The organism is Ruegeria sp. HKCCD7181 (genome assembly GCF_057221055.1).
In genome coordinates this window covers 1-56,015 of sequence record NZ_JBWVBC010000006.1, presented here as the reverse complement: position 1 = coordinate 56,015, position 56,015 = coordinate 1, and the positions used below count along the sequence as shown (strand labels likewise).

Annotated in this window: 56 protein-coding genes and 1 tRNA gene (1 of these 57 running past the window's edge); 27 read left to right on the top strand and 30 right to left on the bottom strand. The window is 55.5% G+C overall.

What is annotated here, in order from left to right; translation table 11 throughout:
* The 4 genes in view from AC2TCY_RS13205 to AC2TCY_RS13190 are tightly spaced (at most 1 nt apart) and all read left to right on the top strand, a layout consistent with a single transcriptional unit that may run on beyond the window.
* On the top strand, window positions 1-87 hold the 3' portion of the coding sequence (locus AC2TCY_RS13205; RefSeq protein ID WP_480847926.1) for a GtrA family protein. It extends 297 nt beyond the left edge of the window; 87 of the gene's 384 nt are visible here — the last part of the coding sequence; its start codon lies beyond the left edge, outside the window; its stop codon occupies window positions 85-87.
* Window positions 87-1,394 carry a glycosyltransferase family 87 protein gene (locus tag AC2TCY_RS13200; protein WP_480848282.1) on the top strand — a complete coding sequence of 436 codons (1,308 nt, stop codon included), beginning with the start codon at window positions 87-89 and terminating at the stop codon, window positions 1,392-1,394. The genes AC2TCY_RS13205 and AC2TCY_RS13200 overlap by 1 nt, the downstream gene beginning before the upstream one ends.
* Window positions 1,391-2,791 (top strand): SDR family oxidoreductase, encoded by a 1,401-nt coding sequence (locus AC2TCY_RS13195; RefSeq protein WP_480847924.1) that lies wholly within the window; start codon window positions 1,391-1,393, stop codon window positions 2,789-2,791. The genes AC2TCY_RS13200 and AC2TCY_RS13195 overlap by 4 nt, the downstream gene beginning before the upstream one ends.
* 1 nt (window position 2,792) lies before the next feature.
* Entirely contained in the window at window positions 2,793-4,415 is a 1,623-nt protein-coding gene (locus tag AC2TCY_RS13190) for a GMC oxidoreductase (protein ID WP_480847923.1), read from the top strand.
* Between the two features lie 31 nt (window positions 4,416-4,446).
* Here the strand turns inward: AC2TCY_RS13190 and AC2TCY_RS13185 are convergent, their stop codons facing one another.
* Window positions 4,447-5,772: a hypothetical protein gene (locus AC2TCY_RS13185; RefSeq protein ID WP_480847922.1), complete on the bottom strand. Its 1,326-nt coding sequence runs from the start codon at window positions 5,770-5,772 to the stop codon at window positions 4,447-4,449.
* 350 nt (window positions 5,773-6,122) lie between these two features.
* Window positions 6,123-6,692 carry a peptidoglycan L,D-endopeptidase MepK gene (gene mepK, locus AC2TCY_RS13180; RefSeq protein ID WP_480847921.1) on the bottom strand — a complete coding sequence of 190 codons (570 nt, stop codon included), beginning with the start codon at window positions 6,690-6,692 and terminating at the stop codon, window positions 6,123-6,125.
* A 356-nt stretch (window positions 6,693-7,048) separates the two neighbouring features.
* On the opposite strand from mepK, the gene AC2TCY_RS13175 reads away from it, so the two are divergent.
* The 4 genes from AC2TCY_RS13175 to AC2TCY_RS13160 are packed head-to-tail and all read left to right on the top strand — an operon-like array spanning window position 7,049 to window position 11,284.
* Window positions 7,049-8,650, top strand: a complete 1,602-nt coding sequence (locus AC2TCY_RS13175; RefSeq protein WP_480847920.1) for a L,D-transpeptidase family protein — start codon at window positions 7,049-7,051, stop codon at window positions 8,648-8,650.
* 35 nt (window positions 8,651-8,685) lie between these two features.
* Window positions 8,686-9,777, top strand: coding sequence for a UDP-3-O-(3-hydroxymyristoyl)glucosamine N-acyltransferase (locus AC2TCY_RS13170; RefSeq protein ID WP_480847919.1), 1,092 nt, complete (start codon window positions 8,686-8,688; stop codon window positions 9,775-9,777).
* 32 nt (window positions 9,778-9,809) lie between these two features.
* Entirely contained in the window at window positions 9,810-10,067 is a 258-nt protein-coding gene (locus AC2TCY_RS13165; protein WP_480847918.1) for an acyl carrier protein, read from the top strand.
* A gap of 8 nt (window positions 10,068-10,075) precedes the next feature.
* Complete coding sequence (locus tag AC2TCY_RS13160) at window positions 10,076-11,284, top strand: beta-ketoacyl-[acyl-carrier-protein] synthase family protein (RefSeq protein WP_480847917.1); 1,209 nt, start codon at window positions 10,076-10,078, stop codon at window positions 11,282-11,284.
* Window positions 11,285-11,335: 51 nt separating this feature from the next.
* Here AC2TCY_RS13160 and AC2TCY_RS13155 read toward each other — a convergent pair whose 3' ends face one another.
* Window positions 11,336-11,929, bottom strand: a complete 594-nt coding sequence (locus tag AC2TCY_RS13155) for an invasion associated locus B family protein (RefSeq protein WP_480847916.1) — start codon at window positions 11,927-11,929, stop codon at window positions 11,336-11,338.
* 450 nt (window positions 11,930-12,379) lie between these two features.
* Between AC2TCY_RS13155 and AC2TCY_RS13150 the strand changes: the two genes are divergently transcribed.
* Window positions 12,380-13,927, top strand: coding sequence for a helicase HerA-like domain-containing protein (locus tag AC2TCY_RS13150; protein WP_480847915.1), 1,548 nt, complete (start codon window positions 12,380-12,382; stop codon window positions 13,925-13,927).
* A gap of 484 nt (window positions 13,928-14,411) precedes the next feature.
* Here AC2TCY_RS13150 and AC2TCY_RS13145 read toward each other — a convergent pair whose 3' ends face one another.
* The 6 genes from AC2TCY_RS13145 to AC2TCY_RS13120 all read right to left on the bottom strand — a co-directional run bounded on the left by AC2TCY_RS13145 (window position 14,412) and on the right by AC2TCY_RS13120 (window position 20,063).
* Complete coding sequence (locus AC2TCY_RS13145; protein ID WP_480847914.1) at window positions 14,412-15,725, bottom strand: branched-chain amino acid ABC transporter permease; 1,314 nt, start codon at window positions 15,723-15,725, stop codon at window positions 14,412-14,414.
* Window positions 15,722-16,732 carry a branched-chain amino acid ABC transporter permease gene (locus AC2TCY_RS13140; protein ID WP_480847913.1) on the bottom strand — a complete coding sequence of 337 codons (1,011 nt, stop codon included), beginning with the start codon at window positions 16,730-16,732 and terminating at the stop codon, window positions 15,722-15,724. The genes AC2TCY_RS13145 and AC2TCY_RS13140 overlap by 4 nt, the downstream gene beginning before the upstream one ends.
* On the bottom strand, window positions 16,732-17,133 hold the full coding sequence (locus AC2TCY_RS13135; protein WP_480847912.1) for a hypothetical protein: 402 nt from the start codon (window positions 17,131-17,133) through the stop codon (window positions 16,732-16,734). Before AC2TCY_RS13135 ends, AC2TCY_RS13140 begins: the two co-directional genes overlap by 1 nt.
* 2 nt (window positions 17,134-17,135) lie before the next feature.
* Window positions 17,136-17,966, bottom strand: a complete 831-nt coding sequence (locus AC2TCY_RS13130; protein ID WP_480847911.1) for an ABC transporter ATP-binding protein — start codon at window positions 17,964-17,966, stop codon at window positions 17,136-17,138.
* Window positions 17,963-18,751, bottom strand: a complete 789-nt coding sequence (locus tag AC2TCY_RS13125; RefSeq protein ID WP_170413254.1) for an ABC transporter ATP-binding protein — start codon at window positions 18,749-18,751, stop codon at window positions 17,963-17,965. The genes AC2TCY_RS13130 and AC2TCY_RS13125 overlap by 4 nt, the downstream gene beginning before the upstream one ends.
* A 130-nt stretch (window positions 18,752-18,881) precedes the next feature.
* Window positions 18,882-20,063, bottom strand: a complete 1,182-nt coding sequence (locus AC2TCY_RS13120; RefSeq protein ID WP_480847910.1) for an ABC transporter substrate-binding protein — start codon at window positions 20,061-20,063, stop codon at window positions 18,882-18,884.
* A 152-nt stretch (window positions 20,064-20,215) separates the two neighbouring features.
* On the opposite strand from AC2TCY_RS13120, the gene AC2TCY_RS13115 reads away from it, so the two are divergent.
* Window positions 20,216-21,313, top strand: a complete 1,098-nt coding sequence (locus AC2TCY_RS13115; protein WP_480847909.1) for a PQQ-dependent sugar dehydrogenase — start codon at window positions 20,216-20,218, stop codon at window positions 21,311-21,313.
* On the opposite strand, the gene AC2TCY_RS13110 is transcribed toward AC2TCY_RS13115, so the two are convergent.
* Window positions 21,310-22,314, bottom strand: a complete 1,005-nt coding sequence (locus AC2TCY_RS13110; RefSeq protein ID WP_480847908.1) for a GlxA family transcriptional regulator — start codon at window positions 22,312-22,314, stop codon at window positions 21,310-21,312. The genes AC2TCY_RS13115 and AC2TCY_RS13110 overlap by 4 nt on opposite strands.
* Before the next feature lie 168 nt (window positions 22,315-22,482).
* Here AC2TCY_RS13110 and AC2TCY_RS13105 point away from each other — a divergent pair, with 168 nt between their 5' ends.
* Window positions 22,483-23,853, top strand: coding sequence for a class II 3-deoxy-7-phosphoheptulonate synthase (locus tag AC2TCY_RS13105; RefSeq protein ID WP_480847907.1), 1,371 nt, complete (start codon window positions 22,483-22,485; stop codon window positions 23,851-23,853).
* Between the two features lie 61 nt (window positions 23,854-23,914).
* Here the strand turns inward: AC2TCY_RS13105 and AC2TCY_RS13100 are convergent, their stop codons facing one another.
* A complete protein-coding gene (locus AC2TCY_RS13100; RefSeq protein WP_480847906.1) occupies window positions 23,915-24,592 on the bottom strand; it encodes a PAS domain-containing protein in 678 nt (225 codons plus the stop codon).
* 245 nt (window positions 24,593-24,837) lie between these two features.
* On the opposite strand from AC2TCY_RS13100, the gene AC2TCY_RS13095 reads away from it, so the two are divergent.
* The 10 genes from AC2TCY_RS13095 to phoB all read left to right on the top strand — a co-directional run bounded on the left by AC2TCY_RS13095 (window position 24,838) and on the right by phoB (window position 34,361).
* Window positions 24,838-25,728: a YicC/YloC family endoribonuclease gene (locus AC2TCY_RS13095; RefSeq protein WP_480847905.1), complete on the top strand. Its 891-nt coding sequence runs from the start codon at window positions 24,838-24,840 to the stop codon at window positions 25,726-25,728.
* An 18-nt stretch (window positions 25,729-25,746) separates the two neighbouring features.
* Entirely contained in the window at window positions 25,747-26,388 is a 642-nt protein-coding gene (gene gmk / locus AC2TCY_RS13090) for a guanylate kinase (RefSeq protein WP_480847904.1), read from the top strand.
* A complete protein-coding gene (locus tag AC2TCY_RS13085; protein WP_480847903.1) occupies window positions 26,385-26,909 on the top strand; it encodes a gamma carbonic anhydrase family protein in 525 nt (174 codons plus the stop codon). The genes gmk and AC2TCY_RS13085 overlap by 4 nt, the downstream gene beginning before the upstream one ends.
* A 27-nt stretch (window positions 26,910-26,936) precedes the next feature.
* Entirely contained in the window at window positions 26,937-27,983 is a 1,047-nt protein-coding gene (locus tag AC2TCY_RS13080) for an ATP-binding protein (protein WP_480847902.1), read from the top strand.
* A gap of 198 nt (window positions 27,984-28,181) precedes the next feature.
* A complete protein-coding gene (locus AC2TCY_RS13075) occupies window positions 28,182-29,222 on the top strand; it encodes a substrate-binding domain-containing protein (RefSeq protein WP_480847901.1) in 1,041 nt (346 codons plus the stop codon).
* A 79-nt stretch (window positions 29,223-29,301) separates the two neighbouring features.
* A complete protein-coding gene (gene pstC, locus AC2TCY_RS13070; RefSeq protein WP_480847900.1) occupies window positions 29,302-30,774 on the top strand; it encodes a phosphate ABC transporter permease subunit PstC in 1,473 nt (490 codons plus the stop codon).
* A complete protein-coding gene (gene pstA / locus AC2TCY_RS13065; RefSeq protein ID WP_480847899.1) occupies window positions 30,771-32,132 on the top strand; it encodes a phosphate ABC transporter permease PstA in 1,362 nt (453 codons plus the stop codon). Before pstC ends, pstA begins: the two co-directional genes overlap by 4 nt.
* Window positions 32,133-32,144: 12 nt before the next feature.
* Window positions 32,145-32,942 (top strand): phosphate ABC transporter ATP-binding protein PstB, encoded by a 798-nt coding sequence (gene pstB, locus AC2TCY_RS13060; protein WP_480847898.1) that lies wholly within the window; start codon window positions 32,145-32,147, stop codon window positions 32,940-32,942.
* Between the two features lie 16 nt (window positions 32,943-32,958).
* On the top strand, window positions 32,959-33,660 hold the full coding sequence (phoU, locus tag AC2TCY_RS13055; protein WP_480847897.1) for a phosphate signaling complex protein PhoU: 702 nt from the start codon (window positions 32,959-32,961) through the stop codon (window positions 33,658-33,660).
* A gap of 11 nt (window positions 33,661-33,671) precedes the next feature.
* Window positions 33,672-34,361, top strand: coding sequence for a phosphate regulon transcriptional regulator PhoB (gene phoB, locus AC2TCY_RS13050; protein WP_480847896.1), 690 nt, complete (start codon window positions 33,672-33,674; stop codon window positions 34,359-34,361).
* A 3-nt stretch (window positions 34,362-34,364) separates the two neighbouring features.
* On the opposite strand, the gene AC2TCY_RS13045 is transcribed toward phoB, so the two are convergent.
* A complete protein-coding gene (locus tag AC2TCY_RS13045) occupies window positions 34,365-35,276 on the bottom strand; it encodes a LysR family transcriptional regulator (protein WP_480847895.1) in 912 nt (303 codons plus the stop codon).
* Between the two features lie 97 nt (window positions 35,277-35,373).
* On the opposite strand from AC2TCY_RS13045, the gene AC2TCY_RS13040 reads away from it, so the two are divergent.
* Entirely contained in the window at window positions 35,374-36,603 is a 1,230-nt protein-coding gene (locus tag AC2TCY_RS13040) for an acyl-CoA dehydrogenase (protein WP_480847894.1), read from the top strand.
* A 301-nt stretch (window positions 36,604-36,904) separates the two neighbouring features.
* On the opposite strand, the gene AC2TCY_RS13035 is transcribed toward AC2TCY_RS13040, so the two are convergent.
* Entirely contained in the window at window positions 36,905-37,765 is an 861-nt protein-coding gene (locus AC2TCY_RS13035; protein WP_480847893.1) for an acyl-CoA thioesterase, read from the bottom strand.
* A 49-nt stretch (window positions 37,766-37,814) separates the two neighbouring features.
* Window positions 37,815-39,032: a serine hydrolase domain-containing protein gene (locus AC2TCY_RS13030; protein ID WP_480847892.1), complete on the bottom strand. Its 1,218-nt coding sequence runs from the start codon at window positions 39,030-39,032 to the stop codon at window positions 37,815-37,817.
* Between the two features lie 166 nt (window positions 39,033-39,198).
* Here AC2TCY_RS13030 and AC2TCY_RS13025 point away from each other — a divergent pair, with 166 nt between their 5' ends.
* A complete protein-coding gene (locus AC2TCY_RS13025; protein ID WP_480847891.1) occupies window positions 39,199-39,804 on the top strand; it encodes a DsbA family protein in 606 nt (201 codons plus the stop codon).
* Here the strand turns inward: AC2TCY_RS13025 and AC2TCY_RS13020 are convergent.
* Window positions 39,801-40,829: a phosphotransferase family protein gene (locus AC2TCY_RS13020; protein ID WP_480847890.1), complete on the bottom strand. Its 1,029-nt coding sequence runs from the start codon at window positions 40,827-40,829 to the stop codon at window positions 39,801-39,803. The genes AC2TCY_RS13025 and AC2TCY_RS13020 overlap by 4 nt on opposite strands.
* 43 nt (window positions 40,830-40,872) lie before the next feature.
* Window positions 40,873-41,691, bottom strand: coding sequence for an SDR family NAD(P)-dependent oxidoreductase (locus AC2TCY_RS13015; protein WP_480847889.1), 819 nt, complete (start codon window positions 41,689-41,691; stop codon window positions 40,873-40,875).
* A 387-nt stretch (window positions 41,692-42,078) separates the two neighbouring features.
* Between AC2TCY_RS13015 and aroQ the strand changes: the two genes are divergently transcribed.
* Together aroQ and AC2TCY_RS13005 are read left to right on the top strand one after the other, a co-directional pair.
* A complete protein-coding gene (gene aroQ, locus AC2TCY_RS13010; protein ID WP_480847888.1) occupies window positions 42,079-42,528 on the top strand; it encodes a type II 3-dehydroquinate dehydratase in 450 nt (149 codons plus the stop codon).
* On the top strand, window positions 42,525-43,280 hold the full coding sequence (locus AC2TCY_RS13005; RefSeq protein WP_480847887.1) for a helix-turn-helix transcriptional regulator: 756 nt from the start codon (window positions 42,525-42,527) through the stop codon (window positions 43,278-43,280). The genes aroQ and AC2TCY_RS13005 overlap by 4 nt, the downstream gene beginning before the upstream one ends.
* Before the next feature lie 375 nt (window positions 43,281-43,655).
* Here AC2TCY_RS13005 and tsf read toward each other — a convergent pair whose 3' ends face one another.
* The 5 genes from tsf to AC2TCY_RS12980 form a co-directional block, all read right to left on the bottom strand.
* Window positions 43,656-44,531, bottom strand: a complete 876-nt coding sequence (gene tsf, locus AC2TCY_RS13000; RefSeq protein WP_480847886.1) for a translation elongation factor Ts — start codon at window positions 44,529-44,531, stop codon at window positions 43,656-43,658.
* A 77-nt stretch (window positions 44,532-44,608) separates the two neighbouring features.
* The gene (gene rpsB / locus AC2TCY_RS12995) at window positions 44,609-45,400 is read right to left on the bottom strand and encodes a 30S ribosomal protein S2 (RefSeq protein ID WP_480847885.1); all 792 of its coding nucleotides are present in this window, start codon (window positions 45,398-45,400) and stop codon (window positions 44,609-44,611) included.
* A 166-nt stretch (window positions 45,401-45,566) separates the two neighbouring features.
* Window positions 45,567-46,421 (bottom strand): lyso-ornithine lipid O-acyltransferase, encoded by an 855-nt coding sequence (gene olsA / locus AC2TCY_RS12990; RefSeq protein ID WP_480847884.1) that lies wholly within the window; start codon window positions 46,419-46,421, stop codon window positions 45,567-45,569.
* Window positions 46,408-47,163 (bottom strand): L-ornithine N(alpha)-acyltransferase, encoded by a 756-nt coding sequence (gene olsB / locus AC2TCY_RS12985; RefSeq protein ID WP_480847883.1) that lies wholly within the window; start codon window positions 47,161-47,163, stop codon window positions 46,408-46,410. The genes olsA and olsB overlap by 14 nt, the downstream gene beginning before the upstream one ends.
* A 108-nt stretch (window positions 47,164-47,271) precedes the next feature.
* Complete coding sequence (locus tag AC2TCY_RS12980) at window positions 47,272-47,454, bottom strand: DUF3553 domain-containing protein (protein ID WP_008756567.1); 183 nt, start codon at window positions 47,452-47,454, stop codon at window positions 47,272-47,274.
* 42 nt (window positions 47,455-47,496) lie between these two features.
* Between AC2TCY_RS12980 and AC2TCY_RS12975 the strand changes: the two genes are divergently transcribed.
* Window positions 47,497-48,093 carry a histidine phosphotransferase family protein gene (locus AC2TCY_RS12975; protein WP_480847882.1) on the top strand — a complete coding sequence of 199 codons (597 nt, stop codon included), beginning with the start codon at window positions 47,497-47,499 and terminating at the stop codon, window positions 48,091-48,093.
* Window positions 48,094-48,099: 6 nt separating this feature from the next.
* On the opposite strand, the gene AC2TCY_RS12970 is transcribed toward AC2TCY_RS12975, so the two are convergent.
* The 9 genes from AC2TCY_RS12970 to AC2TCY_RS12930 form a co-directional block, all read right to left on the bottom strand.
* Entirely contained in the window at window positions 48,100-49,362 is a 1,263-nt protein-coding gene (locus AC2TCY_RS12970) for a glutamate-5-semialdehyde dehydrogenase (RefSeq protein ID WP_480848280.1), read from the bottom strand.
* 46 nt (window positions 49,363-49,408) lie between these two features.
* Window positions 49,409-50,515 (bottom strand): glutamate 5-kinase, encoded by a 1,107-nt coding sequence (gene proB / locus AC2TCY_RS12965; RefSeq protein WP_480847881.1) that lies wholly within the window; start codon window positions 50,513-50,515, stop codon window positions 49,409-49,411.
* Window positions 50,503-51,537: a GTPase ObgE gene (gene obgE, locus AC2TCY_RS12960; protein WP_480847880.1), complete on the bottom strand. Its 1,035-nt coding sequence runs from the start codon at window positions 51,535-51,537 to the stop codon at window positions 50,503-50,505. Before obgE ends, proB begins: the two co-directional genes overlap by 13 nt.
* A 37-nt stretch (window positions 51,538-51,574) precedes the next feature.
* Window positions 51,575-52,111, bottom strand: a complete 537-nt coding sequence (locus tag AC2TCY_RS12955) for a GNAT family N-acetyltransferase (RefSeq protein ID WP_480847879.1) — start codon at window positions 52,109-52,111, stop codon at window positions 51,575-51,577.
* Window positions 52,108-52,716 carry a LysE family translocator gene (locus AC2TCY_RS12950; protein WP_480847878.1) on the bottom strand — a complete coding sequence of 203 codons (609 nt, stop codon included), beginning with the start codon at window positions 52,714-52,716 and terminating at the stop codon, window positions 52,108-52,110. The genes AC2TCY_RS12955 and AC2TCY_RS12950 overlap by 4 nt, the downstream gene beginning before the upstream one ends.
* 96 nt (window positions 52,717-52,812) lie before the next feature.
* Window positions 52,813-53,082: a 50S ribosomal protein L27 gene (rpmA, locus tag AC2TCY_RS12945; RefSeq protein WP_058271644.1), complete on the bottom strand. Its 270-nt coding sequence runs from the start codon at window positions 53,080-53,082 to the stop codon at window positions 52,813-52,815.
* A gap of 11 nt (window positions 53,083-53,093) precedes the next feature.
* Complete coding sequence (locus AC2TCY_RS12940) at window positions 53,094-53,711, bottom strand: 50S ribosomal protein L21 (RefSeq protein WP_480847877.1); 618 nt, start codon at window positions 53,709-53,711, stop codon at window positions 53,094-53,096.
* A 207-nt stretch (window positions 53,712-53,918) separates the two neighbouring features.
* Window positions 53,919-54,728 carry a DUF2059 domain-containing protein gene (locus AC2TCY_RS12935; RefSeq protein WP_480847876.1) on the bottom strand — a complete coding sequence of 270 codons (810 nt, stop codon included), beginning with the start codon at window positions 54,726-54,728 and terminating at the stop codon, window positions 53,919-53,921.
* Entirely contained in the window at window positions 54,728-55,570 is an 843-nt protein-coding gene (locus AC2TCY_RS12930; RefSeq protein ID WP_480847875.1) for a DUF2059 domain-containing protein, read from the bottom strand. Before AC2TCY_RS12930 ends, AC2TCY_RS12935 begins: the two co-directional genes overlap by 1 nt.
* Before the next feature lie 123 nt (window positions 55,571-55,693).
* On the opposite strand from AC2TCY_RS12930, the gene AC2TCY_RS12925 reads away from it, so the two are divergent.
* Window positions 55,694-55,783: transfer RNA gene (locus AC2TCY_RS12925), tRNA-Ser, on the top strand.
* Window positions 55,784-56,015 lie beyond the last annotated feature (232 nt).

Sequence of the window (56,015 nt, the reverse complement as noted above, 5' to 3'; positions counted from 1 at the left end):
GCATCGCTGGCTGTAATGATCGCGATCGTGCCGACATTTACCTATTTCATGAGCAAAATCTGGGCGTTTAGCGATGGTGATTTTTGATGGAGGAATATGAGGGCATGACTGAAACAGTGGAGATTTCACCCGTACGTACCGTCATTCCACGCCGTGCCATCTATTGTCTTTCACTCCTCCTGTGCGGTCTTGCGACTGCTTATCTACTGTTCAAGGTCGTGCAACTTGCAGAAAAGCCCGGTTTTGATTTTCGCTACATCTGGCTGGCTGGCGACATGTGGCTTGATGGCATTAATCCGTATGGCCCGACGTATGAGGCCACGGGTGCAGCAAAGATCAATTCGGGGCACGTACCGATCATGTGGGTGTATCCGCCCACATGGTGGGCTTTTGCCACGCCTTTTGGGGCGCTTGACCTGCCTGCAGCGAATATCGCCTGGAACATCAGTGGAATTCTTCTTGTGGTCGCCATCTGCGGCCTGACCACCAGCGCCTTCATATCTGCGTTTCCAAAACGTAGTCTGGCTGTCTCAGAGCGCCTGGGAGGAATGGTTTTTCTGCCTGTTTTCAGCGCGCTGTATTTTCTCATGTCGCTTCTGGAGGCAACTGCAATCCTGTTTTCCGTTGGCCAGACAACCCTTATTGCAGGCTTGGGGGTGGCCCTGATGCTATGGGGACGGATCAACAAGATGCTCTATCTGGAAGCCGTTGGACTGACACTGGTATTGCTCAAGCCACAGATCGGGGCGCCCTTTGCTATATTGCTTTTGCTGCTTGATCCGCGTTCGCGCAAAGCTGTTGCTATCGCTTTCGTACTCTCGATCCTCCTTCTGCTTCCGTCCCTGGCTATTGCACCTGGTTCGATCTTTGATTTCCTTCGCAACCTCGGGGCTTATGACGGGTTTACGGCTGCCAACCTGCCGCAATCGATGACCGGCATTCGTTTGATTGTATGGGAGCTTGCAGGTTTTGATATCGGAAACCCAATGGCAACTTTGATCGCTCTTGCCGTTGTTCTACTGCTCTGTGTCGGGCCTGGACGCATCACTCGAGGTGCAGGCGATGATATCAGGGCGTGGCAGATATTTGGACTGACAAGTGCGGTCATTGTCGCGCTGGCGCCGTTACATATTTATGACTTCGTCTTGCTTGCCGTTCCGCTTGCCCTGTTATTTAGGGGAGGGTGGGCAAGTACGGTTCTGGCCATTAGCGGATCGCTGTTGATCTGGCGTTCCGAAAATATCGTCGGGGTATGGGCCTTCCACGCGCCTGAGGTGGAAATATTCCCAAGCTCGCGACTGGCAACCATCGGTGCTTTGCTGTTTCTGCTCGCAGTGAGCATCGTCGTTCAGCGGCTGAATCAGCAAGATATTGACCGGCCGTCTTCATCATGACGCGCACGATCTTTTTCACCGGAGCAACAGGTTTTTTAGGCCAACGTGTCCTGCCTGTGCTTGTCGCGCAAGGGTGGTACTTACGAGTTCTTGTGCGGGACAAAAACCGGGCAAAAGACCTTCCAAACAGTGTGGAAATATGCGTTGGGGATCTGACTGATCCTTCCAGTTATCGCGGGGCGCTTGATGGCGTTGATACAGTTCTGCACCTCGGGGCGCTGACCGGCAAAGCATCGAAGCAGGAACATGAGCGCGTAAACCGGCAAGCGACAAAGCAGTTAATCTCATCCTGCACAGAGCAGGGTGTCAAACAATTCCTGTTTGTCAGCTCCATTGCGGCGGGGTACGCTGACAAGTCATTCTACCCCTATGCAGAAGCCAAGGCGCGGGCCGAACAGGACCTTGCCGCTTCGGATCTAAACTATACGATCCTGAGGCCAACGCTGATCCTGGGGCAGGGTTCACCCATTTCGGATGCTCTGGACACGCTAGCAGGATTACCCGTTGTCCCTCTTCCGCAAAGAGGAGACCCAATCAGTGTACAGCCAGTTGCTGTTGATGATGTGGCAACTGGGATCGTCGAAATCCTGAAACGAGACACATTTGACAGGGAAACACTGGATTTTGGCGGCCCGGACGTCGTGCCGATGAAGGAGCTCTTGCGCACAATTGCACAGCTGCATTTTGCCCGAAACCCACGCATCCTGAAATTGCCATTGCGATTGGTACAATGGCCATTGGCGTTGCTGGAGCCGCTTGCCCGCAGCATCATGCCCGCCACTGCAGGACAGTTTGCGGTTTTCGGCAACAACTCGACCATATCTGACAACTGGTTGGTAAATGCGTTATCGCCGCAAATGACAACGTTGCACGATCAGATCGGTACAGTTTCCGAGAACGATGACCAAGACGGCGATACAGGTGATGTTACCGAGATTCCCGTTACGCCGCAAAGCGACGCCAGAACCGAAGCCAGGATGTTGTGCAACCACATGACCGGAAAAGACCCGAGCGACGCAGCAATTATGCATTATTCCAGGGCGCTGAACGATCTCGGACTAGATCATGAGGGCAGTCGGTTCGATCAGTTGACGTTGTCACTCGCACGACGGGGCGGGATCAGCATGTGGCTTGCGGACGGGTATTGTGGACTGCTTCACAGGCATGGTGTGTTGCGTCGGCGGCAGGTTCTTTATGCTGCAATTTTGGAGAATGAGGCCGGTACGCACCAGTTGTTTGATGGATCGCCAGACATCGGACCCGTTCTGGCACTGCTGCGCCTTGCATGGGTTGGGATTGTGTCGGTAACAGCTTCATTGGCTGGAACGATCTTCTTGCTCCCGTTACGTTTTTGGCTGGACCGGTCGAATCCAGCATCGGCAAACGGCTCCAAATAAGATGCATATCATTGTAATCGGATCAGGCCCCAGCGGAGTGCATTTCGCACAAACTGCGATCGAACGCGGGCATACTGTGACGATGGTTGATGTTGGAAAAACAGGAAGGGAAACTCCACTTCCGCGGGCAGGTTTTTTCGATCTGAAAACATTGCACCCGGACGCTGTGCGTTATTTTTTGGGCGACCATTATGAAGCCATTAGCCTGCCAGCGAGCAACTCTGACCAGAATGAAGAGTACTACGGGTTGCCCGCGTCAAAGGATTACGTCTTTGAGCACCCAAGTTCTTTCGGGATCAGAGCGCACGGTTTGTCATCTCTAGTCTCTTTCGCGGCGGGTGGATTGGCAGAGTGCTGGACCGGTGGCGCCTACGCATTCAATGATGACGATTTGAGCGAATTCGGTTTCAGCTATGAACAAATGTCACCGTATTACGAAACGGTCGCCGAGCGGATCGGCGTCGGCGGAGGGGCCGACGATCTGGCACGATGGTATCCCCCCCAAGATGGAATGCTGAAACCCATATCGTTGGATCGAAGCAGCGCTTCCCTGATTCAAAAGTACCAATCCCGACGGATGAAATTGGCACGCAGGCATCAGGGCATGCGATTGGGTCGGTCGCGCCAAGCCGCGCTATCTGGAAACCTCGGAAACCGAGATGCGTGTACTGAATGCGGCCGATGCCTATGGGGATGCCCCAACGGCGCCTTCTATACGCCTTCGCTGACCTTAGAAATACTCAAGAAACATCCGCGCTTCACCTATACACCAGGCCATTTCGCGAGCCATTTTTCGGTGGCGGGGTCAAAGAGCCTGGATAATTTGGTTACCTATACCGCCAGTGGTGCAATCGAAGAAATCACCGGCGACGCATTCGTGCTTGCTGCTGGCACAATCAGCAGCGCCAATTTGTTTCTCAGGACAATCTACAAGGCTAGGGGTGAAATCATCAAACTTCCGGGGCTCATGGACAATCAGCAAGTGCTTGCGCCGTTTCTCAATCTGTCAATGCTGGGGCGGCCTTATGACCCCTCGTCCTATCAATACCACCAACTGGCAATTGGCATGGAAACCGAAAACCCTACGAAGTTCGTGCATGGACAGGTCACGACACTGACAACCGGTAGTGCCCATCCCGTGATTTCGCAAATTCCATTGGGAATGAAGGCAGGCCGGAAGATATTTACCACGCTAAGATCTGCACTTGGAGTGGTAAATCTCAACTTTAATGACACTCGTCGGGGAGAGAACCACGCTACACTCGATCCGCAGAAAGATGTTGAGGGATGGCCCGCATTGTCCCTTAGATACGAGTCACCAGAGGGCCAGGATCAGGAAATCACGGATGCACTTTCACGGTTAAGGCGATTTATGCGCGATCTTGGGGCGCCTCTGGTTCCCGGCATGACCCAGATACGCCAACCCGGAGCAAGCGTGCATTATTCGGGCACATTACCGATATCTGCAACAGGCGGTGAACTGACCGTAACACGCGATTGTCAATCAAACGATTTTGAGAACCTGTTCGTAGTCGACGGCTCCGTCTTTCCGGCACTTCCGTCCAAGAACCTCACCTTTACACTCATGGCAAATGCAACCAGAGTCGCGACTGAGGCCTTTTAGCGCGGTTCAACCTGACGAAATCCAGCAGTACTTATTGACTGACCGTTGGCTTTTCCGAGTTCTGTAACAACGCGTCCGCATGGATTTGTAAGTCCGAAGTTATTCGCAGGTACTCAGAAAGGTTGTTGTACGCGAGGAATGGAATCGAAACGATGGCTATTGCCAAACAAAACAAACGTCCTTTGCCAAGCGCCGAGAACCCAGCCAAAAACAACATCGCAGGGAGATAATTTAGAGAGTACAAGAACATCTCGTCCCCGTAGAATAAATGCAGCACTAGTTGAAATAACAAAAAATAGATCAACGCCTGTGCAATCGGCTTGTTTGGACCGGGTTTGAAAATAGCGTTTGCCAAGCCGGAAAGGAACACAATCGCCCATGCCAATAGCCCAACACCACCGACCCACGTGAGTGCCGTTAGAGGTGTGAGTTGTACAGTCAACCGCATCCATTCTGGAAAAGCCGGGTTATCCAGAAAGGGAACGTCGGGGATCGCAATGGAGTACGCAAAAAAAGCTCGTAGCTTATCCAGGTTCCCACCTGCATATTCGTGGAGAATAAACGTTAATTCATGCCTGATGTAGGGAACGAAAAACGTGGAACTCGGAAAAAACACTTTTTGCACCGCGAACAGAACTGTCGCCATTGCAAAGCCATTAACTAAGATTTGAAAAGCGCGCTTGTAGTGATTGGATGCAAGCACCGTCAAAATGCCTGCCATCCAATTGGTTGTCGTGATCGAGAAAGCGATCACAGTTGACAGGGACTGAAAAACTGGTGGAATTTTTCCACGTTGCATAAGTGTTCCGAAAGCCAAGGCGATTGTGACGGTCAGCCCACCAAAAGCGTATACCTCCGGAACAGTCATCCAAAAGATTGCCGAACTCGAAACTGCTCCAAGAGTTGTGAAGACAATTGCGTCCGGGCGGCGTAAACCCAATCCGCGAAAGCCACCAAATAGGGTTGCACCCCAAAAACCAGCAACCGCAGAGAGGGTACCGATAGCTGCAAGCCTTTCAGAGAAGCCTATCAGCATGAGAATCTTCGTTGGAGGATAGGTTGCAATTGGCTGAAGTGGATGGACATTCGTTCGGAAGTTATCCGCATCGCGGCTGATCATGACCTGCTGTACTCGGATCAAATCAGCTTCGAACCACACCCAGGCATCCCGCGTGGGATCTATCAAAGCGGGCGGTATTTGGTTGGCGATTTGCCAGTACGCCGCGCCAGAAACAACAAAAATCACAGCTGCAATAGCCAAGTCGACCCGGCACGCGACAATCCAGGTCAGAAAAGCTCTGAAGTTGTACAAGAAGGAACGGCGAGCATTGGGGATATCGATGACGATTTCGTTCAATATCCGTCGCAACATTGTAACCTCTAACCGAATAACTAACGCAAAATCAGTGTAATAAAACCAAACATCACCTCAACACCAAACCTAAAATTATGCAACTGATTTGTCAGAATGCAGTCGTTTATTAGGAATATGCGTGAGCTAAAATGGCGATCGTCAAAAGCACAAAGCCCGACGCACTAGAAGGTAATAGTTAGGGGGAAAGCAAGATTCTGGTCTAAAACGGTCAAAAACCGATGAGTAGCTTTCGACCCGAAATACAATCTATCGCTCAAGGTGTTGGGCTTTGGGCCCAATAACGTGTCTCCGCAAACACGATTGCCTGGCTGAAAGTGTGGGTTTGGGCTGGATTAGCCTCGCCAGGTCCGGATGTCTCCGCAATCCATATGCACAAAGTTGGAACGGTAGTACTGCCCAACTCCACCAGCACGGCAGGACATCGCGGCCTTGGCCATTTGCGAGACCGACCGAGAAGCTAAACGCAAGTCAGCCGCCTGACCTTTCATATGCAGTGAGTTTCTGGCAACGCCACGCGAACGGTTCCGAAGCATCGCGTTGGTTTTTGGGGAACGGTAGCCCGACAGCAGCATATAGGGCTCGCTTACGTCCAAAAGGTTATGCGAAGCTGCCATGATATCGATCGTACGCAGGTCCATATCCTTGACCTGATCGCTGCGCCAATCGCGCATGAAGTGGTTTACTTCTTTGACTGCGTCTTTGATGTATTTGCCATCGACCCAATAAATCATGTCGATACGCTCGCCCGTACGGCCTGAATACATACGGATTCGGCGGATATCGCCACCTCCACGGAGAAAACCAGCCGCATTGGAATAGGTCGGAGCCGCTACAACTGCGGTAGCCGCGAATGCGCCCAATAGGGCACGCCGGGTCAGGCCCGAAGTACTGCTCTTGGTCATTTTTTGTTTCGTCCCGTACTGTTCCTGCCTGCACACGATGTTACGCGCGCGTTCTTAATTTTTCCCCAACCCAGATGCGGGTTTTATGGCACAGTTGGAATCACGCGCCAAGGAGTCTTTCACTGATGCGAAATCAAGGGGGAATTTTCGGCAGTTTTTTGCGCAACTGATGCGAACCTGCACAGTTTTGCCACAGTAGATCGGCGCTTACCCGCTCGCGATGCAAACGCGCATCACGGTTCGAAAGATGACCCTTGTTGATGGATTTGTGAATAGACATCCGATGCGGCGCGAAACATTATTTCGCAATGCCCTGTTTTAGGGTTGTCAAGTCATTGAATAACCAAGGACACCCCATGCCCTCTGTCTTTCGGACATGTACCAGTTTTCTCATCGCCGCTTGTTTCGCGGTATCCGGGTCTGTCGCGCAGGCCGGAACGACCAATACAGCGTTCCAATTGGCCGTGGCAGAGGCCACAGTGAAGCAAAAGGGCATATCCGAGTTTTACCGGGAAAACGGGTTCGAGCCAATTTGGGTCGGGGACACGCCCGAACATGCAGCTCGACGTGCAAAATTGATAAAGGCCTTGTCGACGACAGATCTGCATGGGCTGCCAGCCGCACGATTTGACGTGCAATCCCTTGTGACACGCATGGAAGAGGCGCGAACAGTTCGCGATCTTGGACGTTTGGAAGCGGAACTGACCCGCGCATTCTTGAAGTACGCCAATGACGTAAAATCCGGAACTGTAAAGCCGTCTGATATTGATGAAGGCCTTGTGCGAAAGGTGGACCGGCGGTCAGCCGCAGAGCATCTGGAACTGATGATGTCCGAGCCGGCCGGTGGATACATTGGCAAGCTCTCACCGCAGTCCAACCAATACCGAGCGTTGCTGAAGCAGAAAATTGCTTTGGAGAAGCTAATCGCTCAGGGTGGATGGGGCGCTACGGTTCCCGTTTCGAAACTGGAACACGGCGACACCGGACCCAATGTCGTTAAGTTGCGCAATCGGCTTGTGACAATGGGGTACCTGAAGCCGACCGCCAGCCCCAATTTTGACACCCAACTTTTGTCGGCAGTGCAGGCTTTTCAAACTGCCCACGGGTTGGAGCCAGATGGCGTCGCCGGGCAGGGAACCCTTACCGAGATCAATCGACCGGCGTCAGACAGGCTCAAGTCCGTGTTGGTTGCTTTAGAGCGAGAGCGTTGGTTGCCCGAGCAACGCGGTACACGCCACATTCTGGTTAATCAGGCGGATTTCTCGGCCAAAATTGTTGACGAGGGGCAAGTGACTTTTGAAACCCGCGCTGTGATCGGCAAAAACACACATGATCGTCGCAGCCCGGAATTCTCGGATGAGATGGAGCATATGGTGATCAATCCCAGTTGGTATGTGCCGCGCTCGATCATCACCAAGGAATACCTGCCGAAGTTGCAATCCAATCCGAATGCGGTCGGGCATATTCAGATCACGGATCGCAGCGGTCGTCAGGTCAATCGGGGAGCGGTCGATTTCACTCAGTTCACGGCCCGCGATTTCCCGTTTGCGATGCGGCAACCGCCCAGCAAAAGCAATGCGCTGGGGTTGGTGAAGTTCATGTTCCCCAACAAGTACAACATCTATCTCCATGATACGCCTCAGAAAAGTCTGTTTGCGCGTGAGGTGCGAGCGTTTTCGCATGGCTGTATACGGTTGGCGCAACCCTTTGAATTTGCTTACGCGTTGCTTGCACGGCAAGAAGAAGACCCCAAGGCGTTTTTCCATCGCGTTTTAGCCACCGGCAAAGAGACAAAGGTGAATCTTGACCAGCCCGTTCCTGTGCATTTGATCTATCGGACGGCCTATGTCGGCCCTAAAGGCGACATACAGTATCGTCGCGACGTCTATAACCGGGATCGCAAAATCTGGGAGGCGCTGCAAAAGGCAGGGGTGGTCCTGCCGGACGTTCAAGGGTAATCACGGGGGCAAGTCCTGCCACAAGGAAGCCCATGATGCAGCACACCATTGAACAGATCGCTCAGGCTTTGGGTGCCGAAGCCGCGGGTCAGACCAGTCTGACTGTTTTGCGCGCCGCTGAGCCCGGAGATGCCGGGCCCACCGATTTGGCCATGGCGATGTCGCCAAAATATGCAGAATCTCTGGCATCAGGTTCGGCTCGCGCTGCCGTACTATGGGAGGGCGCAGATTGGCAGGCATTGGGACTTGAAGCGGCGATCTTTGTCGGACGTCCGCGGATGGCAATGGCCGGTATCACCTCGATTCTGGATCGCGGTCAGGGGGTTCAGCCTGGTACACACCCTTCGGCTGTTGTGGATCCGACTGCCGAGATCGGAGCGGACGTCTCCATTGGCCCGCTTGCGGTGGTCGGTGCACGGGCGCAAATCGGTTCGGGCTCGGTGATTGGGGCGCATTGCGTGATAGGCATTGATGTTACCCTGGGCAAAAACGCCATGCTGCGCGAGATGGTCAGCATCGGCGCGCGCACTGTCATTGGCGATCGCTTCATCGCGCAACCCGGCGCACGGATTGGCGGAGACGGATTTAGCTTTGTCACACCCGAGGTTTCCGGTGCCGAGAATGCGCGTAAAACCTTGGGTGATACAGGTGATGCCAAAGCCCAGAACTGGTTGCGAATCCACTCTTTGGGTGCCGTCGAAATCGGTGACGATGTCGAGGTCGGCGCCAATTGCACGGTCGACAATGGAACGATCCGCAACACCGTTATTGGCAACGGCTCGAAGCTCGATAACCTAGTCCACGTCGGACATAACACACGGGTTGGGCGGGATTGCCTGCTGTGCGGTCAAACCGGTGTGTCCGGCTCGGTTGAGATTGGCAACAACGTTGTGTTGGGCGGGCAAACCGGCGTCGTCGACAACATCTTCATCGGAGACGGCGTGATTTCGGGCGGTGGGACGAAAATCCTGTCCAATGTACCCGCAGGTCGCGTACTCATGGGATATCCCGGCATTAAAATGGAAAGCCATACGGATATCTACAAGGCGCAGCGTCGTCTGCCACGTATAGCGCGTGACGTCGAGGCGTTGAAAAAGGCTGTTTTCAAACAGCCCACGAGCGATTAAATCATCCGCAACGCGAAACTCAGGGGATCGACATGAGCATCAGCGACCGCGTCATCGCAATCATTGCCGAGCAGGCCGTGTTGGAGCCATCGGATGTGACGCCCGACAGCACGTTGGAGGACTTGGGTATTGACAGCCTAGGGCTGGTCGAGAGCATTTTTGCCATCGAAGAGGAATTCGACATCACGGTGCCTTTCAACGCAAACGAACCCACGGCCAGCGATTTCGATATATCGAACGTGGCTGCAATCATCGCGGGTATAGAAAAACTCGTATCGGAAAAGGCCTGACAACCGGTATGAAACGCGTTGTCATTACGGGTGCGGGCACAATCAACTCGCTGGGCCATTCTGTTCCCGATACTCTTGAAGCCATGCGTGAGGGGCGCTGCGGCATCTCGGATCTCGAGTTTCGCGATGTCGAACGTCTGTCCATCAAGATTGGTGGTCAGGTGCGGGGGTTTGAGGCCGAAGGTCGGTTCAACCGCCAACAGATGACACTCTATGATCGGTTTACTCAGTTTACCCTGACAGCTGCAAAAGAGGCGATCGACCAGTCCGGCATTGCTTTTCACGGCGATCTGGCCGCGCGTTCCGGGGTTGTACTGGGAACGGCTGGTGGTGGCGTGTCAACATGGGATGACAACTACCGTTCGGTGTATGAGGACGGCAAAAACCGAGTGCATCCATTCGTCGTGCCCAAACTGATGAACAATGCGGCAGCGAGCCATGTGTCGATGGAGCACAATCTCAAAGGCCCCAGTTTCACGGTATCCACTGCCTGTGCCTCGTCAAACCACGCGATGGCGTTGGCCTTTCAGATGGTGCGCAGTGGTGCGGCCCCTGCAATGATTACTGGCGGATCAGAATCCATGCTGTGTTTTGGCGGTGTCAAAGCGTGGGAAGGCTTGCGGGTCATGTCCAAGGACGCCTGCCGCCCTTTCAGCGCCAACCGTAACGGTATGGTTCAGGGCGAAGGCGCAGGCGCGTTTGTGTTCGAGGAGTACGAGCACGCGCGCGCACGCGGTGCCGACATTCTGTGTGAAGTTGTTGGTTTTGCGATGTCGTCGGATGCCGCCGATATCGTGATGCCCAGTAAACAAGGTGCCTCACGCGCTATGGCGGGTGCCCTAGCGGACGCCAAACTGGATGCTAGCGATGTGGGTTATATCAATGCACATGGCACTGGTACCGCGGCTAATGACAAAACCGAATGTGCTGCCGTTGCAGATGTTTTTGGTCCACATGCAGATGAGCTAATGATCTCGTCCACCAAGTCCATGCATGGGCACCTAATCGGCGGCACCGGTGCGGTCGAGTTGTTGGCTTGCATCATGGCGCTGCGCGACGGCGTCATTGCTCCAACCATCGGGTATGAAGAACCCGACCCGGAATGCGCCCTGGACGTAGTCCCGAATGAGGCGCGTGAGGCAAAAGTAGATGTCGCTCTTAGTAACGCGTTTGCGTTTGGCGGGCTGAACGCCGTTCTGGCGTTGAAGCGCGTATAAAAAAGCCGCCGTGCAAACACGGCGGCAATCTATCGAAATCGTCGCAATTTTTTAGTTTACGGACGGCGTCAGGCCATCAAAGGCCGAAGTAAAACCACTCAGGGACATCTCCATGTTCAGAACCTGGTTGGGCGCGCGTGCGGGGACCAGCGACAGAACGGCCTTCGAACCTGATTTCATAGCATCGATGTCGCCTTGAGTGAGACCCAACTGCGCTATGCAGCCAACTGGCATGCAGTGGTGATAGTTGTAGAGCTTCCGCGGCGCGCCATCGATGGAGATCGCAAGCTGGGCTTGTAATAGGGTTTCCAACGGCACGACCACGTTCGCCCATGCAACAGCGGCGCCGCCTTCGGGCAGTTTACCAACGGTGACTTCCGCAATCGGATCGCCCTGGGCACCCTTCAGAATCTGAACCATGGCGCAAGGATCATCCCCATCTTCAGACTTGATGCACGAAATCCCCCACTCGCCGCTTTCTTCCTTGATGTATTGCTCTCCAATACGGGGGCCGGATTCGCCGAGATCCAGGTCACTTCCGACTTGCGACTGGTCGGTTTGCGCCTCTGATGTGTCCTGCGCGTAGGCCGCGCCGCTCAGCAGAGCTGCAGCCGCAAATGTGAATGGGACTAGTTTCCTGATCATGAATGCCTCGTAATGCTGATCCAGCTTTTTGTTCCCTCTATCACCAAGGAACCGTAGTGTCAGGTTTAAACCGGTATCCGTGCCTGAAAATAACAGATTTCCGCCGAAGCACTGGTCGCAATTGCATGTGATACCAACGGAAAAGGGAGCCGGTGGAGCGGCTCCCTTCTTGAATTTTTCTCCCCGTCGGACTGGCCGACTTAGTTATGCGCAAACGTTACGAGAGCGAAACCCAACGGTCAACAGCTATCCGCAAAAATTTGTCCCGCTTTTAAAAAGTTTGATTGGGAGAGTCCGAAAAAAAAGCCGTGCCCAAAGGCACGGCCAGTCAACAGGGAGGAAGTTTGTTCCCTTACGGATATCTTCGCAAAGAAAGCAAAATGACTATCGCAGCCAAAGGTTAACTTTGTATGCTTGGCCCAGATCGTTAGAGTTTGGGGCAGTTTTTCTATGAGCGACAAAATTTTCATCGGCGGCGCGGGTCCGGACTACGGGCAGGCGCAGGGTTTGGCTTTGAAGTACGCCAACCGCCACGGGCTGATTGCGGGCTCGACCGGCACTGGCAAAACCGTCACGTTGCAAATCCTGGCCGAGGGCTTTTCAAAAGCTGGAGTCCCAGTGTTTTTGTCCGACGTCAAAGGGGATTTGTCCGGGTTGGCCCTGCCGGGTAGCGAAGATCACAAACTGCATAAGGCTTTTCAAGAGCGCGCAACTCGCATCGGGTTCGACGACTTCTCCTATGCCGCCTGCCCAGTCACTTTCTGGGACTTGTTCGGCGAGCAGGGTCATCCGGTTCGCACTACGGTGACCGAAATGGGTCCGTTGCTGTTATCGCGGCTGATGGCGCTGAGTGAAGCACAGGAAGGTATTCTGAACATTGCGTTTCGGGTCGCGGATGAAGAGGGGATGCCGCTGCTGGACCTCAAGGACCTTCAAGCGCTGTTGGTCTGGATTGGTGAAAACCGCGCGCAGTTGTCTTTGCGTTATGGCAATGTGTCGACGGCGTCAATCGGTGCAATTCAGCGTCGTTTGCTCGTTTTGGAAAATCAGGGCGGCACAAACCTGTTTGGTGAACCTGCGCTGGACCTTTCCGATCTGATGCGAACCGACGAGAACGGGCAGGGGATGGTCAACATTCTCGCCTCTGACAAGCTGATGGGCGCACCTCGGCTTTATGCGACGTTCCTGCTGTGGTTGCTGAGCGAGTTGTTCGAAGAACTGCCCGAGGTTGGCGACCCGGACAAACCCAAGTTGGTATTCTTTTTTGACGAGGCGCACCTGCTGTTCGACGACGCCCCCAAAGTCCTGGTCGACAAGGTCGAACAGGTCGCGCGGTTGATCCGATCCAAGGGTGTGGGTGTGTACTTTATCTCTCAGCACCCGGCGGACATCCCCGAGGATATTCTGGGTCAGCTTGGCAACCGCGTTCAACACGCTTTACGTGCCTTCACGGCTCGCGACCGCAAGAACCTGCGACTGGCAGCTGAAACCTACCGTGAAAACCCGGAGTTTGATACGGAAACGGCCATTCGCGAGGTCGGCGTAGGTGAGGCCGTAACCTCGATGTTGCAAAAGAAAGGCGTCCCAGGAGTAGTCGAGCGGACACTGATCCGCCCTCCTGGGTCTCAGCTGGGGCCGATAAACAAAGCCGAGCGTCAGGCGGTTATGAAAGCCTCACCGATGGCTTCAAAATACAACGACGCCACCGATCGGAAATCGGCCTTTGAAATCCTTCAAGCGCGTGCAAATGCAGCCGCTCAAGAAGCTGCCGCCGCGGAGTCTGATGACGTTATCGAGCAGCAGACACCCATGGAACGCGAATACGCCTCGGCGCGCCGGTATTCCGGCAACCGTGTCGGACGATCTTCTTCCCGTGTCACGCGCAAGCAGGACACGTTTGCAACCGCCATGAGTGAGGCGGTTATCAAAGAGCTAAAGGGCACAACCGGCCGCCGCATCGTTCGCGGCATATTGGGCGGGTTGTTCCGGAGCCGATGAAAGATAGGAAGCGCCCGGTTACTACGTAATTGGGCGCCTGAGCCATCACTGATTCAGTCGGCGCAGCCCCTCTTGCTTGCAGTAATTGTCTGCTTCGGGCACTGACATTTTGGTGGCAGGAAAGTCTATTGCGCGATCCCAAGAGACACGGTCTGGCAAATACAATTGGCAAGTCACCACACCCTTTTCTGTCGGAACCTGAACAGGGGTGGTTTCCAGTTCTTCCGGGGTTGGCACGCAGGCCGAAAGTGCAGCCGCCAAGATAGCAATGGCTGCAGTAGTTTTGAGTGAAGTCGGCATGGGGTTCGTTACTCTTATTAACAAAAAATGATCGTTACAATCTGCCCGGGTTCTCTCCGAAATCGCCCGTCAGGTACCGCAGGATTGATGAGTGGCGGTAACCCGGTTTATTCTTTTTTGACCATCGAAACAAGAAACCGCGCCGAATGACGGCGCGGTTCAACAGTTCTCAGTGAGTTTTCGCCTACTTTTCAGGAATTAGGCCCCGAGGGCTGAACCTGAGAACAATCAGCAGGATCAAACCCATCGTGAACAACCTCATATGAGCGGCGCTGCCGATCAGATGCGCCTTCAGGGCGCTACCATCCGGCATCCCGGCGGTGATCAGGTTCATCAGCCACAGGCCGATGGGTTCGACCTGAACCCACAAGAACCAGATCAGGAACGCTCCCAGTACGGCGCCAAAGTTGTTGCCCGAGCCACCGACGATCACCATGACCCAGACCAGGAAAGTAAATCGCAATGGCTGGTACGCGCCGGGGGTCAACTGACCGTCCAGTGTAGTCATCATCGCGCCTGCGATCCCGCAGACTGCCGAACCCAAAACAAAGATTTGCAGGTGACGGCGAGTGACATCCTTGCCCATCGCCTCGGCCGCGACCTCATTGTCCCGGATGGCGCGCATCATGCGGCCCCAGGGGCTTTTGAGCGCCATCTGTGCCATCCAAAGCAGTGCCAGAAGCACAACAAGGAACAGCAGCGAATAGCCCAGTTTGACAGACAGGGTCGAGGCCGTGACTGGATCCAGCCCAAACCACTCGGCGCGGGCGAGAAAGCTGGGGTCATTCTGAAGCTCGACCTCGTAGCCGACGACTGGGGCAGGGCGCGGAATACCGTAAACATTCTTTACGCCACGGGCCAGCCAGTCCTCGTTTTTCATGATCGCTATGATGATCTCGGCAATGCCCAGCGTTGCAATTGCCAGATAGTCCGAACGCAGCCCCAGTGCCGTTTTGCCGATCAGCCAGGCAGCACCTGCTGCCAGCAAACCGCCTGCCGGCCAGGCTAGCAGAACGGGCAGGTTAAGACCTCCCAGGCTGCCTTCGACTGCGGGGTTAATCGCCTCAACTGTAGCCGCGTTTGGATCAAAGATTGCGCGATAGACAAAGAAACCAACCAGCAGGATGCCGATGATCGACACGGTTTGAGTGCGCCCTTTTGGCAATTTCTGCGCGACGAAAACCGCTGCCACCACCGTTGCCGCGCCCATTAACAGAGCCAGAATAATTCCATAACCACCCGCGGACCATGCTCCGGACGTCGGAGGGGTTGAGACCAAAACAACTGCCAGACCGCCCAGTGCAACAAAGCCCATGACACCGACGTTGAATAGTCCAGCGAAGCCCCATTGCAGGTTAACACCGATCGCCATGATGGCTGATATCAAACCCATGTTCAGGATCAGGATCGCGGCGTTCCAGCTTTGTGTGAAACCCGTCAGTAGGATCAGACAGCCAACGACAACGAAAAGCAGCGTGTTTTTAACAGACTCGCTCATACCGCTTTCCCCTTAAACAGACCCGTTGGTTTGAACAAAAGCACGATCAGCAAGATGACAAAGCTGACGGCGAATTTGTAATCGGTGGACAGGAACTGCACCAAGCCCGAAGGGGCTAGGCTTTCTGGCGCCATATAGGTGAGAACCTTTTTCCACGCATAGGTGATTGTGACCTCGGAAAAGGCGATGATGAACCCACCCGCGATCGCACCCAAGGGGTTGCCGAGGCCACCCACGATGGCCGAGGCGAAGATGGGCAGCAGAAGTTGAAAATAGACGAAGGGTTTGAAACTCTTGTCCAGCCCGTAAAGAACGCCTGCCGTCGTGGCCAAGGCTGCGACGATGATCCATGTGATCATCACCACACGTTCGGGATTGATGCCAGAGAGCAGCGCCAGATCCTCGTTGTCCGAATAGGCCCGCATCGATTTGCCGGTGCGCGTCTTGTTGAGGAACCAGAACAGTAGCGCCACGGCGACAACGGCCACAATCACAGTGATACCCTGAGAGGTTTTGATCGCCAGACCTTCTCTCAGCCCAGTCATCGCTTTGAAATCCCTTGCGGAAATCAGGAAACGAGCGCCGTCTGAAAACCTTTGATCGTCAGGACCAATGATGAATCGCACCAGACCGTTCATGATGAACATTACGCCCATCGAAACGATCACCAGAATGACCGGCTTGGCCTTCTGTTCCCGGTAAAAGCGGTAGACAAACCTGTCGGTGATCAGCACCAGAACGATACAGCCCAGTATAGCAAAGGGCAGGGCGAGCAGAGCGGTCGGCAGCGGCCCGAAACTGACCCCGGCGGCTTGCAGGCCCCACGTGACCAGAACAGCGATCATTGCGCCAAAGGCCATCGTGTCACCATGGGCAAAGTTCGAGAACCGCAGGATGCCATAGATCAGCGTCACCCCCAGAGCGCCCAGCGCCAACTGGCTGCCATAGGCGATTGCGGGAACAAGAACGAAGTTGGAGAGCGCCACAAGGGCGTTGAGGAAGTCCATTATTCAATGACCTCACAAGTTCCAATTTTTGTTGATACGCTCAGCTCGCCTTCAATGTCGTAGGTTTGCGTGCGAAGGCCTCGGCCGTCAGGGAAAACCGTCAGCATCTCTCCAGCAAGCGGGCCGGGCAAAGCGCGGGTAACGAATTGACGAACCCCGGCAACACCGGGGACTTCGAAAGTCAATCCCTCAGCTTTGATCTCCAATAGCTCTGGGGCGGGTGTAGTAGCCAAAGCTACTGATTTTTGAGTTCCCACAAGCCTAGCTCGTTCCACAAGCCTAGCTTTGTCCCACTCACAAACAATCTGAAAGTCGTAGTCTTCTGAGATGGTCTCACTGTAGGCGCTGGTAGTAGCCACAAAAGCGCTTGTCACTGCGGCGCTAAGAAACAATTTGCGCATCCTCACCCCCCCAAGAAACTCTTACGCACTTCGGGATCGGCCAGAAGTTCCTTGCCCGTGCCGGTATAGGCATTCCGCCCCTGAACCAGCACATATCCCTTGTCCGCGATCTCCAGCGCCTGACGGGCGTTCTGCTCGACCATCAGGATCGGCAGACCGGTGCGCGAAACCTCGATGATCCGGTCGAACAGCTCATCCATCACGATGGGCGAGACACCGGCGGTGGGTTCGTCCAACATCAATACTTTCGGCTGGGTCATCAGCGCGCGGCCCACGGCAACCTGTTGGCGCTGGCCGCCCGATAGCTCTCCGGCGGCCTGATTGCGTTTGTCGCGCAGGATGGGGAAGAGGTCAAAGACCTGCTCCATCGTCTGGCTGATGTCGTCACGGCGGATGAAGGCACCCATCTCGAGGTTTTCCTCAACCGTCATCGTGGTGAAAATGTTTTGGGTCTGAGGCACGAAGCCCATGCCTTTGATCACGCGATCCTGTGGCGATAGGTTGGTGATGTCCTCTCCGTCCAGCCGCACAGCGCCAGCGCGGACGTCGAGCATTCCGAATACAGCTTTCATCGCGGTGGATTTACCGGCACCGTTGGGACCAACGATTACAGCGATCTCACCTTTATCGACGGCGATGGTGCAGTCATGCAGGATGTCCGGGCCTTTACCGTATCCGCCGGTCATGGTGTCACCGATAAGAAACGGGCCGCCGCCGACATAATGGGTTTCACCGCTTTTCCTGTGCGCCGGGGTCATTGTCCCAATGCCGGCAGTGTTGGTGATCGAAGCGTCTTTGTTGCCGTGATCGTCCTGATAGGGGTTGTCGCTCATGCGCCGGCCTCCAGCTTGTCCTTGTTCTTCAGGCCGGTGCCCAGATAGGCCTCGATCACGTGTTCATTGGCTTTGATCTCGTCTAGAGTACCTTCGGCCAGAACCTTACCCTCGGCCATGCAGATAACCGGGTCGCAGATTTTGCCGATGAAATCCATGTCGTGCTCGATGACGACAAAAGTATAGCCGCGTTCCTTGTTCAGGCGCAGGATCGTGTCGGCGATCGTCATCAGAAGGGTGCGGTTCACACCTGCGCCAACCTCATCCAGAAACACGATCTTGGCGTCGACCATCATTGTGCGGCCAAGCTCCAGCAGTTTTTTCTGACCGCCCGAGACCTGACCGGCCTTGTGATCGGCCAGATGTTCGATGGTCAGGAATTCCAGAACCTCGTCGGCCTTTGCCTTCAGCGCGCGTTCTTCATCCGCGATGCGCTTGCGTCCGAACCACGTGTTCCACAGCGATTCCCCGGATTGTGCGCCGGGCACCATCATCAGGTTTTCGCGGCAGGACATCGACGAGAACTCATGCGCGATCTGGAAGGTACGCAGCAAGCCTTTGTGAAACAGATCATGAGGTGGCAGGCCGGTGATTTCCTCGCCATCCATGAATACTTTGCCGCTTGTCGGCGGTAGAACACCTGCGATCACGTTGAACAGAGTGGTTTTTCCAGCCCCATTCGGCCCGATCAGGCCGGTGATGGAACCTTTTTGGATTTCCAGCGATGCCCCATCCACCGCGTGAAACCCGCCGAAATGCTTGTGCACGTCCTCGACGACGATCATCTTTTCCCCTAGCCACCCTTGTCGGTGTTTCTGCTTCCCTATCCCCAAAAGGTGAGGTGCGGCCTTTTTTCATTGAAACAGCCCGGACACAAGGCCCGGGCTGCTTGGTCTTATAGATTGTAGGCCGAAATCAACGGAAGTTGACGGTCTTGTTTTCGCCGTCGGTTACCTCGATTTCGCGGTAGGAACCTGCGCTTTCACCGGGACCGATTAGCTCAACGCCCGACGCGCCGACATAATCGATGTCCTGACCAGCGGCCAGCAGTTCCAGACCCTTGGCCAGCTCGCCAGGATAGATTTTCTCACCCGGAGCGTTGGCGACGTCCATGATCTTGGCGCCATATTCAGCCGGGTTGGTCGACCCTGCGGCTTGCATGGCCAGCATAAACAGCGCAGCTGCGTCGTAGGACTCAGGCGAGTAGGGCGATGAGCCGTCAAAGCCTGCGGCCTCGGCCATGGCAAAGTACTTCTCGGCACCTTCACCGCCCGAACCGGCGATCTGACCGAACGAACCGTTCAGGTCGGGCCCGACATTGGCGGGCAGCGAGTCACCGATCATACCGCCTGGCAGGCCGAACGTGTCGAACGCGCCGCTGTCCAGAGACGACTGGATGATGCCCAGGCCACCTTGGTCCAGATAACCTGCAACGACCAGAATGTCGCCACCGGCCGATGCCAGTGCACCAACTTCGGCCGAATAGTCGGCTTTGCCGTCTTCGTGCGCGGCAACGATGGTCACTTCACCGCCTGCTGCTTCGAACGAGGACTGAATCGCATCGGCCAGACCTTTGCCGTAGTCGTTGTTGGTGTAGGTCAGGGCGATCGAGTTGATGCCGCGGTCCTTCAGGATGTCGGCCATCACTTCGCCTTCCCGCGCATCCGACGGAGCGGTGCGGAAGAACAGGCCGTTGTCTTCCATGGTCGACAAGCCGGGCGACGTTGCCGACGGTGAGATCATGACCATGCCGTTCGGAATAGCCACGTTCTGCAGGATAGCACCGGTCACGCCCGAGCAGTCACCACCGATGATGCCGGCAACGCCTTCACCGATCATGCGTTCGCCGTTCGATGTAGCCAGGCCGTTGTCGATGCAGCCAGTGTCGGCACGCGACGCGGCGACTTTGGAGCCGTCCAGTAGTTTACCGGATTCGGTGACCTCAGACATTGCCAACTCGGCACCTGAACCCATAGCCGGGGCCAGCGATTCGATTGGGCCGGTGAAGCCAAACAGAACGCCCAGTGTCACGTCTTCGGCCATTGCGGTACCAGCCAGCAAAGCGGTTGCTGCAGTTGCTGTAAGCAGCTTTTTCATATGGTTACTCCCTTATTGGAACGTATTCGTTCTGGGCACGACCCTAGGCAAGCTATTCGGAAAAGAAAAGTCCTAACGAAAAGTTGGCTTTCACATGGCCACGCTATCTTGTTTGCTCAGACGTGGGCGACCCAAATTACCGGAGGTTTCGGATGCTTAGGCTTGGTGTTTTTCTAGTGTTTCTCTTCACATCAGGTGTCGCGTCTGCAGACCAGATACAAACCTCGGTCGGCACTGTGACTTTGACTAAGCTTGTCGGTGGGCTGGATACGCCCTGGGCTATCGGCATTTTGCCGGACGGTGCGTTTCTGGTGACCGAGAGGGATGGCAAATTACTTCTTGTTGCCGACGGGGACGTAAGCCGGGTCAAAGGTACCCCAAAGGTCGCAGCGTCGGGTCAGGGTGGATTGTTGGACGTCACCGTGGCGCGTGACTTCGCACAAAGCCGTGAAGTTTTCCTGACGTTCTCGAAAAAGCAGCGAGGTGGCGCGGGGACAGCTGTGGCCGTGGCGCGCCTGTCTGAAAATGGCAAGCGACTGACAAATTTACGAGTCATTTTCGAAGCAATACCAGGTGGTTCATCGGGTCGGCATTTTGGCTCGCGGGTTGTCGAGGCTACGGATGGTACTTTGTTCGTGACTATAGGGGACAGGGGGGACGGACCCGCGGCGCAGGATCTCTTGACCCATATGGGAACGGTTATTCGTATCAATCGGGACGGAACAGTGCCAACCGACAACCCATTCAAAGGGGAAGCGTCCGTTCGTCCCGAAATCTGGTCCTACGGACACCGAAACGCGCAAGGCGCCGGTTTCGATGCACAAGGGCGGCTTTGGATTTCGGAACATGGTGCGAAAGGGGGGGACGAAATCAATCTGGTACGGCCCGGCGCAAATTACGGCTGGCCGGTTATCTCGTACGGTACGCACTACTCGGGCAAAAAGATCGGTGAAGGAACGTCCAGACCGGGAATGGAGCAGCCCAAATACTACTGGGACCCGTCTATCGCTCCGTCGGGGTTGATGGTCTATTCAGGAAAGTTGTGGCCGCAGTGGAGAGGTGATCTGTTCGTCGGGTCGCTCAAATTCGACTATATTGCGCGGCTGGCTGGTTCTCCGCTGCGCGAAGTCGAGCAGATCAAAGGGCCCGAGACGGAGCGCGTTCGGGATATCGTCGAAGCGCCTGACGGGTCGATCTGGTTCATCTCGGTTGGAAATGAAGCGGTCTACAGGATGACGCCTGCCCGTTAAACGGACAGCCTTCCGCCTTGAGCGCCACGCTCGCGATAGGGCGTCGTGTTGTAATGCGCCCGGTAGCATTTCGAAAAATGCGAGGGGCTGGCAAATCCGCAGGCGAGCGCCACGTTAATCACGCTCATATCCGTCTGCATCAGCAGGTTGCGTGCTTTGTGCAGACGCAGCTCCATATAATAGCGCTTGGGCGACCGGCTAAGGTAACGACGGAACAGACGTTCTAGCTGACGCGTTGACATGCCGACGTCTTTGGCCAGAATCGAAGGCGAGATCGGCTCTTCGATGTTCTTTTCCATCATCAGGATTACCTGACTCAGCTTGGGGTGGCGCACGCCGATCCGGGTGGGTGTGGACAGGCGTTGAGTGTCCTGATCCGTACGGATCGAGGAATAGATCATCTGATCTGCAACGGCATTTGCCAGCTCTTCACCGTAATCTGCGGCGATCAGTTTGAGCATCAGATCAATAGACGACGTTCCGCCTGCAGTGGTCATCCGGTTTCCGTCGATCAGAAATACTGACTTGGTCAGTTCGACCGAGTCGAATTCTTCGGCAAAACTGTCGGAGTTTTCCCAATGAATCGTCGCACGCTTGCCATCCAGCAAACCAGCTTTGGCTAGCGTATAGGCCGCGGTGCACAGCCCGCCAATCTTCAGCCCTTTGCGCGCTTCACGGCGCAACCAGTTAAGCACGCGTTTTGTCGTGGCTGCTTGGACATCGACGCCGCCGCAAACAAGGATTACTTCGTCCCGCTGAAGCTCGGACAAATCGCAATCAAGATTGAATTCTGTCCCGGCCGAACATTTGACCGTTTCACCGCCTTCACCGGCCAGCGTCCAGGAATACAGGTCGCGATCAGACATACGGTTGGCGATGCGCAGGCTATCCAGCGCTGACGCAAAGGACAGCAGTGAAAACTTGTCCAGCAGAACAAAAACATAATTGTTCGGCTTTGTGGCATTGCTGTCCACAGTGACAACTTGGCGTTGCTCTTGCATGGCGAACTGTCCTTGATTCGGTGCCTGCCGACTTTTTACAGACGGCGGAATTGCCAGCCACCATGCTCAAAGCTTGTTTACGTCGTCAAGAGGCGCAAAAGGATATGGTCACTCTTCATTGCATTTTGTATAGAGACGCTCTGAAATACTTCAGCGGAGATCAGAGCAATGACCGAGTGGCAAAAATCGAACTGGCGCAACAAGCCCCGTGTTCAGATGCCCGAATATACCGACCCGGCCGCCCTGGCCAAGGTTGAGGCAAAGCTTTCGCAGTATCCCCCGCTGGTTTTTGCGGGTGAAGCGCGACGCCTCAAGCAACATCTGGGTGCCGCCGGTCGTGGCGAAGCGTTCCTTTTGCAGGGAGGCGATTGCGCGGAAAGTTTTGATCAGTTCAGCGCCGATGCAATCCGTGACACTTTCAAGGTGATGCTGCAAATGGCGATGGTTCTGACTTATGGCGCCAAGGTGCCGGTGGTCAAAGTGGGCCGCATGGCCGGACAATTCGCAAAGCCTCGCAGCGCGCCGACAGAAGTGGTAGATGGCGTGGAACTGCCCAGCTATCGCGGTGATATTATCAACGAACTGGCTTTCACGCCCGAAGCAAGGATTCCGAATCCTGAAAAAATGCTTCAAGCGTACACACAGGCAGCTGCGACGCTGAACCTGCTGCGCGCTTTCTCGACCGGTGGTTTCGCCGACATGAGCCGGGTGCATTCCTGGACTCTTGGATTCACAGATGAGCAGGACGTTCAAAAATACTCCGAGATAGCGGATCGGATTCAGGACACGATCGATTTTATGGAAGCGGCCGGCATTACAGCTGACACCACCCATGAATTCTCGACCGTTGAGTTCTATACCAGCCACGAAAGCCTTCTGCTGGAATATGAAGAGGCACTGACGCGTCTGGATTCAACGTCCGGCAATTGGCTTGCGGGCTCAGGTCACATGATCTGGATCGGCGACCGTACGCGTCAGCCGGACGGCGCACATGTCGAATTCTGCCGTGGCGTGCTGAACCCGATTGGCCTGAAATGTGGTCCGACGACGACTGCCGAGGACCTCAAGGTTCTGATGTCCAAACTGAACCCGGAAAACGAAGAAGGCCGTCTGACCCTGATCGCACGTTTCGGCGCAGGTAAAGCGGGCGAGCATCTGCCGCGTTTGGTCAAGGCTGTGAAAGAAGAGGGCGCCAAGGTCACCTGGGTCTGTGACCCTATGCATGGCAACACGATCAAATCGGCCACGGGCTACAAGACACGTCCGTTCGAATCCGTTCTGCGTGAGGTGCGCGACTTCTTTGGCGTACATCAGGCCGAAGGAACCATTCCCGGTGGCGTGCATTTCGAGATGACCGGTCTGGACGTCACCGAATGCACCGGCGGTGTACGTGCCGTGACCGAGGAAGATCTGTCTGATCGTTACCACACCGCCTGCGACCCGCGCCTGAACGCAACGCAGTCGCTGGAGCTGGCATTCCTGGTTGCCGAAGAGCTGACCAACCTGCGTCGTGATCGGAAGAAACGCGCTGCGAGCTGATCGACAATAAAAAAACAAATCGGCGGGCCATGTGCCCGCCGTTTTTTTTGCCCCCTCGTGCTCAATCGTCGCGAGACGACACAAGTCTTAGATGGCTTTTGGGTGGTTGAAGCGGCTCTTGATCTTCTGCAAAGCCAAACGTCTGTTCTGGGGTAACCTGTTGTGGTGGAAGTTGAAGATCAGCTACGCTGCGCACACGGTTGTCGGTGATTGCAAACCGTCTCGGCGTGGTTCCGATCGCGCCATCGCTTATCATGACACCCAAAACCCGGCTGACGTCACCAAGGTCGCTTTTCAATGGAAGAAGGATCATACGGCCCTGTAGACGTGCGCGACCCAGCTTGCCTTTGGACACCATGCCAAGCTCGGCAACGGCGGGTGCTGCAAAAACCTGTTCCAGCTGCGTCGTCACTTCATCACGCGCATCCGGTTCGAAGAAAGAGGTCAGCGGCATTCCACGGACTTCCATTCCTGCCAGCTTGTTTAGGTGGCTGCCCGCGAGCCGAAATCGCGCCAGACCGGGCGCAATCCGCTCAAGAATAAATGTATATTCCAGAATATTCTCCAGCCCGCGCGGGTCAATCTGCGACCGCATTGGCACCCCGTCGCCAGTCAGAAGCGCGGTCCAATATGCCTCGGCCTGGCGGATGGGGGACAGGCTGCGCCCGCTATCAAAGCGATCCATTGCAACGATCTTTCCAAAACTTGAGCCGGAACCGGTCCCGAAAAAGGTTTTCATTTTCATCACCCTAACATCAATCACTCGCGATTTATCTAAAATGCCGTGTAATAGGCAGCACAGCGATACACCAGCCGTTGCGACCGGAAGATTGGCATGGGTTAAGACAATTTTGGAGGAATTCTTTAACGAATGGTTAACTTCGTCGGATGAATTCAGGAATAAGCAAGGTCTTGCCCCGGGGCGGCCGATGGCATTAGGTGCGGCAAGCGCGCGGAACGTGCGACAGAATTGAAAGGGCAGGCATGATCAACTCCATGACCGGATTCGCCTCGGGCAAAGGCGCGTTGGCCCCCCATAGCTGGACGTGGGAGCTGCGGAGCGTCAACGGCAAGGGCCTGGACATGCGGCTGCGGGTTCCCGATTGGCTGACAGGGCTGGAAGCCGCGCTGCGGTCCGAGCTGTCAAAGGCCGTCGGCCGGGGAAATGTCACCTTGTCTCTGCGGGTGAACCGGGAAGAAACCTCTTCGGATATAAGATTGAATACTGCTGCCATGGACGCGGCGCTGGCGGCTTTAGCTCAGACCGAATCTATGGCTACCGCGCAGGGGCTGAACTTGGCTCAATCCCGCGCCAGTGACCTTTTGTCGTTGAAAGGTATGATGGAGGTCGGCTCTGACGCGGATGATGCCTCGCCGATTGTCGCGCAGCTGAAGACCGAATTCGGCGGCCTGCTGTCCGATTTCCTGACCATGCGCCAAGCCGAAGGGCGGGCATTGGCAGATATCCTGCAATCTCAGCTGGACCGCATTGCGGACCTGACCGAGCAGGCGGCCGGGTTGGCCGAAAAACGCCGGGAAGACATGGCGCAAGCATTGCGCGACAACCTTGCGCGTGTTTTGGATAATTCCCGGGATGCCGACCCGGAACGCGTCGCTCAGGAACTGGCTTTGATCGCAGTCAAGGCCGATATCACAGAAGAGATCGACAGGCTGGCCGCGCATGTGACTGCCGCGCGGACATTGCTGGCCGAGGATGGCCCTGTCGGGCGCAAACTTGATTTCCTGACCCAGGAATTCAATCGCGAGGCCAATACGTTGTGCTCCAAATCCCAGCATGCCGAACTGACGTCGGTTGGGTTGGAGCTGAAGGCGGTCATTGATCAGATGCGTGAGCAAGTGCAGAACGTAGAATAACAGACGGGAACCAGAAACATGGCGGATCGCCGAGGTCTCTTAATCATCTTGTCCTCCCCCTCGGGCGCGGGCAAATCCACTCTGGCCCGACGGCTGATGCAGTGGGACAGTGAGCTGGAATTCTCGATCTCGGCCACGACCCGTGCCCCGCGACCGGGCGAAGAGCATGGGCGCGAGTATTACTTTCTGTCCGAGGACGCCTTCAGGCAACAAGTGGCTGATGGCCAGATGCTGGAACACGCACACGTGTTTGGCAATTTTTACGGGTCTCCTGCGGACCCGGTGCGCGATTCAATCAACCAGGGCCGGGATGTTCTGTTCGATGTGGACTGGCAAGGCGAAGTTCAGATCCGCAATTCGGATCTGGGTAAACATGCTTTGTCGATCTTCATCCTACCGCCGTCGATCCCGGAATTGCGCCGCCGGTTGGAAACCCGTGGGCAGGATAGTGCGGATGTCATCGCAAAGCGGATGCTTAAAAGCTGGGACGAGATCAGCCACTGGGGGTATTACGATTATGTCCTGATAAACGATGATCTGGATACCACCGAGGAAAAGCTGAAAACGATTGTCAGCGCCGAACGTATGCGGCGCATTCAACAGCCGCGCCTGCAGCACCACATCCGCACTCTGCAGACTGAATTCGAGGGGTTGTCATGACTGTATTTGCCTTGGGCGAACACGTGCCTCTCATTCATGAAGACACATGGGTTGCACCGGATGCCAACCTGATTGGTAAGGTGGTGTTAGAGCAGGGCGCCTCGGTCTGGTTTGGTTGCACTATTCGCGCTGACCACGAGGAAATTCGCGTGGGGGCGGGCAGCAATGTTCAGGAAAACTGTGTCATGCATATTGATGCCGGGTATCCACTGACCATTGGCCAGAACTGTACAATCGGGCACAAAGTTATGCTGCATGGCTGCACCATCGGCGACAACAGTTTGATCGGAATGGGCGCTATCGTTCTGAATGGCGCAAGGATCGGTCGAAACTGCCTCATCGGAGCAGGGGCCTTGATCACCGAAGGAAAGGAAATCCCCGATAACTCGCTGGTTATGGGGTCTCCGGGTAAGGTGGTTCGTCAACTGGACGAGGCTGCCGCGCAAAAACTCACGCTAAGCGCGCTGCATTATCAGGAAAACATGCGCAAGTTTCGCGACACTCTCAAACCGGTTTCATAAGGCAATCAACGCCGGATAGGCCCCAATATGTCCCACGAGCTGATTGGCGAATTTGTTTCGGCTGTACCGATGCCTGCTCTGATGGTGGATCAGACAGAACGGATCATTGCAGCCAATACGGAAGCAAAAACGCTTCTGGGCCAGAATATCGAGGGGCGTCACTATGCAACGATCCTGCGTCAGCCGCAGGTGATCGAAGCCATGGAGCAGAGTCTACGAACCAAAGGCCCCGCAAAAACGCGCCATCTATCCAATGACGGTGCGCAGGATACGACGTTTCAGGTGGAATGCCGGTACATGAATGGTGTCGGCGCGGTATCGGGTGGGGCGGTTCTGGTGGTGTTTCAGGATGTCACTCATCTGGAGCAAGCCAGCCAGATGCGCCGCGACTTCGTAGCCAATGTCAGCCACGAGTTGCGAACCCCTCTGACTGCGCTAATGGGGTTCATCGAAACCCTGCGCGGCCCGGCCCGCGACGACGCCAGTGCCCGAGAACGATTCCTGCAAATCATGACGGACGAAGCCAACCGGATGAATCGGCTGGTTGGAGATCTGTTGTCACTGAACAGGGTCGAAAGCGAAGAGCGTGTTCGCCCCAAGGAACAACTCGACCTGACCGGACTATTGCAATCCATTCTGAATTCCCTGCGGCCGTTGGCTGATGATGCCCCGGTAACGATGACACTGAATGCGCCACCCGAACCGGTCATGCTGACGGGCGACAGCGATCAGTTGCGACAGGTCTTCACCAATCTGATCGAGAACGCGATCAAGTACGGTGGCAGCGGCGAGAGTGTGACGATTAATGTTCGGCCTTCAGAACGCGACACAGCGATGCGTGGACCTGCTGTGCGGGTTGAGATTGTAGATAAAGGACCGGGTATTGATGCCATTCATCTGCCCAGGCTGACCGAGCGATTCTATCGGGCAGACAGCCACAGGTCTCGTGAACTGGGTGGAACCGGGTTAGGACTGGCGATCGTTAAGCACATCGTCAATCGCCACCGGGGCCGGCTGCGCGTTGAAAGCGATCTGGGAAAAGGCTCCGTCTTTACAGTGATTTTGCCACGCTGATGAGGCGGCGAACCTAAACTGACATGCGACGAAAACATGACAAGTTCACCCTTCGTCAAGTTAAGAAAGCCTAAGAAAATCGTGAGTTGTCATAAAACTGTTACGTATGTGTCACAAAAGGCTTACGCACGGCGCTTAGGGGTGCCGACAAGATCATCATGGGGATGATCAATTTATATCTTTCTCAAGGAGACTGTAATGTCCTTTGTAAAACTGTCGGCTTCTGCACTGGCCATCGCGGCCGTCTCGGCTACTACTGCTGCTGCTCGTGATCAGGTTCAGGTTGCTGGTTCGTCGACTGTACTGCCCTACGCCTCGATCGTTGCTGAAGCCTTCGGTGAGAATTTTGACTTTCCAACGCCGGTTGTTGAATCGGGTGGTTCCTCGGCAGGCCTGAAACGGTTCTGCGAAGGTGTTGGTGAAAACACCATCGACATTGCCAACGCATCGCGTCAAATCCGCGAAAAAGAGATCAAGGCCTGTGCCGAAGCAGGCGTGACCGATATCATCGAAGTTCAGATCGGTTATGACGGCATCGTGTTTGCCAGCGACATCAACGGCAACTCGTTCGAATTTACACCAGAAGACTGGTACAAAGCCCTGTCCGCTCAGGTCGTTGTTGATGGCGCGTTGGTCGATAACCCATACAAAACCTGGGCCGATGTGAACCCGGACTTCCCGGCGCAGCCGATCGCAGCCTTCATCCCGGGCACCAAGCACGGCACCCGTGAAGTGTTCGAAGACAAAGTAATTCTGGCCGGTTGTGAGCATCTGGGCGACTTCGACGTCTACAAAGCTGCCAACGGCGACGACAAGAAAGCCGCTGAAAAAGCCTGTATCGCTCTGCGTACCGACGGCGTTTCGGTCGACATCGACGGCGACTACACCGAGACTCTGGCCCGTATCGACAGCAACAAAGACGGCATCGGCGTCTTCGGTCTGGCGTTCTACGAGAACAACACCGACAAGCTGCAGGTAGCAACCATGTCGGACGTTGTTCCGTCGACAGAATCGATTGCCACCGGTGAGTACCCCGTTTCGCGCCCGCTGTTCTTCTACGTGAAGAAAGCCCACATTGGCGTGATCCCCGGCCTGAAAGAATATGCCGAGTTCTTTGTAGCCGATGAGATCGCTGGTCCTGACGGCCCGCTGGCGGAATATGGTCTGGTCTCCGATCCGGAACTGGTCAAGGTTCAGGAAGCTGTAGCCAACGAAGCCACGCTGGGCGGCGGCTCCTAACCCGAATGCTCTTGGGACCGGGGCGTTTTTTCGCCCCGGTTCTTTTTGACTCCTACATCGCCATCCCTACGGAGTTTACATGGCTTTATCCTGGCTGCTGCTGATCCTGCTTGTTCTGGCTGTCATTGGCTATTTCATGGGCCGCTCCCGAGCATTGACGAGTGCAGGTGGAGAGATCCGCGAATTGCACTCTCTGCCTTCCTATTATGGCTACAACGTCGCTTTGAGCGCGCTGGTTCCCGCCTTATGCGTGTTGATCGTGTGGTTGCTGGTTCAGCCGATGATCGTGAATAGTGCAGCGTCCAATCTGATTCCAGACGAAGTCATAACGGAAGGCTCCAATCGTGGCTTAGTCATGAGCGAGGTTCGCCGAGTTGCCAATGGTTTGGACGGCGCAGTTAAATCGGGCGCTATGACAGAGGGCGATTCGCGCGATGGGAACGCAGATGTCGAAGAGCTCACAGAAAAACTCAAAGCTGCCGGACAAGTTCTGACGCAAGATATTACCAAACCCGTCTTGCTTGCGGCCCAGAAGTACCGCGTCATGAATGCAGCTGGCACGGTTGCGATGCAGATATCGGTGCTACTGCTAGCGCTGGTTGGAGCCGCCTTCGCCTATATTCGCACACACAAGGAATTCCGCGCGCGCAATGTGGTTGAACAGGGTGTTCTTGCACTTCTTTTGTTTGCTGCGTCTATCGCCATCCTGACAACTGTCGGAATCGTCCTGTCGATGCTGTTCGAAACCATGAATTTCTTCCAACTGCACTCGTGGAAGGACTTCTTCTTTGGCAGCACCTGGGCACCGAATTTCCGCGGAGGCAGTGAGTTGTCGATCCTGCCGCTGCTATGGGGAACGCTTTATATTTCAGTGATTGCGCTTCTGGTTGCCGTTCCGATCGGCCTGTTCGCCGCGATCTACCTGTCCGAGTATGCTTCAGGGGCGACCCGCGCGGTGGCTAAGCCGCTGCTAGAGATATTGGCGGGTATTCCCACGATTGTTTACGGTCTGTTTGCATTGCTGACCGTCGGCCCCGCGTTAGTGTCCATGTTCGGCAATGGTGGCGTTCTTGGGGTTGGCTGGATGGCCAGTTCCAACGCTGTACTGACTGCTGGTCTGGTGATGGGCATTATGTTGATCCCGTTCGTTTCTTCGCTGTCTGACGACATCATCAACGCCGTGCCGCAATCGATGCGCGACGGTTCGCTTGGTCTGGGCGCGACGCATTCAGAAACGGTACGTAGTGTGATTTTGCCCGCAGCTCTGCCGGGTATCGTGGGCGCGGTTCTGCTGGCCGCCAGCCGGGCCATCGGCGAGACCATGATCGTTGTGATGGCGGCGGGTGCCATCGCCAAGTTTTCGGGCAACCCATTCGAGGCGATGACCACAATTACCACACGTATCGTCAGCCAGCTGACCGGAGATACTGATTTTGCCAGCCCTGAAACGCTGGTGGCCTTTGCGTTGGGTCTGACTCTGTTCGTCATTACACTGGGGCTGAATATCTTTGCCCTCTACATCGTACGCAAATACCGGGAGCAGTACGAATGACCGATATGTCCCAAACACCAGACGCTGCTCCGACTGCAAAACCCAAAAGCGGATCGCTGTTTGAAAAAGACACGCGTACCAAGCGGCGAAACGCGGCGGAAAGCCGTTTCAAGATGTACGGGATCGCAGCCATTGGCGTTGGCTTGCTGATGCTGATCGTGCTGGTCACCAACATCGTGACCGCTGGGGTAGGGGCGTTCCAACAGACCTACCTTGAGTTGGATGTGAACCTGCGCGAAGACAAGCTGGACAAGAAGGGCGAGCGCAATATCGACGACATCAAGAAGGTTTCGACCTTCGGTTATGCTCCTTTGGTATCGGCAGCGCTTGAAGAAGAAGTTCAGAAACTGGGCATTCAAACAGAGCTGACTGCCAAACAGATGGGCGGTATTCTGTCCAAGGCTGCGATGGCAAAGCTGCGCAACTACGTGATCGCCCACCCTGAAGAGATCGGCCAAACGGTCAGCTTTCGCTTTTTGGTCAACAGCCGCGTGGACGGTTACGTCAAAGAGCGCGTTACCCGCGAGTCGATCGCTAACGACAAAAGCATCTCGGTCGAGCAACTGGACTTCGTCGATCAGTTAATCGAGGCTGGGGTTCTTTACAAAGCTTTCAACCCGGACTTCATCCTGGGCGCTGATGCGTCCGACCAGAGACCCGAGGCCGCCGGGATCGGCGTGTCGATGCTGGGCTCGCTGTTCATGATGCTGGTTGTGTTGGTTTTGGCGCTGCCGATCGGCGTTGCCGCTTCGATCTATCTGGAAGAATTCGCCCCACAAAACCGACTGACTGATATCATCGAAGTGAACATCTCGAACCTGGCTGCAGTCCCGTCCATTGTTTTCGGTATTCTGGGTCTGGCCGTGTTCATCAACTATATGCACCTGCCGACGTCAGCCCCGCTGGTCGGTGGCTTAGTGCTGACACTGATGACTTTGCCGACGATCATCATTTCGACCCGCGCGTCGCTGAAAGCGGTACCTCCGTCGATCCGTGACGCGGCGTTGGGGGTAGGGGCCTCAAAGATGCAGGCGGTGTTCCACCACGTTCTGCCGCTGGCCGCCCCTGGAATTCTGACCGGGACCATCATTGGTCTGGCTCAGGCTCTGGGCGAAACTGCGCCGTTGCTACTGATCGGGATGGTGGGCTTTATCGCCTCGAACCCGCCCGACGGCATCGTGGCTGGCTTCCTGTCGCCAAACTCGGCCATGCCGGCACAGATCTACGAATGGTCCAAACGTGCCGACCCGGCCTTTTACGAACGCGCATGGGGGGGGATCATCATCCTGTTGATCTTCCTCGTCACAATGAACACCATTGCGGTACTCCTGCGCCGCCGCTTTGAACGCCGCTGGTAAACGGAGGCTATTATGAATGATATGACACGAGTGGAGAGAACCGTGGACTCCAAAGCCATCAAGATCGCCGCGAACAATGTTCAGGTTTACTACGGTGACACGCACGCCATCAAAGACGTAGATGTTCAGATCGAAGACAAGACCGTGACCGCCTTTATCGGCCCGTCGGGCTGCGGTAAGTCGACCTTTCTACGTTGTCTGAACCGAATGAATGACACGATCGATATTTGCCGGGTGAAGGGCGATATCTTGCTGGATGGCGAGGATATCTACGACAAGCGTGTAGACCCGGTTCAACTGCGCGCCAAGGTGGGTATGGTGTTCCAGAAACCCAACCCGTTCCCCAAATCGATCTATGACAATGTGGCCTATGGCCCGCGCATTCACGGTCTGGCCAAGAACAAGGCGGAACTGGATGAGATCGTTGAAAAATCCCTGCGTCGCGGCGCAATCTGGGACGAAGTAAAAGACCGTCTGGATGCCCCCGGAACCGGCCTTTCTGGAGGTCAGCAACAGCGCCTGTGCATTGCGCGCGCTGTGGCTACGGCCCCGGAAGTTCTGCTGATGGATGAGCCATGTTCAGCGCTGGACCCGATTGCAACCGCGCAGGTCGAAGAATTGATTGATGAACTGCGCGAGCGGTATTCGGTCGTGATCGTGACCCACTCGATGCAGCAGGCGGCGCGCGTCAGCCAGAAGACGGCGTTTTTCCATTTGGGCAATCTGGTCGAATTCGGTGAAACCGGCCAGATCTTCACCAACCCGGAAGATCCCCGTACGGAAAGCTACATTACAGGCCGGATCGGCTGAGCACAGGTATTCAAACATGACCGAACAACATATAGCATCCGCATTCGACCGCGACCTCGAAGCAATTCAGGCCCATATCATGAAAATGGGCGGTCTGGTCGAGGCTGCCATCATGGGCGCCGCGCGATCGCTGGAAGCACGCGACGAAGAACTGGCCCAGCAAGTGCGTCAGGGCGACAAAGCCATCGATGCGCTGGAAGATGTCATCAACGAGGAAACTGCACGCCTGATTGCGTTGCGAGCTCCTACTGCCGGCGACCTGCGGCTGGTGCTGTCGGTGCTGAAAGTTTCCGCCAACCTCGAACGTATTGGCGACTACTCTAAGAACATTGCCAAGCGGACGACCGTTTTGGTCAATGCGGGCGAGATCAATGGCAGTGCCGCCGCGTTGCGCCGTATGGCGCGCGAAGTCGAGGTGATGCTGCGCGACGCTCTGGATGCGTACATTCAGCGTGACGCCGAACTTGCTGCGGACGTGATTGAGCGCGACGAAGAAGTGGACCAGATGTATAACGGGCTGTTTCGAGAGTTCCTGACCTTCATGGCCGAGGACCCGCGCAATATCTCATCGTGTATGCATCTGCACTTCATTGCCAAGAACATCGAACGTATGGGCGATCATGTGACTGCTATCGCCGAACAGGTCGTCTATCTCGTCACGGGTGAACGTCCGACCGAATCCCGACCCAAAGCCGATACCACGTCGCAAACTGCCTAGGAGGCAAGACAATGTCCGCTGATCAACCGACAGTGCTGGTTGTCGAGGATGAACTGGCGCAGCGCGAGGTGCTTGCCTACAACCTTGAGGCGGAAGGCTTCCGCGTTTCCAAGGCAGCCAACGGTGACGAAGCCTTGTTGCTGGTGGATGAAGACAGCCCGGACATCATTGTCCTTGACTGGATGATGCCAAATCTCAGTGGAATTGAGGTGTGTCGCCGGCTGAAGACCCGCCCCGACACACGTTCTATCCCGATCATCATGCTGTCGGCCCGCAGCGAAGAAGTCGATAAGGTCCGCGGTCTGGAAACCGGGGCTGATGACTATGTCGTCAAGCCGTATTCGGTGGTGGAACTGATGGCGCGGGTCCGTACCCAATTGCGTCGCGTGCGCCCAGCAACTGTTGGTATTCGCTTGGAATTCGACGACATCATTCTGGATTCCGAGACCCACAAGGTCAGTCGCAACAATAAGCCGCTGAAACTCGGCCCAACTGAATTCCGGCTGCTGAGCACGTTCATGGAAAAACCCGGACGTGTCTGGAGCCGTGAGCAGCTGCTGGACCGCGTATGGGGCCGGGACATTTACGTCGACACACGCACAGTTGACGTACATATCGGACGATTGCGCAAGGCGCTGACACAGCACGGCGGTAAAGACCCGGTGCGCACGGTTCGCGGCGCCGGTTATGCATTGGGCTGAGAGTTAACGGGGCAGGGTCTCTTCGCTTTGCGCTTGCGAGGAGAGCCAGTGCCGGAACTGTCGCAATGTGGTGTCCTCGGATTTTTCCCGCGGCCAGACAAGGTAGTAGGCACCCAGAGTTTCGACGCTATCGGAAAACGCGGCCATCAGCTGACCCGTAGCCAAGTCCTGTTCAACCAGATAGTTCGGCAACAGGGCAACACCCAACCCGTGTAGAGCGGCCTGATTGATCGTCGTGAATTGGTCGTGGACGGTGCCGGGCAGGGGCTCAGGGTGTTCTACACCCAGTTGCCCGAACCAATCCTGCCAAGCGCGCGGGCGCGTCTGAATATGCAGCAGTGGTAGTTTCAGCAATTCCCGGGGCGAGGCCGGAGTACCGTGGGGCAGCAGGTCGGGCGAACAAACGGGAATGACCCTTTCAACTTGTAACAGCAGACGATCCGTCCCGGGCCAGTCGGGTTCCCCAAAATGCAAAGCCGCATCAAATGGTTCCGCGGCAAAGCTGAACGGTCGCAGCCGTGTTGTCATGTTAATCGTAATGTCGGGGTGACGACGTGCAAAATCGGGCAGGCGGGGAACCAACCAGCGCATCCCGAACGTGGGCAAGATGGCTAGGTTTACCATCCCTCCGACTGGTGCAACGTGAAGCTTTAACGCGGCCTGTGCGATCTGAGATAGAGCGGGTCGAATTTCCTGAACATAATCCTGCCCGACCTGCGTCAGAGACAACCGCTTACGGTCTCTGCTAACCAGTTCCGCCCCCAATTGCGCCTCAAGTGTCTGAAGTTGTCGACTAACAGCACTTTGGGTCAGAGCCATTTCATCAGCTACAGCTGACGCCGAACCCAATCGATCGAGCGCTTCTAGTGCTCGCAGGGCGGAAATCGGTGGAAGAGCAGGCCGTCGGGTTCTCATCTATGCGTTTTAGTCATGTAACTGTGAAAAAGTCTCGCTGTTTTTTGCAAGAAACTCAGATTAGGTTGGGGAAAACTGCCTCAGCGGGAGAAATGCCATGACCGTGCACGACGTCAAACCAACTCTACGAGCCAAGGATGCCCCAGACTTGGGAGCTTTTGCCTGGGACGATCCGTTTCGTTTGTCAGACCAGCTCGAAGAAGACGAGCGTTTGATCGCCGAGAGCGCACGCAGCTACGCTCAGGAAAAGCTGCAACCGCGTATCACCCAAGCGTTTCAGAACGAGGAAACAGATCCCGAGATTTTCCGCGAAATGGGTCAGATGGGCCTGCTGGGAACCACCATTCCCGAAGAGTATGGCGGCATTGGTGCCGGATATGTCACCTATGGCCTGGTCGCGCGCGAGGTCGAGCGTGTGGATTCCGGCTATCGTTCAATGATGTCGGTTCAAAGTTCGCTGGTGATGTACCCGATCTATGCTTATGGAACCGAGGAACAGCGGAAGAAATACCTTCCGAAACTGGCGAGCGGAGAATGGATCGGTTGTTTCGGGCTGACGGAACCGGATGCAGGGTCCGATCCTGCCGGAATGAAAACACGCGCTGAAAAGATTGAAGGCGGCTACCGGCTGACCGGCAGCAAGATGTGGATCTCCAATTCTCCGATTGCCGATGTGTTCGTCATCTGGGCCAAATCCGATGCACATGACGGAAAAATCCGGGGTTTTGTCCTGGACAAGGGTACTAAAGGCCTGAGCGCGCCAAAGATCGAGAACAAGCTGAGCCTGCGCGCCTCGATCACAGGTGAGATCGTTCTGGATGGAGTTGAGGTGGGCGAGGACGCGTTGCTGCCCCATGTTCAGGGTCTCAAAGGTCCGTTCGGGTGTTTGAACCGCGCGCGGTACGGCATCAGCTGGGGCACCATGGGGGCCGCAGAGAGTTGCTGGCATGCCGCGCGTCAATATGGTCTTGATCGCAAACAGTTCAATCGACCGCTTGCTCAAACACAGCTCTATCAGAAAAAGCTGGCGGACATGCAGACAGAGATCGCGCTGGGGTTGCAGGCCAGCCTGCGTGTTGGTCGCCTGATGGATCAGGCAGAGGCTGCACCAGAGATGATTTCGATCGTCAAACGCAACAATTGCGGTAAGGCGCTCGAGATCGCGCGGATGGCGCGTGACATGCATGGCGGCAACGGAATTTCACTGGAGTTCCATGTCGTTCGGCACATGATCAACCTGGAGACAGTGAACACCTATGAGGGCACGCATGATGTGCACGCCTTGATTCTGGGGCGGGCTCAAACCGGGTTACAGGCGTTTTATTGACCCAGCATTTGGTAATGGGCATTTAGGCAACGCTGATCGTGCAAAGCAGAATAGCCGTGCTACTCGGCGAGAGGCATGTCTTTGGCAACACTCTGGTCGGATGCTGCTTGTTTCAACCACTGCAGTGTTCGACCCAATACGCCATTTTACCGGGTTTGTACAAAACCAAGCATGAGGATCCATTATGCGTGTAATTGGTATTATGGTAATAATGGAACCTAGTTGGTAATCAGGTTAATCGCAACGCTCTTAATGACCGCAACATCAATGCAGTCAGTAACTTAAGCGCGACACTTTAATTTTAACGCGACGGACGTAACAAACCTTCCTGTGTAACTGATGCAACCAAAGAACCATCTTGAGCGTAAATCGAACCGCGGTTGAAGCTGCGGCCATTCCCGGTCCATGGAGATTCCATCGTATAAAGATGCCAGTTCTGAAATTGGACCGGTGCATGGAACCAAATGGCGTGATCCAGGCTGGCTCCGTTGATTTCACCAGAAAACCAACTCAGGCCGTGCGGCCGCATACCAGAGCTCAACAGACTCATGTCTGAGGCATACGCCAACAACAGATGCTGAGTGACGGTATCGGCGGTATCTGCCGCTGCCATCCGAAACCAAAGACTGTTGCGGTCATCCGCCCTTTTTGGCGTAAACACATCTAAAGGTTCAATTTCGCGCACTTCAATCGGTCGCTCACGCAGCAATTCCGACCGTAATTTATCTGGGACGCGCGGCAGATATTTCTGCCGCAATTCGTCTCGCGACGGATGGAACTCAGGGGCAGAAACGTCGGGCATCGGATGCTGGTGGTCCCAACCGTTATCTTGAACGTGAAACGAAGCTGACATGTTCAGAATCTGTTTCCCGTGCTGGATGGCGACCACACGCCGGGTTGTGAACGAACCTCCATCTCGCGCCCTATCAACCTGATATATAACAGGAATATCAGGATCTCCTGGGCGTATGAAGTAAGCATGCAGGGAATGACACAAGCGGTCCTCAACTGTCCTATAGGCCGCGGCAAGTGCCTGAGCGACCACTTGCCCTCCGAAAATCCGCGTCGGTGTTTCGCCTCCAGATCCTGTTCCGCGAAACAGGTCTACCTCCAGCCGTTCTATGTTCAGCAGATCCAGCAGAATGCGTTCGGCTTCGGTCATGAAGGTGTCTCCGGTCTTCAGCAAGTCTCGGGTATCAACACAGCGTCTGTCATTCAACCATCGCGCCGAGAACAAGCGACCTGAGTTCTGCCCGCGACGGGTATGAACTGGACGGCGAAAGCTGGGTATAGAATACGACCGTCAGGTCGTTGACCACATCGATCCAGAAAAAGGTTGAGGCCATACCGCCCCAGCCAAAGTCACCAACTGAGCACGGCGCGCCCAATCGGCCTGGTTCCAATATCACTGAACCTCCGATCCCGAACCCAGTGCCTTGCATCGGCTGTTCCGCAAAACTCTGCGGCCCCATCGAGGCAATATCGCCGGGTAAATGGTTGCACATCATGAATTTTACAGTTTTTGGCCCCAATAACCGAACACCGTTTCCAGTACCCAAGTTCCGCAACATCTCTGCAAAGCGACTGTAGTCGTCAATCGTGCTCACTAAACCTCCGCCACCGGAAAAGGTGGTGGTATTTTCGAACGGAGACTCCCCAGCCGCATCGACCAAGCGCAAAGTGTCGCCACCTTGTCTGGCGGCGTTCAAGGCCATCGCATCACCTTCAAGCGGTGTATAGAGTGAGGCAAACCTGCTCCCTGCCCCCAGAGGCACCGAAAATCCGGTTTCCTGCATATTCAACGGCTCGAAAATCCGCTCGGCGCAGAACTGGTTCAATGACTGACCGGACACTACTTCGATTAAACGGCCAATGACGTCGATACCGACCGAATATTCCCAGCGTGTTCCCGGCAGAAACGCCAAAGGCAATTTGGAAAGAACTTTAATTCGATCGACCAAGGGGCCCTGATTTGGCGAAAAAATTAGATCCCGCGCATCCATTTCCTGTGGCAAAAGGCCGGGGTTGAAGGGATAGCTAAGGCCGCTGGTGTGTGTCAGCAACTGATGCAGGGTCGGCGTTGGCGCGTCTTCTGTCTGGTCCAGACGATCCGCACCAGGGATTAGCGCCTGCATATCTTGAAACTCTGGAATAAATTCGGAGACGGGTGCGTCCAGATGAAGTAACCCACGCTCGGCCAGCATCATAAGGGCGACGGACGTGACAGGCTTGGTCATTGAATAGATCCGCACAAGCGTGTCCCGTTCAAACGGTAGGTTGTTCTCGACGTCTCGAAAACCGCAGCTATGGAAGAAGGCCTCCTGCTCTTTTTGCTTCACCAGCAGCGAACTGCCCGCATACTTCCGTTGATCGACATAACGGTGCATCCAATCGCGAATATGCGTCAGTGCTGTTGGATCAAACCCCATATATTCGCTCCGTTTTGATGTCTTTCGCCGATACTGCCGCGACGTCTTGTGAAACGACAGCAGAAAACCGCAGAGCTTCACGGAAATCACTGAGGTGACACGTAGGGGCTGCTAAACTGAAGAATGATTAGATTCGGCCCTGTACTTTCCTGACAGGAGAAGAAACATGACGCAACGTATTGTTTTTATGTATGACTTCTGCAGTCCAAATGCCTATCTGGCCCACAAGGTCTTGCCAGACCTGGCGAAACGACGAGACATGGTGCTGGGCTATCATCCGGTACTTCTGAGCATAGTCTTCAAGGCCACAAACAACCAAAGCCCGTTTGAGGCCTTTTCCGAAAATCGCCAGAAAACCGCCTATCTCACCCATGACCTACACCGTTTTGCTCGTCGTCGTGGAATCAATTTTCACATGAACCCGCATTTCCCTCCGAATACCAAATTTGCAATGCGTGGCGCGGTGTACGCGCAGGGTAAATCTTGGGAAAACAAATATATAGATGCAGTATTTGATGCGATCTGGGTGCACGGTCAAAAGATCGATGACCTGAGTGTTCTAATGGACGTAGTGCAGGAAGGTGGGCTGCCTGCACGAAAAATTCGGACAGCGCTGGGTGATGGCAACGTCAAGCAACAGCTGAAAGACCAGACCAAACTGGCAGTTCGAAATGGCGTTTTTGGCGTGCCCACAATGTTCGCGGGTGCCGAAATGTTCTTTGGCAAAAATAGTCTGGGAAATCTGGAGCTGGAACTCTCGCAGTCCGATTAAGACTTCAGTGCGCTCAAGCCCTGCCCCGCAAACAGAGGCACATAAGACCCGAACGCTCGGGCCCGGTCCGGGTCGGACGCATTGCCGTCCAGCGCTCGTTTGTAGACCCCTTGCAAAATACCCGCCATCCGAAAGAAGTTGAAAGCAAGGTAGAACCCAAAATTGTCGATCCCACAAAGCCCCCGACGCGCGCAATAATCCGCAATAAACTGCTGATCTGTCGGTAGGCCGAGACTGCCGCGGTCGATCCCAGACAAACCACGTCCTTCTGTTCCAGGCGGCATTTGCCATTGCATTATTACGGCGCCCAGGTCGGCAAAGGGATGACCGATTGTGGACAGCTCCCAATCCAATACGCCGATGCAGCGCGTACTGTCTTGCTCGAAGATCAGGTTGTCGATGCGGAAGTCGCCATGAACCAGTGTTCTCTGCCCGTCATCGGGCGGGATTGCGGTCTCCAACGCCAAGATCAAGGCGTCCATATCCGCAATCTTGGTCGTCTCTGATGCACGGTACTGTTTCGCCCACCGGGTGATCTGGCGTTCAAAGTAGTTCCCGGGCGGGCCAAAGTCGGACAGGCCGGCAGTATTAATATCCACCTTATGCAGTTCAGCAAGGACGCGGTTCATCTCATCCAGAACCCCTGCCCGCGTCTTGTTGTCCTCGCCCCGCATAGTGGGTTCCGGAAAGATCCGCCCTTGCAAATGCTGCATCACATAAAATGCTGACCCAATGACACTATCGTCTTCGCACAGGACGTACACGGCGGGTACCGGAACCTTGCTGTCAGCCAGTGCCTTTTGCACCCGAAACTCTCGATCGACTGCGTGGGCGGATTTCAAGAGAACACCGGAGGGTTTCCGGCGTAACACGTAGCTTTTGTCGGGCGTTCGCAGCAGGTATGTCGGGTTGGATTGGCCAAACGGAAATTTGGTAGCTTGAAGCGGGCCATTGTAGCCAGCAATCTCTCCCTTAAGATAGGCGTCTACAGCGCTCAGATCCAATTCATTTTCCTTGATATCCATTGGCTACCTCAGGGACTATCTGAACTAATCTAAGTATCGCCGGCTAAAGAGCATCGGCGAAAATATTTCCGCCGCTTTGCACGTTGATCCCACCAGACACAGGTATGACAGCGCCAGTGACATAGCTACCGCCGCGCCCGCATAGGAACAACACGCACCCGCCAATGTCGTCCTCTCTTCCCACCCGACCGAGCGGAACCGCCTTGCCAACCTTTTCACGTTTGGTCAGGTCCTCAGTTGCAAACGCAGTCATTCTTGAGACAAACGGCCCTGGGGCAATCGCATTGACGGTCACCCTGTGCGGCGCAAGCTCCTTGGCCATGATTTTCGTCAGGTGAATAACGGCCGCCTTTGAGGCCGAGTAGCTGTAGGCCCCGTCACCCATGGGCGCCTCGCCCATAACCGATGCAACATTGACCACGCGTGCAGGGTCGTCTCCGGAGGCGGTTTTTGTCATCAATGGCAGCAGCTTTTGGGTCAGGTCGAACACGCCGGCAACATTTACCGACATCACTTTGTCCCACGCGTCATAGGGGAATTGCCCCAGCTGCGCGCCCCAGGTAACACCCGCATTGTTCAATAAAATATCAAGCGCTTGAGTTCGACTATTCACCTCGGACACAAGTGCATCAATGCCCGCCTCGCTTCCGATATCACCAGAGAACCCTTCGGCCGAACCAGATGCATCAAGGGCGTTCAGCTCGGCCGCGACCTCTTTGCAGGCATCTCCCTTACGGGAGGCTATCAGAACATCCGCGCCTGCACGTACCAGAGCCTCGGCTGCCATTCGGCCGATTCCGGTTGCGCCACCTGTCACCAGCGCAGTCTTTCCCTGAAGTGAAAACAATGTCTCTGGTGTCATTTTGTCCCCCCTCGCCAAGCCGGATTTCCGTGTACTGATTCTACGCACTGTAGTTCCGGGGCCGCGGCCTAGATAGCATGTGGCAATAATCCAACGCTTTTGGCGTCGCTAAGCAAGAGTGAGAGATGCACGCTTGGGCGTTACTCTGCGTCATGACGGATGGCAAAGAAGGCCTGGAACCAATTTCACCCGCTGATTTCAAACCTCAATTCAAGGCCAACTACTCGGCTAAGTTGTGATCAATACTGACGATATGTGATTAACTTTACATCCCTGACCCTAGTAACAGGACAACATAAGGTATCATTGCTCGCCTCATAAGAGCAGAGGTGGCTGGACGCTACTTGTAATCAGGTTTATGAAAATAGGACATGGGGATAGTGAGAAATGCAGAACATCCTGGTTTTGAATGGTCCGAATCTGAACCTTCTGGGGACACGTCAACCGGAGGTATACGGTCGTACGACCCTTAAAATGATCGAAGATCTGTGCCAGGCCCACGGTGGATCTCTGGGGCAGCACATCACGCATTTCCAATCCAACCACGAGGGCGCGCTGATAGATGCGATCCATGAAGCCCGCGGAACGCAGGACGGTATCGTGCTAAACGCTGGTGCCTACACGCATACGTCGGTTGCTTTGATGGATGCGATCTCCTCGGCGCAGGTTCCAGTTGTAGAAGTACACCTGTCGAACATCCACGCCCGGGAAGAATTTCGCCACAAATCTTATATCGCTCGGGTTGCAGTCGGTCAGATTTGTGGGTTTGGGGCCCAAAGCTATGTGATGGCATTGGATGCGCTGGCCACGCATCTCGCAGAGGAGAACGCGGGATGAACCTCAACGAGTATCTCAACTTTTTAAGCTACGCCAAGACGCTGGAAGAGCTATGGGATGCACACTGCCGGCAGATGGCCAAATACGGTTTTGACCGGCTGCTGTATGGGTATACGCAGTACAGGACTGAAACTTCGCTGGGCGATCCAGAGGACTTTGTTATCCTGACCAATCACTGCAAGGAATACCTGGACGGGTTCCTGCGGTCTGGCCTGTATTTCCATGCCCCGATGCTAAAATGGGCGTTGCAAAACGAAGGCGCCGCGAGCTGGCGCATGATTCAAGAGGCAATGTCCAGCGGGACCATGACGCCTCAGGAGCAGCAGGTTTACGAGTTTAACAAGTCCAAAGGTGCGACTGTTGGCTTCACGATCAGCTTCACATCGGTCTCTGCACGCTCGAAGGGTGCCATTTCGATGGCCCACTATGGGGACATGTCGCAAGACGAGGTAGACGCCGTCTGGGATGAGCATGGCGATGACATATTGCTGATGAACAATATGGCCCACCTCAAAATCCTCACCCTGCCCTACAACGCCCCAAACAGAGCTTTGACCAAACGCCAGCGCGAAGCCTTGGAATGGGTAGGCGATGGCAAGACAACGCAGGACATCGCACTGCTGATGGGGCTTACAGCTGCCACGGTTGAAAAGCATCTTCGCCTGGCGCGAGAGTCGCTGTGTGTTGAAACGACAGCACAGGCCGTTCTCAAGGCTTCGTTGCAAAACCAGATGTTCGTCATGGAAGTGTGACGGCTTCGATTTTGACGCAAAACGGCGTCAGTTTACCTTAGGTAAGGAAATCATTACTTTCCAAATCCGCACTGAAAATTGCAAAGTAGTACTGTTCCGTGAGTGGTGGCTTTAGCCAGGGAACATTTGATCGGATCTTTGCTATATCAGGGCTCTCCGATCGGTCTGTCTCAGGGGCGTCTATTCGTCCACGTACCTGGGTCGGAAATTTTGGGGGGCCTCGACCATCCCCATCATGCGGGGCCCCTCAATCTCTCTCCAAGAACTTAGTTATCTTCGTATTGCGAAAACACGCAAAAAAACCGGCTACGCGCGACGCGTAACCGGTTGCTTTGGTTTTAGTTTCTGCGGACCTTAACAGGGCAGCGGAACTTTTTAGCCTTGAGCTGCTTTGGCGACTTCCGCTGCGAAGTCTTCTTTTTCGACCACGATGCCTTCGCCAACCTCCAGACGGACAAAGCCGGTGATGGTTGCGCCTGCTTCTTTGGCCGCTGCTTCAACGGTCAGGTCAGGGTTCACAACGAAGGACTGGTTCAGCAGAGTCGATTCGGCGACGAATTTCTTCATGCGGCCAACGATCATCTTTTCGATCACCTGCTCCGGCTTGCCGGATTCGCGGGCGATGTCCATCTGGACCTGCTTTTCTTTCTCGACAACCGCCGGATCCATGTCCGCCTCGGACAGAGCGGCCGGGTTCACAGCTGCGATGTGCATTGCAATCTGCTTACCGATGGTTTCGTCACCACCCGACAGTGCAACCAGAACACCGATTTTACCCATGCCGTTGGTGGCTGCGTTATGGACGTAGGACACAACGGTGTCGCCCGACAGCTTGGCCATACGGCGCACCGACATGTTCTCGCCGATGGTGGCGATCTTGTCGGTCAGGGTGTCAGCAACGGACTTGCCGCCCAGATCAGCCGCCAGCAGAGCTTCGACGTTTTCGACGCCTTCGGCTGCAAAGGCGATCTTGCCAACCATTTCCTGGAATTCGGCGTTCTTCGCAACGAAGTCGGTTTCCGAGTTCACTTCGACCGCGACGCCATTGCCGCCGTCAACGTGCACGGCGACCAGGCCTTCTGCTGCGGTACGGCCGGATTTCTTGGCCGCTTTGGCCAAACCTTTGGTGCGAAGCCAGTCAACGGCTTCGTCCATATTGCCGCTGGTCTCGGTCAGCGCTTTTTTCGCGTCCATCATGCCTGCGCCGGTCGAGTCGCGCAGTTCTTTAACCATTGCTGCTGTGATTGCCATCTTTTGGCTCTCCTCAATTCAAACGGAATTGGGGCAGGTCATACCCTGCCCCATATGTCATTTACGTGACGGGCAGCTTACGCTTCGGCAGGTGTTTCTGCTTCCGCGGGCGCTTCTTCCGCAACGGTTTCTTCAACCGGCGCTTCCTCGAAGGCACCCAGATCTACACCGGCGGCACCCATCTGCGCGGTCATACCGTCCAGAGCGGCACGTGCGGCCAGGTCGCAGTACAGAGCGATGGCGCGGGCTGCGTCGTCGTTGCCGGGGATGATGTAGTCGACACCATCGGGCGAGCAGTTGGTGTCAACCACAGCCACAACCGGGATACCCAGCTTGTTGGCTTCGGCGATCGCCAGTGCTTCTTTTTTGACGTCGATGACGAACAGCAGATCAGGAACGCCGCCCATTTCGCGGATACCGCCCAGCGATGCCTGCAGTTTGGTCTGGTCACGTTCCATGCCCAGACGCTCTTTCTTGGTCAGGCCTTCGGCGCCCGATTCCATCGCTTCGTCGATCTGGTTCAGACGGTTGATCGACTGGGAAACGGTTTTCCAGTTGGTCAGCGTGCCACCCAGCCAGCGGTGGTTCATGTAGTATTGGGCCGACTTTTCAGCGGCGTCTGCGATCGGCTGGGCTGCCTGACGCTTGGTACCAACGAACAGAACACGGCCACCTTTTGCGACAGTGTCACGAACGGCCTGCAGCGCCTGGTCCAGCATCGGAACAGTCTGGGTCAGGTCCATGATGTGGATGCCATTGCGCGAGCCGTAGATGAACGGGCCCATGCGGGGATTCCAACGCTGTGTCTGGTGACCAAAGTGAACGCCAGCTTCCAGCAGCTGACGCATGGTGAACTCGGGAAGAGCCATGCTATTTTCCTTTTCCGGTTTACGCCTGGGCGGGGGTGAAAGAAGCGGATGCTCCAACCGGCGGTCTTGATGAGGATGTCTCCCTCAAAAAGGCCAAACCCCGCCTGCGGGTTTGAATGGCGCGCGTATACGGCAGGTTCGCATGTAGTGCAAGGGTCAATTGCCCTTATTTTTCGAGGCGCGCGAACACATGCGCATGACGAACCGCCTCTTCACAATGGGAGGCAAGTGCCTTGCGGTTGGGGAAATCGCTGACCCGCGCCGGCGAGTGATAGATCAATTCGACCGAACCCTGCCTGCGTGCGCCCAACGTCTTTAACAGATGGGGCGCAAAGTCCATATCACCCCACCAACCATAGAATCTTTCGGGCTGTCCTTCGGGCGCATGAAAAATGACCGAGACCGGCTGCACATACATGAAGTCCCGCAGTTCATCTGCGAAGAACGCTGCGAAAAGCGTTGATTTAAAATGTAAAACCCGCAAACCATCGGTCGAGGTGCCTTCGGGGAAAAACAACAGCTTGTGCCCGGCCTTCAGACGGTTTTCAAAAACCTGTGTCTGCTCACGCGCCTTTTTCCGATCTCGCTCTATGAACACTGTGCCGGTTGCCCGCGCGAGCCACCCGATGCCTGGCCATTTCGCAACTTCGGCTTTCGAAACAAAATAGACGCGCTTGCGTGCATTCAAGGCAAATATATCCAGCCACGAAGTGTGGTTGGCGACCACGGCCCCACGCTCTCGCATCAGTTCTCCAGAGGTTCGGAACCCCATCCCCAAAACTCGGAATGCATTGCGACAGACAAATTGCGAAATAAATGGCGTGACCGGTCGACGGATGCCAAACAGCGGCGCCTCGATCAGCCGGACTGTCAACAGAATAATCAGGCCACCAAAGACCAGAATAGCCAAAGGCAGCCCACGTAAGACCACGAGAATCCAACCCAGAACGCCCAACTCGACGCGGTCTGGTGCGTTCTCACTGTTCCACAAAGGATCGTTCACCTGTTCAGGCTCCGCCATATATGCGCTTTTGCCTGTCGTTCATACGCGCGGTATCGAGGATCAGGCAAACATCGGTTGTGTTGAACGCGTGATCGATAAACGCACCCTCCCCCACAAATCCGCCCAACCTCAGATAAGCTTTGATTAAAGACGGAACCTGTACCATGGCGGAGCGGCGATCCAGATCTTCCGGCTCCACGAGGTTCATCGATTGAAAAACTTCGGGCTGAGCCCTGACCCTTAGGTCGGGCGGAGCCAGATGGTTGTGATGCAGCATCGACAGAGGCTGCGCCAGTTCCTGAACGTTTGTGCCGTGAAAGCTGGCCACTCCGAACAGCACTTCGATGCCACGCTCAGCAACATAGGCCGCCAGTCCGTTCCAAAGGTGGTACATCGCTGTACCGCCCCGATAGTCAGGGTGCAGGCATGATCGCCCAAGTTCTAGCAGCCGTCGCCCGCTTTGCTTGAGAACGGTCAAATCGTACTCGTCCTCGGAATAAAACTGCCCCAGTTTTGCAGCACGTTCGCCCGGTAACAGCCTGTAAACGCCAACAACTTCACTCGTCGCGTCATCATAGGCCAGCATGTGATCGAAATATGGGTCGAACCTGTCCTGCTCGAGCTCGGCGTCGTGATCGACCATCTCGCCTCCGCCACCAAGTTCGCGCACGAAAACGTCGTAGCGCAGGCGTTGCGCCGCGCGCAGCTCATCCTCGGTCTCGGCGAGGCGGATGGTAAACGAGGGGCCAGCGTCCGGCATGTCGGGACCTTGTATCCTTTGATATCTGTTGGGCAGATATCGCAGTTTTTCAGGCAAAGGCAACATGATGACCTCTGGTCATCGATGTTAACCTTTTCTAAACCAGTTTCACGGATCAAAGACCGGCATCAGGGCTATGCGTGTCCCGTCGATTACCACTTTCCCCTGCTCGCGAAAGTTTACGGTGATCTTACCCGCGATGTTGGACTGAACCTGTCCGACGCCCCAATCTGGGAAATCCGGGTGCCGGACATACATGCCCGGTGCAAGAATGGCATTCAGGTCTGTCATACAGGGGCTCCGGTCCGGCGGCAGATACAGCAGGAGGTACGCATGGGCGACACCAACGTCAACCTGGCCGAGTTGATCGGCTCTCGGATCTGCCACGATCTGATCAGCCCGATCGGGGCAATCACCAACGGACTTGAGCTGTTGGAAATGGTTGGTGCGTCGCAAGGGCCCGAAATGGAGCTGATCTCGGGCAGTGTTGGAAGCGCCGGCGCCAAGATCAGGTTCTTCCGTGTGGCCTTTGGGGCGGCGGGCAATCAACCTCTTGGTCGCGCCGAGGTGAACAATTTGCTGAAGGATATCGAACAGGCCAGCCGTGTCCGGGTGCGTTGGAATGTGACCGAGCCGATGCCGCGTAATCAGGTCAAGCTAGCGTTTCTTGCTTTATTGTGCTGCGAAAGCGCTATGCCTATGGGTGGAGAAGTCGAAATAGCTGCAACGGGAGACACCTGGCTCGTGAGTGGAACCGCGGACAGGCTGAAGGTGGACAACTCTTTGTGGAAGGGCCTGACCAGCAAGCGCTTCCCTACAAAAGTAACACCGGCACAGGTCCAGTTTGCGCTTCTGCCAGAGACGGCCGCGTCAATGAGGCGGACGGTGGCCGTAGAAACGGCCACAACGCGTGTCGCAATCCGGTTCTAAACTGTTCTAGCTGCGCGTCGTGCCATTTCCGCGCACCAGATATTTGAAACTGGTCAACTGGGCCGCTCCAACAGGTCCGCGCGCGTGCATTTTCCCGGTCGCGATTCCGATCTCGGCACCCATTCCAAACTCCCCACCATCAGCGAACTGCGTCGATGCGTTGTGCATCAGGATCGCGCTGTCCAGTCGCTCAAAGAACCGCGCTGCAGCCTGCCCGTCTTCGGTCATGATGCAGTCAGTGTGGTTTGAGCCGTATTGCCGGATGTGGGCAATCGCTTCATCAATATTCGCAACCGGTTTTGCCGCGATGATGCTATCCAGAAATTCCTTGCCCCAATCGGCGTCTGATGCCGCAATCGTTCCATCACTAGCCAGCGTGCCCTGAGCGTGCACCTCAACCCCGGCAGCCAACAGAGCCGCAATGAGGTCCTGCCCCAATGTGTTCGCGATCTCCGCGTGTACCAACAGGCATTCGGCGGCACCACATATACCTGTCCGGCGGGTTTTGGCGTTCAAAACCACATCCAGTGTTTTCTGAGGATCGGCGGATTTGTCGACATAGATGTGCACGATGCCTTCCAGATGAGCGAAAACCGGCACTCTCGCCTCGCGCTGGACAAGACCGACCAGACCTTTGCCTCCACGCGGAACGATAACGTCCACATAATCCGTCATCGTCAGCAATTCCTGAACCGCCGCACGATCGCGCGTCGGTACCAGTTGGATCGCATCTTCCGGAAGGTTAGCGGCCTTCAAACCTTCCACCAGGCAGGCATGAATTGCGGTCGAAGAATGGAAGCTCTCGGACCCGCCACGCAAGATGACTGCGTTGCCCGATTTCAGGCATAGCGCGCCAGCGTCCGCTGTCACATTGGGGCGGCTTTCATAAATCACTCCGATCACACCCAGAGGTGTACGCACACGCTGAATGTTCAGACCGGACGGCATGTCCCACTCTGCGAGCACCTCGCCCACAGGATCGGCCTGATCCGCAACTGTGCGTAAACCATCAACCATGCCCTGAATGCGCGTCTCGTCCAGCATCAGGCGGTCCATCATCGCTGGGCTGAGGCCCTTGTCGCGGCCAAACTCCAAATCTTTCTGGTTTGCCTCAATGATCAGTGCACGATTATTCCAAACGGCCTCCGCAGCAGCAATCAGAGCAGCATGTTTGCGTTCAGCATTGGCAAAGCCCAGCTCCTGCGACGCTGCCTTGGCACGTTTCCCAAGATCGGCCATCAGGGCGGGGATATTGTCGAAATCCTTCATGTCATATGCCTTTCTTGTAGGTTCGTCCATTTCGCCGACCTGTCCATCACAGCGCAAGATCGTCCCGATGAACCAAAGCCGCGCGGCCGGGATAACCAAGCGTCGCTTCGATTTCCGAAGACTTACGACCTTTGATTGCATAGGCTTCCTGCGCGGTATAGCGACTGAGACCTTGCGCCAAACGCCGAGCTTGCAAATCCAGTATCGATACCGGGTCACCCCGACCGAAATCGCCCGTCACTTCGACAATGCCGGCTGGCAACAGGCTTTTACCGTTTGACAGCGCCAAAGCAGCCCCGTCGTCGACCGTAATCTCACCCCGAGGTTTCATCGCAGATATCCAACGCTTGCGGGCTGCTTGCGGGTCCAGAGTCGCATTAAACCAAGTGCAGTTAGCACCGTTTTCAAGCGTTTTCAGCGGGTTGTGCGGCGAACCTTCGGTAATGGCCATGTCACAACCAGCAGCAATCGCCATTTTACCAGCCAGCAACTTGGTTTTCATACCACCTTTGGACAGCCCCGAGCCGGCGTCGCCAGCCATCGCTTCTATCTCGGGCGTAATGACGTCGATCTGGTCGTAGCGCGTGGCCGTTGGATCAGTTGCTGGGTTCCCTGAATAAAACCCGTCCACGTCTGACAGTAGGATCAGTTGATCTGCGCCCACAGTCACAGCAATTTGCGCGGCAAGGCGGTCATTGTCTCCGTACCGGATCTCATCCGTGGCGACAGTATCGTTTTCGTTGACAATCGGAACGACACCCAGTCCCAACAACGTCTCCAGCGTAGCACGGGAGTTCAGGTAGCGCCGCCGGTCCTCGCTATCTTCCAGAGTGACCAAAACCTGTGCAGTGGTGATGCCGTAAGGTGTCAGCGCCTCTTCGTAAGCGCGGGCCAAACGGATTTGCCCAACAGCAGCGGCCGCTTGTGATTGCTCCAGCGGCAGCGCGGCCATAGGCAGGCCTAACACGCCGCGGCCCAGGGCGATTGAACCGGAGGAGACCAGAACCACATCCGTTCCCTGCCCTTTTAGCCAGGCAACGTCCTGCGCAAGAGAATGCAGCCAGTCCGAACGCAACAGGCCCGTCTCCCGGTCCACCAATAGGGCAGACCCAATCTTGACGACCAGGCGGCGCGCGGCGGTCAGGGTTGCCACGGCTGCACCTCCTCCGCGGGCTTCTGGCGCAGACGGTTTTCGTCTATCTGCGCACGCAGGGCGCGCAGGACCTCGGTTACGCCTTGATGCGCAACCCCCGACATGGCCATGACGGGGCCGCCGACGGCCTCTTCCAGTTCGGACTTGGCCAGCTCGCGTTCCTCGTCATCCAGCGCGTCGACTTTGTTCAGAACGGTGATCCGGGGTTTCTCGGCCAGTTCGCCGCCATAGGCTTCCAACTCGTGAATGATGGTCCGGTAGTCCTCGGCCACGGTCTCAGACGTGCCATCGACCAGATGCAGCAGAACTGCGCAGCGTTCGACATGGCCCAGGAAGCGGTCCCCGATGCCGCGACCTTCATGTGCACCTTCGATCAGGCCGGGGATGTCGGCCACAACGAATTCCACATTGTCCACGCCGACAACGCCCAGGTTGGGGTGCAGAGTGGTAAACGGATAGTCGGCAATTTTCGGACGCGCATTTGACGTTGCAGCTAGAAAAGTCGATTTCCCGGCATTCGGCATGCCTAACAGGCCCACATCTGCGATTAGCTTCAGCCGCAACCAAATAGTACGGTCAATCCCCGCCTGCCCCGGATTTGCACGGCGCGGCGCCTGGTTGGTCGCCGATTTAAAATGCAGGTTTCCGAAGCCACCATTGCCGCCTTTGGCCAGCAATACGCGCTCACCTACTTCGGTCAGGTCGCAGATAACGGTCTCTTCGTCTTCATCCAGAATTTCGGTGCCGACGGGTACGCGCAGGATGATGTCATCGCCATCCTTGCCAGTACGTTGTTGACCCCGACCGGGTTGGCCGTTTTTGGCAAAAAAGTGCTGTTGGTAACGAAAGTCGATCAGGGTGTTCAGCCCGTCCACAACCTCGGCCCAAACAGACCCGCCTTTACCGCCGTCCCCGCCATCGGGACCGCCGTATTCAATGTACTTTTCACGCCGAAAGCTGACGCACCCGCCACCGCCGGCCCCGGACCGGATGTAGACCTTTGCAAGATCGAGAAATTTCATGACTGTCCCCTACTGCAAAGGCCCCATCGGCCACAAGTCAGAGTTTTTTGCTGTACGTCCAAGTGGGCACATTTGCATCGCGCGCCACTGAATAGCTTTCGGCATCGCCAAGGTATTCGAACCCACAGTGTGTCAAAACCCGGGCGGATGCCGGATTGTCCTGAAATACGCTGGCAAACATCGTCGCGTTTTCAAGCGGATTCGCCGCAACCAGTGCTTCGACTGCCTGCGATGCGATGCCCGTGTTCCAGTAGATAGGCGCCACCCAATAACCGACCTCGGACTGGTTGCGATCCAACCTCTTGAGTGAAATCACACCAATCAGTTCAGGCCCACCATCCTTGGTTGCATCCATGACCCAGACATCTTCGTCCCGGTCGTCCGCCATCGAACGGGTCACAAATGCTTCGACCGATCCCGGCGGCAAAGGATGCGCAATGCTAGTGGTCATGCGCGCCACGCGCTCATCGCCTGCATAATACTCAATCAGACCCATATCCGACCGGCGCAGAGGGCGCAGGTCGAACCGCTCGGTTTCAATGACCGGCTGATTTATTATTGTTTCAATTTTCATGAATGCGTTCCTCCTCCGAACAACACAAAAAGTACGGACGCAACAGTAAGACCCGCTAATGTCCACATCAGATATTTTTCGACAGGCCGTCCTTCAACCACGTGGGCAATTCTATCTCCGGCAAACGTCCAGATCGGATGCAGCAAAACCTGACAGAACAACAAACAGAGAGCGATCGTGAGCGTTGCGTCAAAGCTGGATGCCCCAACGGCAACAAAGCTGGTAAAGCCTGCAATGATCATCGCCCACGCCTTTGGATTAAGCGGATGCACAATCAGCCCCGCCCAGAACCCAGGTACCTCATCGGCGCTATCACGCCGCGAGAGTCGAAGGTTGGCAATTTTCCACGCGAGCCAGCAAATATATGCGGCTGAAGCGTATTTCAGAACAGTAAAGATCATCGGCGCCTGTCCAGCCAACTGCAACAGGCCAAAACCCACTGGCCAGATGATCAGCTGCTTGCCCAGTATCACGCCGGCCACAAACGGCAGCGCTGCCCGGAAACCATAGCGCGCACCCGTACCCAGCAGGACCATGTTGGCCGGTCCCGGCGTGCCGACCTGGCTGGCGGCAAATATCAGGAAACTGGTGGTTGCGACTGTCATCTGAGCGTTGGATCAAAACTGTGTTAAAACGAGAAAGGGGACCGGCACTTTGTGCCGGTCCCCCATGAATTTTTCTTAAACCTTCTGGGTTTCGGCTTACTCTGCGGCCTCCGCCACTGGCAGGACCGAAATAAAGGTGCGGTTTTTGAGCCCCTTGTGGAACTTCACGGCGCCATCCACGGTTGCAAAGATCGTGTGATCCTTGCCCATGCCTACGCCTTCGCCCGGCCAGAACTTGGTGCCGCGCTGACGCACGATGATGTTGCCTGAAATGGCGGCCTGGCCACCATACAGTTTCACGCCAAGGCGACGACCAGCTGAGTCGCGACCGTTACGGGAGGAACCGCCAGCTTTTTTATGTGCCATTCTCTCTCTCCTTAGCCTTTGGCCAGCTCTTTGGCCTGCTCAACCCATTCGGGTTTCACTTTGACAGTTTCGATAGCAGCAATCTGCTCGTCCGATAAGGCGGCCAGAGCAGCAAAGCTCTCGATACCGGCCTCATTCAGCTTCTTGGCAGCGGCAGGGCCGACACCGTTCAGCTTGGTCAGATCGTCAGCGGCAGCAGCGGCGGCGGGTGCCTCTGCTTTGGCTTCAGCTTTCTTGGCAGGCTTTTTCGCCGCCGGAGCAGCTTCGCCAGCCGGAGCCGAACCGGTTGCAGCTTTGATGCCCGACTTGTCAGCGCCCGACGACAGGATGTCGGTGATCTTGACCAGAGTCAGTTTCTGACGGTGGCCAACGGTACGCTTCGAGCTGTGCTTACGACGGCGCTTGACGAACTTGATGACCTTGTCACCTTTGATCTGTTCGATCACGTCGGCCTGAACGGCTGCACCATCGACAAACGGCGCGCCGACAACTGGTGCGTCACCGCCCAGCATCAGTACGTCGTTGAATTGAACTTTTTCACCTGCGTCGGCAGCCAGCTTTTCAACACGGAGGATATCACCCGCTTGAACCTTGTACTGCTTGCCGCCAGTCTTGAGGACCGCAAACATGCGTCTTTCCTTTTCATACCCGCGTTCTGTGGTCCCCTTTCGGGCGTTTTGGCCGCAGCCACCTCGAACAGCGCGCCCTTTTCGGGCTGTGTGACGACCTTGGAGCGAACCCCTCAGGTCAAATAATAACGATACCCGGCGCGGAGATTCCGGCCGGGATGCGCGCTTATCCTGAGTTTGCTCATGAAAGTCAACCAAAAACCCGGTTCAAAGGTCAGACGTATTCAGCGCCCGTGCCACTGTTTTTCCCAGCCGATATGAAATGGTGTCAAACATTGCGTCGAACCCTTCGAAAATGGCCATGTTCAACGCTTTTCCGGCTTCGGTTCGGGAAAAAGCGATATTCTCGCGCATCTGCGCATGATCCAGCGGCTGATAGGCAAGCAGCAGGAATGAGAATACCCATTTTTCGGTTTCCGCATGGGTGGCATCTTGCTGCGCCAACAACTCTGCCAGCAGGGCTCCGTCATCAGTCGGATCTCCGCGCCCTTCTGCAATCCCTTTGAAGAAGTTGAAATCCGAGCTGAGAGAGTTCTGCACATTTTGTTCGATCAGGTCATTGACCTGAATGTACTCCTCGACCAATCGAAAGGTCTCGGACGATCGGTCCACTTGGTCATAGGTCAAACGCGCGATCTCTTCGACGGCTTCGTCTGCAAACGCAAGGCGAGCCGAGTTCTCCAACGAGACTATGGTCTGCCCAAGTTCGCCTTCGAAGAAAATCGCCGCTCTCTCCAACTGAGCGTCCGTCATGCCAGTTTCAAATGCTTCAGCGATCTGGCCCTTCATCCAGTTGGGATCGTACAGGTCCTCGACTTGGGTCAGAAAGAACGTACCACCCTGCCCGCTCAGCAACGCCTGATCCAGCTCACGCCCTTGCATCACGCCTTCTTGGCTCAGAATTTCCATGACGTCACCCATATGCAGGGCACGGGTCAGACGTTCGACCTGTTCATTCGCGTCAACAGGAAAAGCCCAGATCGTCAGGGCGGCGGCGGAGGCAATCAACTGACGCATTAAATGTCCTGCGCGGGCCGCAATTCGGCCATTCGGGACGCCAGAATCTCGAAGCGCATCGCCATGATTTCGTACTGAATGGCGTTCAGCAGTTCATAGACCTCTTGCATAAGCGGTTGTTCGAGCGCGTCGACATAGGCATCCACGTCAGCGTCGGAAAAGTCGCGGTAAGCGTAGGCAGACCCTGCCAGGGCCGACAATTGCAGCGATCGGCGCATTTCGCCCTCGTTCGCGCGCATCATCTCACGCAGCTCGTCACCATTCAGTTGTAACTCAATGACGCCCGAAGCGCTGGCTGCCAGCAGAAAGCGCACCTGAATCTCCTGCAACGCCCGCAACGACGTGCCACTTGAATCGACAGCACGGTTCATCCGCTTCAGACTTTCGACGCGTGGCGAACCATCCTTGATCAGTTCTGAGACAATTTTTTGCCCCTGAGCCTGCTTGGCGTCGTCATCTTCATTCATGTGCGAGGCGTTCTCAGCTACGACCAGCCGTTGTCCCAGATCCGAGGCATAAAACTCGACCGCGTGATTCAGGGCTTCATCGCTCAAAGTCTGTTCCAGAATCGATACAGCGGTTTCGTGCATGTCTTTCGTATCGAAAACCTCTTCGGTCAGGCGGGCCCAATCCGACCCGAAACCATCCGGGTCGATGCCCAGCATCTGAGGGGCCGAGGCGGACGCGTGCGCTATGCTTTCAAGCGCCACGTCAAATCCAGTGGTGGTCAAAAAAGCTTCGATCCGGTCCCGGTTCGCGGCCATCGACGGCATCGCTGCAAAGCACATAGCAAGAGTTGACAACAGAAGCGGTGAAACAAGTTGGCGCAGATAATAAGTCATACCTCAAAGCCTAGGCGTTTTCCGGCTGCTGGCAATGGAAAAACAAGGTATCGGTGAATTGAGGAATTTTCTACTTGCACCCCCGCTCGTTCCTCACTAAATCCCCCCCTCACAGACCCCCGCGGAGAGGTGCCGGAGTGGTCGAACGGGGCGGTCTCGAAAACCGTTGTGGGTGCAAGCCCACCCAGGGTTCGAATCCCTGTCTCTCCGCCACTATTTCGCGACCAGCGCAGTCCTTGAATACAGACTCGTAGCCCTACTCACGACCGAGTGCACTTGTCGTTGAATAACATTTGGATCTGTTTTCAGATAGTTCAAAATAGTTTTTCATATTCTTTTCCCAAAAAATCTACTGAGCCCAGCACCCTTCTTCCCAATGGCTGTTTTCGGCCTATTCTGTTGAAAGGTTCTTCCTTGATTGAGGTGTAACTTGCTGATTCCATTC

Coding starts and splice junctions, on each gene's coding strand:
- AC2TCY_RS13200 (WP_480848282.1), top strand. CDS start 87: ATGGAGGAATATGAGGGCATGACTGAAACAGTGGAGATTTCACCCGTA.
- AC2TCY_RS13195 (WP_480847924.1), top strand. CDS start 1,391: ATGACGCGCACGATCTTTTTCACCGGAGCAACAGGTTTTTTAGGCCAA.
- AC2TCY_RS13190 (WP_480847923.1), top strand. CDS start 2,793: ATGCATATCATTGTAATCGGATCAGGCCCCAGCGGAGTGCATTTCGCA.
- mepK (WP_480847921.1), bottom strand. CDS start 6,692: ATGACCAAGAGCAGTACTTCGGGCCTGACCCGGCGTGCCCTATTGGGC.
- AC2TCY_RS13175 (WP_480847920.1), top strand. CDS start 7,049: ATGCCCTCTGTCTTTCGGACATGTACCAGTTTTCTCATCGCCGCTTGT.
- AC2TCY_RS13170 (WP_480847919.1), top strand. CDS start 8,686: ATGCAGCACACCATTGAACAGATCGCTCAGGCTTTGGGTGCCGAAGCC.
- AC2TCY_RS13165 (WP_480847918.1), top strand. CDS start 9,810: ATGAGCATCAGCGACCGCGTCATCGCAATCATTGCCGAGCAGGCCGTG.
- AC2TCY_RS13160 (WP_480847917.1), top strand. CDS start 10,076: ATGAAACGCGTTGTCATTACGGGTGCGGGCACAATCAACTCGCTGGGC.
- AC2TCY_RS13155 (WP_480847916.1), bottom strand. CDS start 11,929: ATGATCAGGAAACTAGTCCCATTCACATTTGCGGCTGCAGCTCTGCTG.
- AC2TCY_RS13150 (WP_480847915.1), top strand. CDS start 12,380: ATGAGCGACAAAATTTTCATCGGCGGCGCGGGTCCGGACTACGGGCAG.
- AC2TCY_RS13145 (WP_480847914.1), bottom strand. CDS start 15,725: ATGAGCGAGTCTGTTAAAAACACGCTGCTTTTCGTTGTCGTTGGCTGT.
- AC2TCY_RS13140 (WP_480847913.1), bottom strand. CDS start 16,732: ATGGACTTCCTCAACGCCCTTGTGGCGCTCTCCAACTTCGTTCTTGTT.
- AC2TCY_RS13135 (WP_480847912.1), bottom strand. CDS start 17,133: ATGCGCAAATTGTTTCTTAGCGCCGCAGTGACAAGCGCTTTTGTGGCT.
- AC2TCY_RS13130 (WP_480847911.1), bottom strand. CDS start 17,966: ATGAGCGACAACCCCTATCAGGACGATCACGGCAACAAAGACGCTTCG.
- AC2TCY_RS13125 (WP_170413254.1), bottom strand. CDS start 18,751: ATGATCGTCGTCGAGGACGTGCACAAGCATTTCGGCGGGTTTCACGCG.
- AC2TCY_RS13120 (WP_480847910.1), bottom strand. CDS start 20,063: ATGAAAAAGCTGCTTACAGCAACTGCAGCAACCGCTTTGCTGGCTGGT.
- AC2TCY_RS13115 (WP_480847909.1), top strand. CDS start 20,216: ATGCTTAGGCTTGGTGTTTTTCTAGTGTTTCTCTTCACATCAGGTGTC.
- AC2TCY_RS13110 (WP_480847908.1), bottom strand. CDS start 22,314: ATGCAAGAGCAACGCCAAGTTGTCACTGTGGACAGCAATGCCACAAAG.
- AC2TCY_RS13105 (WP_480847907.1), top strand. CDS start 22,483: ATGACCGAGTGGCAAAAATCGAACTGGCGCAACAAGCCCCGTGTTCAG.
- AC2TCY_RS13100 (WP_480847906.1), bottom strand. CDS start 24,592: ATGAAAACCTTTTTCGGGACCGGTTCCGGCTCAAGTTTTGGAAAGATC.
- AC2TCY_RS13095 (WP_480847905.1), top strand. CDS start 24,838: ATGATCAACTCCATGACCGGATTCGCCTCGGGCAAAGGCGCGTTGGCC.
- gmk (WP_480847904.1), top strand. CDS start 25,747: ATGGCGGATCGCCGAGGTCTCTTAATCATCTTGTCCTCCCCCTCGGGC.
- AC2TCY_RS13085 (WP_480847903.1), top strand. CDS start 26,385: ATGACTGTATTTGCCTTGGGCGAACACGTGCCTCTCATTCATGAAGAC.
- AC2TCY_RS13080 (WP_480847902.1), top strand. CDS start 26,937: ATGTCCCACGAGCTGATTGGCGAATTTGTTTCGGCTGTACCGATGCCT.
- AC2TCY_RS13075 (WP_480847901.1), top strand. CDS start 28,182: ATGTCCTTTGTAAAACTGTCGGCTTCTGCACTGGCCATCGCGGCCGTC.
- pstC (WP_480847900.1), top strand. CDS start 29,302: ATGGCTTTATCCTGGCTGCTGCTGATCCTGCTTGTTCTGGCTGTCATT.
- pstA (WP_480847899.1), top strand. CDS start 30,771: ATGACCGATATGTCCCAAACACCAGACGCTGCTCCGACTGCAAAACCC.
- pstB (WP_480847898.1), top strand. CDS start 32,145: ATGAATGATATGACACGAGTGGAGAGAACCGTGGACTCCAAAGCCATC.
- phoU (WP_480847897.1), top strand. CDS start 32,959: ATGACCGAACAACATATAGCATCCGCATTCGACCGCGACCTCGAAGCA.
- phoB (WP_480847896.1), top strand. CDS start 33,672: ATGTCCGCTGATCAACCGACAGTGCTGGTTGTCGAGGATGAACTGGCG.
- AC2TCY_RS13045 (WP_480847895.1), bottom strand. CDS start 35,276: ATGAGAACCCGACGGCCTGCTCTTCCACCGATTTCCGCCCTGCGAGCA.
- AC2TCY_RS13040 (WP_480847894.1), top strand. CDS start 35,374: ATGACCGTGCACGACGTCAAACCAACTCTACGAGCCAAGGATGCCCCA.
- AC2TCY_RS13035 (WP_480847893.1), bottom strand. CDS start 37,765: ATGACCGAAGCCGAACGCATTCTGCTGGATCTGCTGAACATAGAACGG.
- AC2TCY_RS13030 (WP_480847892.1), bottom strand. CDS start 39,032: ATGGGGTTTGATCCAACAGCACTGACGCATATTCGCGATTGGATGCAC.
- AC2TCY_RS13025 (WP_480847891.1), top strand. CDS start 39,199: ATGACGCAACGTATTGTTTTTATGTATGACTTCTGCAGTCCAAATGCC.
- AC2TCY_RS13020 (WP_480847890.1), bottom strand. CDS start 40,829: ATGGATATCAAGGAAAATGAATTGGATCTGAGCGCTGTAGACGCCTAT.
- AC2TCY_RS13015 (WP_480847889.1), bottom strand. CDS start 41,691: ATGACACCAGAGACATTGTTTTCACTTCAGGGAAAGACTGCGCTGGTG.
- aroQ (WP_480847888.1), top strand. CDS start 42,079: ATGCAGAACATCCTGGTTTTGAATGGTCCGAATCTGAACCTTCTGGGG.
- AC2TCY_RS13005 (WP_480847887.1), top strand. CDS start 42,525: ATGAACCTCAACGAGTATCTCAACTTTTTAAGCTACGCCAAGACGCTG.
- tsf (WP_480847886.1), bottom strand. CDS start 44,531: ATGGCAATCACAGCAGCAATGGTTAAAGAACTGCGCGACTCGACCGGC.
- rpsB (WP_480847885.1), bottom strand. CDS start 45,400: ATGGCTCTTCCCGAGTTCACCATGCGTCAGCTGCTGGAAGCTGGCGTT.
- olsA (WP_480847884.1), bottom strand. CDS start 46,421: ATGGCGGAGCCTGAACAGGTGAACGATCCTTTGTGGAACAGTGAGAAC.
- olsB (WP_480847883.1), bottom strand. CDS start 47,163: ATGCCGGACGCTGGCCCCTCGTTTACCATCCGCCTCGCCGAGACCGAG.
- AC2TCY_RS12980 (WP_008756567.1), bottom strand. CDS start 47,454: ATGACAGACCTGAATGCCATTCTTGCACCGGGCATGTATGTCCGGCAC.
- AC2TCY_RS12975 (WP_480847882.1), top strand. CDS start 47,497: ATGGGCGACACCAACGTCAACCTGGCCGAGTTGATCGGCTCTCGGATC.
- AC2TCY_RS12970 (WP_480848280.1), bottom strand. CDS start 49,362: ATGAAGGATTTCGACAATATCCCCGCCCTGATGGCCGATCTTGGGAAA.
- obgE (WP_480847880.1), bottom strand. CDS start 51,537: ATGAAATTTCTCGATCTTGCAAAGGTCTACATCCGGTCCGGGGCCGGC.
- AC2TCY_RS12955 (WP_480847879.1), bottom strand. CDS start 52,111: ATGAAAATTGAAACAATAATAAATCAGCCGGTCATTGAAACCGAGCGG.
- AC2TCY_RS12950 (WP_480847878.1), bottom strand. CDS start 52,716: ATGACAGTCGCAACCACCAGTTTCCTGATATTTGCCGCCAGCCAGGTC.
- rpmA (WP_058271644.1), bottom strand. CDS start 53,082: ATGGCACATAAAAAAGCTGGCGGTTCCTCCCGTAACGGTCGCGACTCA.
- AC2TCY_RS12940 (WP_480847877.1), bottom strand. CDS start 53,711: ATGTTTGCGGTCCTCAAGACTGGCGGCAAGCAGTACAAGGTTCAAGCG.
- AC2TCY_RS12935 (WP_480847876.1), bottom strand. CDS start 54,728: ATGCGTCAGTTGATTGCCTCCGCCGCCGCCCTGACGATCTGGGCTTTT.
- AC2TCY_RS12930 (WP_480847875.1), bottom strand. CDS start 55,570: ATGACTTATTATCTGCGCCAACTTGTTTCACCGCTTCTGTTGTCAACT.